We start from the raw sequence: 56,259 nt of genomic DNA, 5'->3' as shown, positions 1-56,259 counted from the left end.
GCTTTGTCTGCATCAAATGCACGATTCGGTAATATTGCTGTGGATTCAAATAACGCAAAGAAATATCTTCTAATTCCCATTTGATGCGGCTGATCCCTAAACGATGAGCCAATGGGGCATAGATTTCCATCGTTTCTTGGGCGATGCGGCGTTGTTTGTCTTCCCGCAGATGTTTCAACGTACGCATATTATGTAAACGGTCAGCCAGTTTGACCATGATGACCCGTAAATCTTGCGCCATGGCGATCAACATTTTCCGATGATTTTCTGCTAATTGTTCTTCATGAGATTTGTACTTGATCTTACCCAGCTTGGTCACGCCATCCACTAGCATCGCTACATCGGCACCGAATTCTTCTTTCAGATCGGCTAACGTCACATCGGTATCTTCGACGACATCATGCAAAAAACCAGTTGCAACGGTATGAGGGTCCATCTGCAATTCTGCCAAGATCCCCGCAACTTGGATTGGATGAATAATGTAAGGCTCGCCGGATTTACGGAATTGTTCTTTATGGGCTTCTGTCGCGTAATCTAATGCTTTTTGGACAAAGGCAACATGTTCTTCACTCATATAATGAGCGACCAATTTGATGACATTGGGCCCGGTCAATATAACTTCTTTTGCCATTCATTCCGCCTCCTGCTTTTCTTTTTTGTGCTATCAAAAAGGCAGACAGAAGTCGCTGTTAACGTTTCGTCACGCACCCAAAGCCTTGCGGACAAACGTTCTAAGCATGGGACTCCTGTCTAACCTGCAGTTCTTATTTAGTAGTATTATTATACAAATTTTTCAGCTATTTTTCAATCGCTGTTGTTCAAAGCACATCGGGCGACGGCTGGTCCTTAAGCAATTCTTCAAAAACATGATACGAGAGCCCGATTTTCTCAGCGCCAGCAGCCTGTAGTGATTGCAGCGCTTGTTCATCGACTGTGTCAGGATTGATCTGGATCGACAGTTGACTGCCGCCATCTAAGGAAAACAAGCTCACGTCATGCAATGCTTCTGCTAGTGGTTGTTTTTGCCCTAACACAATCTTTGGCCAAGCTTCTTCTTTCAAGCGTTGTGCTACTTGGATCTTCGTCAATTCATTCATGATCTCGGTTTGCACAGCTAAGCGGATCTCTCCTCCTGTCAAGGTCAAGGAGCGGATCGTTTCAGTCAGCTCCGCAAAGCCACGATCATTTTCCATGAAGGAAGAAGCTGGCAGCCAGACTTCCAAAAAATCGGCGCCTTCCATAAACGCCCGACCAATTTCAAACGCCACCTTTGCCAGTGTTCCTTGGGCAAGGGGGTAATCGATCACTGCGCCGATTTGTAGGGAAGAGCCTTGTGCCAAGATTTTCGCTCGCCGAATGGCACTAGGCAAAACGACGACTTCCTTTAAGGTCGTCTTATATTGATTGATAAAATCCTTCAAGACCCAGTCGGTCAGATCGGCCGTCAACAAACGGACACTGATTGCTTCTTGGTTCTTATTCATCAACTCACATCCTCTTTAATTCCGTTAGCACACTGACAGCACTTAAAAAATAAAACGGTGCTGTTTCTGTTCGTAAAATTCGAGGGCCTAACCCGCATAATTTGGCGTTGTTTTGCTGGGCTTCTTCGATTTCGGAGGGGGTCAGACCGCCTTCTGGACCAAAGATCGCTAAAACTTTGCTGCCAACAGGCAATGCGGTGATCACTTGCAGCAGCATCGCTGCTTCTCCTTGTTTGGCTGATTCTTCATAAGCCACTAGGACCGCATCATACTGACTGAGGCTTTGCCAAAATGCTTTGGCGTTATCCAGCAGCGTGATGGCTGGTGCGATCTGCCGTTGGGATTGCTCCGCCGCTTCTTGGGCGATTTTTTGCAGCCGTTGCTGCTTTTTCTGTAATTTCTTTTGATCCCATTTCACGACCGAAGTTTGTGCAGGAAAACCGATAAAGGCTGCCGCCCCCAGCTCCGTTCCTTTTTGAACGATCAATTCCAGCTTGTCGCCTTTCGGGTAGCCGCTAGCGATCGTGACCTGCAGCGGCAATTCCTTGTCCTGCTGTTCTTTTTCGACTTCCTCTAAGTACACCGTTTCTTCATCGGCTTCTTTGATCTTGGCAATGATCGCCAAATGATCCTCAAACACTAAACCGACTTTTGCCCCGGGAGTCATGCGCATCACTCGGATCATATGGTGGAAGGGTTCTCCTGAAACGGCAAACACCGCTTTTGCTTCATAAGGCTCCTGTAAAAAATATCGCTGCATCTTACTCTACCTCTGGTTTTTTAAAGGCGATCGCATACCAGTCTTTTTGATTGAACAATTGATCGATCTCAAAGCCTTGTGCGATCATGGCATCGATCACTAATTGTTTTTTCGTCTCAATGATCCCAGAAACGATCAAGGTCCCTTCTTGCTTCAATAGACGCCACGCATCAGGGATCATCAATAAAATGATGTCCGCTAAAATATTGGCAACGATAAGATCAGCAGGGACCGTCACTCCTTGCAAGAGATCATTGGCCTGCACGGTCACATCGTGAGCAATAGGGTTCATCGCCATATTTTCTTGGGCGGACCTCACAGCGACTTCATCTAGATCATAAGCGAACACGTCTTTGGCACCTAAATATTTACTGGCGATACTCAACACGCCTGAGCCCGTCCCGACATCTAAGACGGTTTCACCGCCTCGCAAGTAGACTTCTAGGGCTTGTAATGTCAAGCGTGTCGTAGGATGTGTGCCTGTCCCAAAAGCCATCCCCGGATCAAGGGTGATGATCTTTTCATCTTCTTGCAGCGGTTGATAGTTTTCCCAACTCGGCACGATCGTCAGATAGCGGGAGATACGGACTGGATGGTAATATTTTTTCCAGGCCGTCGCCCATGCTTCTTCCACGACCTCGCTCGTTGTGATGGTGTTTTTGCCGATCGCCAAACCATATTCTGGCAGACGGTCGATGGCTGCTTTGATCGTCGGCAGCACTTCTGGTAAAAAGATCGTCTCTGGGAAATAGGCACTGACTTGGGCGCCTTCTTCTAAGGTCGTATAGGTTTCTTTATCCAAAATTTCGCCATACGCATCGCTTTTAAAATTTTCGATATCTAAAACGTCCTCGATCGCTACCCCACTTGCTCCGTGTTCCATTAAAATATTGGCGACTGCTTCCACTGCTTCGCTAGCTGTCGCTACGGTTACTTCATTCCATTTCATGTTCGTTCTCCTTACTTAGTAACTAGGGTACGGGATCATAGTTTCCCCAGCTCCCGCTTGATAGTTCGTCATTTTCTCCACAAATTCTTCTTCGTTGAATCGCAATTCAAAGATCGCTTCTTCACTGTCATCGTTCAAGAAATCAAGCAGATCGCTTTGGCCTTCTTCTAAAATTTCTTGAATGTAATCAACCAATCCGTCTAACAAGGCTTTTTGGATCCCTTTTTTCCCTGCATAAGGGATCGTCGCTAAATAATCTTCTTCATCAAACGTTGATTTTTGTGGATCATACAGCAAAATCCCATCTTCAAATTCAATGATCGCTTCTTCTGATGCCACACCTTGTGCATCGTCGATCTGCACGTGGTGAGGATTTTCAGCAAACAAGCGCAGCACCAATTCGATCGTATGATTTTTGGCATCCCAATCGATCGCCACATCATAGTCGGTGATTTTTTTCGTTAATCGCTGATCTAAGTAAGTCAATATCGTTTCTTTCGCCATCACTATTCCTTCTTTCTTAACACCATCCATGGTCTTGCTGAACAGCGGTTTTTCGTATATTTGTCAAATACGGATTGCCAGCCACCGCAAAACGAAGCGGCATCTGGGTCCATTCCCCTTTATTTGGGATACCGATCCGAGGCAATGCCAAAATTTCTTTTGGGGTACGTCGGCGCTCAGGAACCAAATGCAGTGGGCTTGTAAAAATCGATTCTCCATAAAGCTCAGCGGGAATCTGCAGTGCCTGTACCAGTTTCCCGGGGCCGTTGGCTACATCCGGTCCTGTTTTTTGTCGTTGTTGTTCCATCAAGGCGATCCCATCCACCGGTTCTAGCCCGCGAATCATGATTCCTTGCGGGATGCCTTTTGGCTGCGTAATAAAGTTGACGATTCGATGCGTATGCATCGTATATAAATAAATCGTACCTGGTTCCTGATACATCGCCCGAACCCTTGGTGTGTTTCGCATGCCCACACTATGAGCCGCCAAATCATCGGGACCTAGATACGCTTCACAATCCACGATATACCCACCTACTGTTCCTTCTGGGGTCTCATGTTCCAAATACATTCCTAATAAGGCACGTGCGATGGTCGTTGTCGGCTGTGTCGCAAAAAGTGCCATTAATTCATCCATTCTCATCACCCTCTTTATTCTACACAATTCTCGGCGAACTTACTATCTTTGACTACAGAGTTACGACGATCTCAACGATTTCTTTTCAACGAACCTGATTTTTGCTGACTGAGTGGAAAATAAGCGCCCTGTTGTTTCTGTAAAGACGCAAATCAGCTTGTTTATGAGAATATACGTTCTTATGTTATACTTACAGGAAAAGGAGAGGATCGTTTTATGCAGCAGCCACTTGCTTATCGAATGCGGCCACGGAACTTAGATGAAGTCGTCGGACAGCAGCATTTGGTTGGCCCGGGGAAAATCATTCGCCGAATGGTCGAAGCCAAAATGCTTTCTTCGATGATCCTATACGGACCGCCGGGAACCGGAAAAACCAGCATTGCCAGTGCGATCGCCGGCTCGACACGCTATGCGTTTCGCATGCTGAACGCCGCCACGGATACAAAAAAAGACCTGCAGATCGTGGCAGAGGAAGCCAAAATGAGCGGTACTGTCATTTTATTGCTTGATGAAGTCCATCGACTAGACAAGACAAAACAAGACTTTTTACTGCCCCATTTAGAAAGCGGCAAGATCATTATGATCGGTGCCACGACGGAAAATCCCTATATTACGATCAATCCAGCGATTCGCAGTCGGACACAGATTTTTGAAGTCAAACCGCTCCAAGAAGAAGACATTTTGACCGCCATTGATCAAGCCTTAGCAGATGAAACTCGCGGACTTGGATCAGAAACCATCGTATTGACCGATGATGCCCGCTTGCATCTCTCGCGAGCGACCAACGGTGATTTACGAAGTGCGCTAAACGGCTTAGAGCTCGCTGCTCGTTCCACCCCAAAAGGACCAGACGGCATTATTCATTTGACCTTAACGATCATCGAAGAGTGCGTCCAGCGTAAAGCATTGACCCACGATAAAGATGGGGATGCGCACTATGATGTGATCTCTGCTTTTCAAAAATCGATTCGCGGCAGCGATGTGGATGGTGCGCTGCATTACTTAGGTCGTTTAGTAGAGGCAGGCGATCTGGCAATCATTTGTCGGCGCTTGATGGTCATCGGCTATGAAGACATTGGTTTAGCTAACCCAGCAGCCGCTGCTCGAACCGTCAATGCTGTGTTAGCCGCTGAACGTTTGGGCTTGCCAGAAGCTCGGATCCCTTTAGCCGATACAGTGGTCGATCTATGTCTGTCACCAAAATCCAACTCTGCCTACATGGCATTGGATGCAGCGATCGCAGATATTCGCAGCGGTAAAGCTGGCGATGTCCCGGATCATTTACGAGACAGTCATTACAAGGGTGCAGAAAGCTTGAATCGGGGTGTCGGCTATCAATACCCGCATAATTTTGATGATGCCTGGGTCGATCAGCAATACTTACCTGATAAGCTGAAAAATACTCATTATTACCAACCCAAAGCCACCGGGAAATATGAGCAAGCCTTAGGTCAACGGTACCAGCAATTGCAGCAGCGAAAGAAAAAAAACTAGGTACTTAAAAAAAATAGTGACTTTTTGGTATCGTTTTCAAACAACTTTATTGCACCTTCGTCATTCCTATGCTACTATAAGGGTGGGAATTCTGTGATGTACGAGTTGTCCCTTTTGTGTGTTGACCGAACATTTTTATTGATATCTTGGGATCCGTCTTGTGTCAATGCTGGTAACATGCCTTTTCCTTTGGTAGTTCGAAGCTTAGACCGTGGAACCCACCTGCTAGAATTTGCGGGATCAATACTATGGGAAAAAGAACGGCATCAACGGATATTACCCATTCTTTTTAGAATGTGCCATCTGTTTTTAACAGATGGCTTTTTTGCGTTCTCTAACTGATAGCAACAGTGAAACGTCCTTGCCTGACATCAGAGTAAGGGTGGCTTTTGCTATTCTTTCTAGGGTTCGCTATACTAAACCTATCAACTTAGGACAGGATGGCGTATGTTTATGATTCTTCTATTATTTACGATCGTGGCACTCGTATTATTCGGCACCAGTTATTTGCTTTATGCCAAACAAGCGATTTTTTTCACTTTGATCCCTACCACCGAGGCGAATAAGGTCTTCTTAAAAACCTATAGTCTCATTCATTTCCTTTTAGGCGTGGTGGCATTGGTTGTGGGCTTTGTCGATAAGGAGCTGATTGCCTTGTTTTATTTGGCTTTGTTGCTGCTCTCTTCCGCATCTTTCAGCATCTTGCTGGCACAAAAAATGAAAAAAAAGGAAGATTAGGTTTTCTTTTTCCAGAAAAAAGCATTACAATAAAAGTAGAAGATAACAGATGGGAGTGTTTCTTATGTTACAACAATATCAACGAATCATGGTAGCCGTCGATGGGTCTAGCGAGTCAGAATTAGCCTTCAAAAAAGCCGTGAACGTGGCACAGCGGAATGATTCTGAATTGGTTTTAGCACATGTGATCGACACTCGTGCCTTTCAAACCGTTTCTTCTTTTGACGGCATGCTTGCTGAACAAGCAACCGAAATGGCCAAACAAACCTTGAAAGACTATGAGGATTATGCCCGCAAGCATCAAGTAACTGCGGTCAAAACTGTGATCGAATACGGCTCGCCAAAACCGATCATTGCCAAACAATTGCCCGAAGATCACGACATCGATTTGATTATGATCGGTGCCACTGGTTTAAATGCCGTGGAACGAATCTTTATCGGTTCCGTTTCTGAATATGTCATTCGCCATGCCGGCTGTGATGTGTTAGTTGTACGGACAGACCTAGAAAACAAAGTCCCAGCAAAAGACCACACGAACGCTTAATAGTGAGACGACCTGCCGCTGCTTGGCAGGTTTTTTTGTACAAAAAAAACCGTGACAAAAGCAAAAGAGGCAACGAGCGCTCAGGTCTCATTGGTCTTTTTGACTTTGGTCACAGCTCTTTGACAAGTCGGTTATCCAAACTTGTACAGCAAAAAATGAAAGCAAAGTAATAGGTACTCCTATCTAACCATGTTTCCGCTTGATTGTAAATAGTTTTTCTGAATTTTCTGAATAAATAGTTAATTTACCCATCCTTAAATAAAAAAAGCAAAGCGTCGCTTCCCTTAGGAAAAACGACGCCAAAATCTATGGTGATAATGGGCTATCCAAAGGACGCTGGTCAAGAGGATCACAAAGAAAACCGGACCATTCAATAACCAAAAATCAACTGAAGTCGCAGCAAAGCCGTAAAGGATGATAACAATGATGGAAAGAAACAGCGTTGCGATCGTTCCAATGGCTAACCCAAGACTCCCCGCCCCTCTCGTAAACAATTGACTGATGTTGGTCCAATCCAAAAGCAGCAGCCGATAATCACGAGCAAAATATTTCAAGCACAAAAGAAAACTGCTCCAAAGTGCCCCGATTAGAAAAGAGACAGCCAAAATCAGCGACATTTTGAACAGAAGGACTGCTACCAGCACGATGACTGCCGTTAAGCTCAGCTGCAAAACGACGCCAAAGCGGAATTTTTCCCGCAAGTAGCGCTTCATCGATAGCGGCAAGGAGCGGACAAACAAGAAATTCTCCTGATCCAGTGAGATCAAATTACTGATAAAAGAAGTCGGGTTGACCATCAATGCTGCCAAGGCGATCCCTGCCACAAAAACGACACCGATAAACCGCTCATCCAATTCACTTAACTGAATCGCTCCTGTAAACACAAAGGACACTAAGAAAATAATGGGCATCAGCAACGAAGAAGAAAAGACTTGCATGATCAAATTCGGATCTCGGATCAACTGCGAATTGTAATTAAACAACAGCTGGCCCAAGCCTTGATTGGGTTTATGCTTCCGACGAACACTCCCTTGGTTGGGCGCCGCGGCTGCCACTTGCTCATAAAACTTCGGCAAGATCAACCGATAGAGGGCAAAAAGCAACACGCCTGCTGTGGCGATGATCCCTAGCAAGCTAAGCAAACCAGTCGTTTGAAACGGTGCCACCATCACATAATAAAAGGGCAATAAAAAGCTGATCGCTCCCCGATCTACCACGTCTGTCTCATAAGTATTCACCTGATTCATCATTAAGACCCCGATCACAACAACCAGCATCGTCACGCCTAGCAATAAACTAGTGACCAATTTTTTATGCTTCAAGAAAAACTTGGTGCGCGTCAGGCTGAAGACGATCAAGCTGCAAATGCTGAAGATCAAGACTAAAAACAAGCCGAACAGCAAGAACGCCCATAAGATCGTCAGCAAGAAAAAGACGTTTGCCCGAATCCCTGTCAGGAGAAATAAGACCAACAGAGGAAAAATAAACGGCGCAACGGTGAGAAATACCACCACGATCTTTGCCAGAAAAATTTCACTCTGTCGAAAGGGCAGCGGCAAATACGCTGGCAGATCTTGACTCTCGAAAAAGACATTGTAAATGGACGAAATCCCTTGGGAAAAGCCTAAGATCCCGAACAAAGCGACATAATAGGTAAAAAAGCCTGGCATCTGACTAAAATCCAATGTGATCATCGTCAACCCATAGACTAGCAGAAACACTACCCCAGAAAGCGCATATTGAAACAACAAATAACTGGTCAAGGTCGAACCAGCCTTGCCTTTTTTGCGGGCTTTGTCTGTCAATTGGGGATTGGCATACCGCAAATTAACGGAGGTCAGAGTCAGAAATTGTTGTTTTCGCATCTACGCTTCCTCCGCTTCTGCAAGAATCGCTTCTTCTTGACTTCTCCCAGTCATTTGCAGATAGATCGTTTCCAAAGAAAGCGACGGATGCTGTGCCAGCAAATCTGCCACTGAGCCATTGTACAGCAGCTCGCCTTTTTTCAAAATCGCCAATTGATCACACAACTGCTGGGCGGTGTCTAAGACGTGGGTGGAAAAAATCACGGTCTTGCCCTTGGCAGCATGCTGTTTCATCATTTCTTTTAAATCATACGCCGCTTGGGGATCTAAGCCTTGTAACGGTTCATCCAAGATCCAAATGTCAGGATCGGGGATCAATGCCCCAATCAGCAGCGTTTTTTGCCGCATTCCATGGGAAAAACTGGCGATGGTCTCTTCTTCATGAGACAGCATATCAAACAAGCGCCCTAATTTTTGCAAACGCTCGGCCTTTTCCGCTGCTGGCACCTCATACGCGGCGGCAATCAAGTCCCAATACTCCCCTGCCGTTAGCTGTAAAAACAAATCTGGCGTGTCCGGCACATAAGCAATTTGTTTTTTTATCGCTTCGCGATGTTCCACGAGGGATTGGCCATCAAAATAGATTTCCCCACTCGTCGGTTGCAAAATACTCACTAAGCTTTTGATCGTGGTCGACTTCCCTGCTCCGTTGTGTCCCAGAAAGCCAAAGATCTCCCCTTGACGGATCGTCAGGGAAAGATCAGACAACGCTTTTTTTGGTCCATACTGTTTCGTCAGATTCTTGATCTCAATCATTTTCCTGCCTCCTTATTCCATACCTATTGTTATCTTACGCTGAAAAGCAGGAAATGAAAAATGTTTATTGCCATTTTTAACAAATCAATTGACAGGAGCTGTAAAAACAAAGATAATAAGAGCACTTTAGGGGAGTAGCACATGGATCGTTCCATGATCTTAGATCAACAGCAAGCGGGAATCCGCTGGTTTAAGATGTTTCTTGCAAGACCTAAGTGGCAAGGGGCCGCTTAGGTCTTTTTGCAGTTTAAAATGGAGGGAAAACAGTCAATGAGTTCAAGCAAAATGAAAAAAGTGACCGCCGGCGGACTTTTAGTCGCCATGGGGGTGGTCTACGGTGATATCGGTACGAGCCCGCTTTACGTAATGAAAGCACTGGTGGAGGACAATGGCGGACTACGCACCTTAACACCCGATTTTATCTTAGGCAGCGTCTCGCTCGTCTTTTGGACGCTGACCTTGCTAACGACGATCAAGTACGTCTTGATCGCATTAAACGCGGATAATCATGGAGAAGGCGGGATTTTCTCCCTTTATACTCTCGTTCGTAAAAACAGCCGCTATTTGATTATTCCAGCAATCATCGGGGGCGCAGCCCTGCTAGCAGATGGCGTGTTGACGCCAGCTGTGACGGTGACCACTGCCATCGAAGGATTACGGGGGATTCCAGTCTTTTTTGATCGCTTCGGCAATGATCAATCGATCATCGTCGGCATCACCTTAGCAATCTTATTGGTCCTCTTTGCTCTGCAGCGCTTTGGGACTGAGTTTGTCGGCAAAGCCTTCGGACCGATCATGCTAGGCTGGTTCACCTTCTTAGGCATCGTCGGTGTGATGAACTTTTCTGGTGACCTTTCGGTGATTCGCGCCCTTGATCCCCGTTATGCGATCAATTTGCTCTTTAGTCCCGATAACAGTGCCGGTCTCTTTATTCTCGGCAATATCTTTTTGGCAACGACTGGTGCGGAAGCCCTCTACTCAGACTTAGGTCACGTGGGCAAGAAAAACATTTATGCCAGCTGGCCCTATATCAAAATCTGCTTGATGCTGAATTACTTTGGTCAAGCTGCGTGGTTGCTGCAAGTCTATCAAAACCCGACTTATCAAGAAATCGAAAACTTGAATCCATTCTTCCAAGCGTTGCCGCAAGGGTGGACAGTCTTTGGTGTCAGCTTTGCCACCCTCGCTGCCATCATTGCTTCGCAAGCCCTGCTGTCTGGCTCCTTTACCTTGGTTTCTGAAGCCATCAAGTTGAAACTATTGCCGCGGATGCAAATCATCTATCCGGGAGCGTCTATCGGGCAAATGTACATTCCTGCCTTGAACACCTTGCTGTGGATCGCCTGTTCTGGCGTGGTCTTGTTCTTCCAGACCTCTACTCGGATGGAAGCTGCTTATGGATTGGCCATTACGGTAACGATGTTGATGACCACTATTTTGCTGTATTTCTACTTGCACCAAAACAAGAAGACCCGTTTCTTGGCACCGTTCATCACGCTCTTTTTTGCAGCGATCGAGGGGATTTTCTTTATCTCCAGTGCGACCAAATTTTTCCATGGCGGTTACGTTGCCATCTTATTAGCCAGCGTGATCATCGGCGTGATGCTGATTTGGGAATGGGGCAATCGTATTCAAGAAAATGCTGCCGAAGAAGTTGCGCTTTCTACCTACATCCCTCAATTGAAACAGTTGCGGGAAGATGATTCTTTGCCGTTATCTCAGACGAACGTCGTCTTCATGGTTCCTAAACTGCAAGACGATCAGATCGGTCAGCAGTTCATCTATTCCATTTTAGACAAACGGCCAAAACGTGCCAAAGTGTATTGGTTCGTCAATGTGGAAGTCACCGACGAACCCTATACGAAAAAATATGAAGTTTCGATGGCAGATACCGATTTTATCGTTAAACTAAAGCTTTATCTCGGCTTTCGGGTGCCGCAAGAAGTCAATCTCTACATTCGCCAAATCATTCAAGAATTGATGAAAGATGGTCGCTTGCCGCTGCAGCCGCAACGCTACTCCTTAACGCCTGGACGCAATGTGGGCGATTTCCAATTCGTGATGATCGAAGAAGAGCTGTCGAATGCAACTGCATTAAGCAAATGGCAGAAGCAAGTCATGCAGACGAAGCTTTTTATCAAACGCCATACCATTTCACCTGAACGCTGGTTCGGCTTAGAATACAGTGATGTGGTTCATGAGACCGTTCCATTAGTCATCGGTCAGATGAAAGAAAGCTCTCTGACAGAATTACGCATCGAGGAACGCTAAGAAACCGCCAGTACTGGTTGAACTTTCTGATACTTTCAGGTACACTGAAAAGACAAAGACACAAAGGAGGGGAAACTACCATGATGCGCATGACTAAAATAACAAGTAATGAAAATTACCAACGATACCATATCGCATTTAGCCATGCAATTGGTTTTACAGTTGCTGTTGACGGGACGAGTCTGTCCAAAACAGTTACATTTACGTAAAATCAATGGCCATCTCAAGGTATTTTTCTCAAGAAAATCTGAGTTTAAATAACACTGGCCATGGATATCCATGGCCTTTTTGAGTGGTCTCAAGGAGAGAGATCATGATTATACAAGCAATTGCTATTAAAAAAACCATCGGCGGGAATCCGTTATTTGAGGAGTTAGCCTGCCAAATCGAAGCTGGGGAAAAAATTGCCCTAGTCGGCATCAACGGTACGGGCAAATCAACCTTTTTACAAATCTTGACTGGCAGTGAAGGCGTCGATAGCGGCGTTATCAGCCGCCAAAAAGGCTTAAGGATCGGGACGGTCGAGCAAGAGCTGACAGTTTCTGAAGCAACCGTTACCCACTACCTGCTCCATTCTGCTGCTACCATTCAAGAACTCAAACAACAAATGAGCCATTACGAAGCATTGATGGCAGAACCCGATACTGATTTAGAGAAGTGTCTGATCCGTTATGGCGAGCTGCAGCAGCGCTTTGAAGAGCTGGGCGGTTATGGATTGGAAGACCGAATTTCTACGATCTTACAAGGCTTAGGAATTCCCCATCGGCAGGACGCACGGTTAACAGAGCTTAGCGGCGGTGAACGGGTCAAAGTCGCTTTAGCCAAAGTGCTAGTTGCCGATGCTGACTTGCTGCTACTGGATGAACCAACCAATCACTTGGATCTTTCCAGTATCCGCTGGTTGGAAAATTATTTACAGAATACGAAAAAAGCGGTTCTAGTCGTTTCGCACGATCGGCACTTTCTCGATCAAGTCACCACCAAGACCTGGGAACTGGAAGAAGGCGCCTTGATTGAGTATCCTGGAAACTACAGCCGATTTCGTGTCTTGAAAGAAGCTCGCTTGGCGGAGCTGACCAAAAATTACGAACTGCAGCAAAAAGAAGTCCAGCGGCTGAAAGTCATGATTCGTCGGTTTCGCCAGTGGGCCCATGAAGGAGACAATGAATCCTTCTTCAAAAAAGCCAAAGAATTGGAACGCCGCCTAGCGAAACTAACGCTGGTCAAACCGCCAGCGCCCCCGAAAAATCGGCTGCAAGGCTTGACAAATGGCGGAAAATCAGGCAAAGAGGTGTTCATGGTTCGCGACTTGCACCAGCAATATACCGATCAGCTCCTATTCAAAGACAGCAGTTTTGCAATCTACCGTGGGGAGCATCTAGCCATCATCGGCGACAATGGTACCGGAAAATCAACCTTACTCAAATTACTTCTCGGTGAGGAGCTTCCTAGCGGCGGCACTATCAAGCGCGGCAGCAGCTTACAAATCGGTTATTTGCCCCAACAGCTACAGTTTGACGATCCTGAGAGCCGCTTGTTGGCCTACGTACAGACGTTGACAGGAAACGAAGAGGCTGCTCGTCGGCAATTGGCCAAAAGTGGGTTTTATCAAAGTGATGTGGCCAAACGAATCAAAGATTTATCTGGTGGTGAAAAAATCCGTTTGGCGTTACTGAAACTCTTTTTAGAAAAAATCAACGTCCTGATTTTGGATGAACCAACCAATCACCTCGACAGCTATGCCCGAGAAGAAATTGAAGAAATGCTGCAAGATTATCAAGGGACCCTGCTGGCAGTCAGCCATGACCGCTACTTTTTACAGCAGCACTTCCAAGAGGCCCTGGTCATTGCACAGCAGCAAATCACGCGCCAGTCCCTGAGCCCCTTGATTGACTAAGACATTGATTCGCAACAAAAAAACTTGATTTTCCTACGATATGCATGGGTTGTTCAATCCATGCATAGGCGGAAAATCAAGTTTTTATTTTTTGATCAATGAATGTTGCCAATCAAATTGCGGATCGGTTTTCTAGCTAAATACAAGATGATGCCGACAACAACGGCTACTCCGCCGACGATGCCATAGTACATCCCTTCTGTTTGCGGTGTGTAGAACCGAGCGATTTGCGCATTGATGGCTTGTGAAGAAGCGTCTGCTAATAACCAAATCGCCAAGGTTTGTGCTTCGAAGGCTTTCGGCGCTAGTTTAGTCGTCACCGACAAGCCCACCGGTGAAAGACACATTTCCCCTGCAATCATAATGAAGAAGCTCAATACCAACCATAATGGGCTGACCCGTTCTTCAACTCCAAACAAGAGGCTTGGCAGCATTAGCAATAGAAAGGACAAACCGGCTAAGACTAAACCGATGGCAAACTTCACTTCTGTCCGTGGCTGACGAGAGCCTAATTTGGTCCACAACCAGACAAAGACAGGTGTCAGTAAGACGACAAAAAGTGGATTTAAGGTTTGATACAAACTTGCTGGAATATTGATGCCGAATAACGTTGATTGCGTACGGTCAGCGGCAAACAATGCCAAGATCGATGAGCCTTGTTCTTCCAATGACCAAAAGACGATCGCTGACAAAAACAGCGGAATGTAGGCCAACACTTTTTTCTTTTCATCTGGTGTGACATCTTTCGAACGGAGCATTTTGGTAAAGTAGTAGATTGGTAAGAAAATACCTAGAACACTGATAAAGTTGATGAAGAAATCAACCGTCAGATGGCCAGTTGCAGCTGCTGCGCCAAACAACACTGCCAATGCGAGAAGAACCAGAACGACTGCTCGGAAGAAGGTTTTCTTTTCGGCTGCCGATAAGGGATTCGTTGGCGCGATCGCTACACTTTTCAACGTGGTTTTTCCTTGCACATAATACTGCACCAAACCGATGAACATCCCGATGGCAGCAATCGAAAAGCCTAAGTGGTAGTTGACCTCTTGTCCTAAGATCCCGACGATGATCGGTGCTAACAAGCCGCCAATATTGATCCCCATATAGAAAATCGAGAAACCAGCATCCCGACGGATATCGTCTTTGCTGTATAAATGCCCCACCATACCCGACACGTTGGATTTCAAGAGTCCGGTTCCGATGACGATCAGCATCATGGACACAAACAACGCTGGAATCCCTAAAGGTGTTGCCAAAACGATGTGTCCTAACATGATCAAGATCCCACCATAAAAGACGGATTTATTTGATCCTAACAGACGGTCCGAGATCCAACCGCCAACAATACTTGACATATACACTAAGGAACCGTAAATCGACATGATCGCCACAGCCGTTCCTTTTGGCAACCCTAAGCCGCCGTTGGCAACTGCATCGTACATGAAGTACACCAGAATCGCCCGCATACCATAATAACTGAATCGTTCCCACATTTCCGTGAAGAATAAAGTCGACAGCCCTCGCGGCTGACCTAAGAATGTTTTTTCTTTTTCCATATGTAATGGCCCCTTATAAAAATTAATGAAAATAAAATAGCGGAATTTTTCTGAAAATTCACAAATGCCAGTTTATTCCCATTTGGCAACTTTTACAAGGGTATTTCCCTGAGAACATCTTGTAAAAAAGGAGGGAAATTTAAATTCAAATGAAAGCAAAATGAGAAGCCCTCCCCATAGGTGCAGTATGAGCCAATTTTCATATGTATAATTATTAAATTTTCTGTTTAAAAAATTAGAAACTGGTCTTCACCAATTTTTTCTCTCTAGCCCCATTTTGCGGACTTTCCTACAAAAAAAGCACATGCAAGCATTTCTCTTGCATGTGCTTACTCTTCTATTCTAAGAATTAGCCGCGTAAACGTTCCACATCACGAGCGATCATTAATTCTTCATCTGTTGGGATCAAAAGTACTTTGACTTTTGACTCTTCAGTTGAGATCACTAATTCTTCGCCGCGTTTTGCATTTTGATCGGCATCTAATTCGCAACCAAACCAAGTCATGCCTTTGATAACTTCGCTGCGGACGTGGGCATCATTTTCACCGATACCAGCAGTAAAGACGATCGCATCAACACCGTTCATTGTTGTGACATAGCCACCGATGTATTTACGGATGCGGTCAGTAAAGACGTCATAAGCAACTTTGACTTCTTCTTTGTCGTAGTTTGCTTCTAGATCGCGCATGTCGCTGGAAATACCAGTTAAACCTAATAAACCAGATTTTTTGTTTAAAACATCCACCATTTCATCGATATTCAAATCTAATTTTTCCATTAAGTAAGGCAAAACAGCAGGATCGATGTCACCTGAACGTGTGCCCATCGTTACACCAGCTAATGGCGTGAAGCCCATTGATGTATCTACTGATTTTCCGCCGTCAACCGCAGTGATCGACGCACCGTTCCCTAGATGGCAAGTGATGATTTTTAATTCTTCGATTGGTTTACCTAACATTTCTGCTGCACGCTCAGAAACATAACGGTGGCTTGTACCGTGGAAGCCGTATTTACGTACTTTAAATTCGTTATAGTACTCTAATGGCAAGCTGTATAGGTAATTGTGTTTTGGCATCGTTGCATGGAAAGAAGTATCAAAAACAGCGACACTGATGATTTCTGGCAAGATTTTTTTGAAAGCAGTGATCCCCATCAAGTTTGCTGGGTTGTGTAATGGTGCAAATTCAGCCAATGCTTGGATGCGTTCCATCACTTCGTCTGTGATCACAACTGAATCAGGGAAATCTTCTCCGCCGTGAACGACGCGGTGACCGACGCCAGTGATTTCATCATAGGCACCTAAAATGTTTAATTCGATCAGTTGATCCAATAACATTTTTACAGCTACTTCGTGATCGTTGATGTCGATGATTTGTTCGAATTTTTGATCTTCCCCATATTTGATGGTAAAGATAGAATCTTTCAAACCGATTCGTTCAACGATTCCTTTAGCGACAACTGTTTCCTCTGGCATTTGATATAATTGCCATTTTAAACTTGAACTTCCAGCATTGATTGCGATTGTTTTTGACATGATGATCTCCTTATCCGAATTATATTACAGATTTGCTGCTTTCCAAGCCGCAAATTGTTCAAAAAGTTTTGTGATGTTCTTTGGTTCTTTCAGTGAGGCTAGCTTGACCAGCAAGACTTCGTCTGCTTGTTTGCTTGTCCCTCCATGGTTTTGTAAAAGCAAAATACTTTTACGTGAATGTTCATTTTTAAAGAGTTCTTCAGGAAGCTGAATCATTCCTTGCAAATAAACCTTTTCTTTCAGCCATTTTTTCAAAAATTCACTCTGTTCCGTTTCCAAGAAGTTGCTTGGTACTAAGAACAAACCGTAACCGCCAGCTTTGACATAGTTCATCGCTTGTTCCATCAACAAATGATGGGCGTAACTGTGCCCTTCTGGAGCCGCCGTAATGAAGCTGCGGGCTTTGTCATCTTGTGGGTAATAGCCCACCGGTAGATCGCTGATCGCCAGATCCATCGGTTCGATCAAAAGCTCTTGCAAGCCATCTTGATGGAACAAATGCAAGGGCGCTTTGGTCCATTCGCCAGTCGCAGCTGCGATCGCCAACAAGGTTTCGTCAATATCCACACCGGTTCCTTCTACTGGACGCTTCGCTAATTGCAGATTCAGCAAGACTGTCAATAAGAGATTCCCCATGCCTACCGATAAATCAAGAAGTTTCACTGGTTGGTCGGCACTACTCAACTGCTCGATCAAATAGACGAATAAAAACCCAAGACTATCTGGTGTCAGTTGGTGATTGGCCTGCAGGCGCTCCGTTTGGCTGCCTTTCAACAAAACCAACTGCGCAAGCTTGCGTTTTTCTTCTGCCGATAGTTCCATTGCTCGAATTTCTTGATAGATGGTTTCTAAACGAGCAGCAGTTGCTTCATCTGGTACCCCATCGATCACGCGAACTTGGTATTGATCAACAAAATTTTCGATCGTCTCTACGTAAGCATCAAAAAAAGACGTTTCCAATGCGTTTTGAAGCAGTTGGATCGCTTCAACGGTCAAATGAAAAGACGTTTCCATTTTTTCTGCGGACATCTTGCACCTCTTTTCAAAACTATAACAACATATATACCTGTTTAATTTTAGCCGATTCATCCAAAATAATCAATCGCTTTCGTTTAGAATAATTTGTGAAGCTGTAAACATTCTTTTTCTATTTCTGTATGAAAAAGGATGGTCGAAACAACCATCCTTTTCCTGTACTATTCTTCTTGGTCATCTGTGTCTATTTCAGGCTCTTCTTCAGGTAACAAAAAGGTAAATGTAAAGCGGCGGCTTTTGACATGGCACTCGATCTGTAAGAGTTGTCCTTGCCGTTCATAGGTCAACTTTCCTACATTATAAAGTCGTGACCCTTGATCTGCCAATTCGTTTTGCAAGAATTCCGCATGAAACAGTTCGCTCATGATGCGGGCTTCATAGGTTTCAATGGTTTTTGTATAAAAAAGGGCTGTTGTGCGGCTGTTTTCTAACACTAGCAATAACATCAAGCTCAACAGCTGCACAAACAACAATGCTGTGAGTAAAATACCGCCTTTATGCCGCCTCTTGTGTGTGAATTTTCCATTGTCCAATTTTCTGCTCTCCATTCTCAAAGGAAACGGTAAAGCGGATCGCTGCGCCAATTTTCTCAAAAGACACATCCGTTACTTCTGTCAATAGTGGTTGATACCCATTGTTGTCCCGCTTTCGCAGCACGCGATTGATGCGATCGATGGTGACCGAATTGTTTTGACTGCTTCGCAAATACAGTGTGGTCTCACTGACCGATAGATAGGTACAGGTACTTAATTCCCGTTCCAGCTGAAACAAAAACACATGCCATTCTTGATCTTTGCGAGCCATGATCTGCTGATTGACGGGTGCGAGGTGCTTAACGATCCCGCTGATCAGCAATAAGCAGATCGCCAATACCCATAAAGACAACAGACACTCCAACAAAGTAAAGCCTTTACTCTTCATACACGATCTCCCAGAGCTGCTCGCAACTTTGGATGCGTGCCTGTTGATGCTGCGCTGCTTGCCAAAAGCGAACTTGATAGACTGCCTGACGCTGCGTCGTGTAGGTAATGGTTGACGCATCAAAGGAGTGGTTCTGGACTTCTTCATACAGCACCCGCAGCATTTGGGCTTTTTCTTGCAATGCCGCACTTTGCGTCAGTGAAGCGGTCTGCATTGCTAAAAACAGTAACACACAAGTTGCCAAGACCCCAAAGCCAATCAGGCTTTCTGCTAAGATGAACCCACTATTCAACGATTTTTTCATAACGGCCACTCCCAAATAAAAACTTATAGCTGATGGTTTGCTTTTTCTCCTGCCAATAGAAAATGATCCTTCGCAGACTGCTGTTGTTGCCGGATTGACTACTAAAAAGAATATCGGGAAACGCCTGCATCGCTAGTTGAGGAGGAACGTCGATCTTGGTGACTGGCTCAGTTGCAGCGCCGTAAAATGAAACAGTTGGTGTTGGCTCTGCTTGATAGATTGCTCGGGTTTGTGTGTTATCGATGATGGCCGATTGCTGCAAGGTATAGAGTCCTTTTTCTAAGCGAGCACAAAAGCCGAAAACTTCCGCAGAGCGTTGATAGTACTCGATAGCCACGACGGGGAAAAAGAGAAAGAGACTACTGACCAAGAGTACCAAGAGACTTTCCATCAAGGTAAACCCAGAAAATCCCCTAGTGCCATTGTTCTCACTTTCCCTGCTCATAAATCGCATATTGTTCCTCAGATACATACCCTTCTGCAATCAATTCTTCTTTCGAAGGCACCCGATCTTCATTTAGACGAAAGAGTTCGATCTGGGTTTCCACTACTTTCACGATCGCCGCATTTCCTTTCTCATCAATGATTCCTCTTTGATTGGCAAGATTTGGGACAAACAACAAAACCAAAATACTGATCACTAATAAAACGACTAGCATTTCAACCAATGTAAAGCCTTTTTTGACACGCCAAATCCCCTGCTTGCGAGGAGATGCTACTTTCTTTTCTATCATTCGATCACTCCTTGGATATTTCCATAGATTGGTAAAAACATAGCGGCATAGATCCCAACGATCATTAAAGCAACCAACAAAAAAATCAGAGGCTGAACCCAGTGAATGGCTTTTTCGATTCGTTGAAACAAGCGTTCCATCAATAATTGACTGTATAAAAAAAGCTCTTCTCCTAACTTTCCTCGTACTTCTCCTTGAAAGACGATCAAAGAAAATTCGGGTGTGAGAAACGAGAAATGACGAAGTTTTTCTGGGAGTTCGCCCCCAAGTGTCAAGGTCACTCGCAGTTCTCGTGCTAATTCTTGGATCAAGGTAGCTTTATTGGTGTGCTCCATACACTCGATGATCTGTTGGATATCTAACCCTTGCTGAAACAACTTGCCCCATTCCAATGCGAAAAAACTCGTGTGATAACTCGTGTACAATGCTCCGAACAATGGCAGGTGGCTGAAAAACACAGCTTTTTGCAAGGCAGTGCGGCGGGCAAACACCCAGCGGCTGATCACAAAAAGCAGCACACTTAACAACAAGAAGAGGATAAGTACTGCTGGTGCCCAAGTGATGGCGCGAATGCCCCAATGACCTTCGTCGATCATGCCAGAGGCTAGCAATTGGGGCAATAAAAAGCGGTGCATCCCAAAAAGCGCAGCTATTAAAAAGACCAGTAACAAAAGCGGATAGGCAGCTACTTTGTACAGCAGCTGTTTTTGCTTGTTGACCAATTTATGGTAGTCGACCATCCGCCGCAAGGTCGCCGTGAGATCCCCATGATTTTCTGCTAAATGAAGCTGACTTTTTTCAGTAGCCGATAACGACAACGGCGCTACCGCTGCTGCAAAGCTTTGCCCTTGGGCGAGATGGACAATTAGCTGTTCGATCACAGGTTCAGAAAACTGGCGGCTGCGCAGCAGCACTTGGAGGCTTTCTTGTAGGGAAAAGCCACTCTCCAATAACACCGTGAAGGTGACTAAGAGGGCTTCAGTTGCACGGCGTGGTAGCTGGGGCTTCTTTTTCATAAACTTCATCGCTGATCCACCCACTTTCTTTCACTTGTTTTAATACCTGCTGCCACTGTTTTTCCACTTGCCCCTCATAAAAGTGATATGCCAGCAATCCATGAGGTTCATTCGCTTCATTTGGCAACAATCGCTGATAAATGATCCCTTGCAGCGCATGTGCCAGACGATCGTCTGTCCCGAGCAATTCCAGCAGCCGTGTCTTGGTTTCTGCTACACCTCGGGCATGGATCGTGGCAAATACTCGGTGACCTGTCAGAGCGGCTCGTACAGCGGCTTGCGCCGTTTCTTTGTTACGAATCTCGCCGATCAAAAGCAGGTCTGGACGATGCCGCAAGGACAAGCGAATCAATTCATCATAGTCTTGTTCGATCTTCAAATTGGTTTGCAGCTGTAAAAAGCGCGGCTCCTCGATCTCCACAGGATCTTCGATGGTAATGATTTGCCCCTTGGTTGCCCGAGCTAATTGATACATGAGGGTCGATTTCCCTGAGCCAGTGGGGCCAGAAAACAAATACAGCCCTCTTTGTTTGGTTGCCTGTTGGATCTGCTGGACGTCTTCTGCAAAAAAATAGCGCAGGTGCTCCTGAGTCAAAGGATAAAGAAACCGCATCACGAGACTTTCACGCCCTTGGTAATCACCGACTGCGGAGATGCGCAGCCGCTGCAGCTGATCGCCTAACGGATAACTGACTGCTCCTAACTGAGCTTTGCGTCGTTCTCCCACCTCCATTCCTCCTAAAAATTTGAAGCGAGTGATCAGCTGCTGGGCTTCTTCGTTGGTCAGTACTTGATAGGTCTTTCTGAGATAGCTTTTACTGAAAATCACCTCCATCTGTGTACCGCTCGGCAAAATGGCCAGATCCTGCATGCGTTCTTGTCTGCCATAGTGAATCAACTCATCTGAGAATGCTTGAATATCCACGACTTATCCCTCCTAAAAAGAAATACGCAAGCCTTTTGAGAATAGAAAAAAAAGACGAAGCAAATTTGCTTCGTCTTTCGTCACTTCTTTATTCCTGCGGGTCTTTTGCCACAAATTGGGCTTCCACCCGATAGATTCGCTGCCCGCGGCTTGAGAATTTTTCTTCATATTCCGTCATGATATTGTTCTCAAAGGTACTGTTATGCAGGTCCAACCAAACTTGTTTGATGATCATGCCATATTGAGAAAAGCTCGCTAAGGAATACTCAAACAATCCTTGGTTGTCCGTTTTGAAATGGATTTCGCCATTAGGTCGTAAAATTTGCTCGTCCACCGCTAAAAAGGCTTTAGAAGTCAAACGGCGCTTCTCATGCTTCTTCTTAGGCCATGGATCAGAAAAATTCAAATAGATCTGGTCTACTTCATTGTCTTCAAAATAGTTGGTCAAAGCCGAACCATCCACATGCAGCAGCTGCAAGTTTGGGATCTCCTGCTCGATCATTTTATCCAGTGCGATCGAAACGACACTGATCTGCATCTCTACCCCAATATAATTGATTTCGGGATGAGCTTTCGCCATTTCCGTAATAAATTGACCTTTTCCCATGCCGATCTCGATGTGTAGCGGATGATCATTGCCAAAGCGTTCATGCCAACGCCCTTTCCATTCGGTAGGCTCTGCAACGACGTATTGTGGATGAGCTTCAATCAGCTCTTTTGCACCTGCACGTTTTCTTACTCTCATGTTTCTTCCTTTCCGAAAAAACAAGATGGAACCAAATTGCCTCGCTCCATCTTCTCTTCATTCACTATAAATTCGTTTTAATTGTAAAATCTCTGCATTCATGGCTTTGTAATCGCCCCGCAGATAATATTTTTTGACCTCTTGCAGCATACTCAACAATGCATACCAATAAATTTTTTCGATCACTTCGCTGCTGCTATGGATACCGTAGCGCACCAGCCAATGGGACCAGCTGGATAGCGGCACATAGTGACCTAAAATAGTCCCGATATCGATTGCTGGATCTGCAAACATCACGGAATCCCAATCGACTAAATACAAATAGTTTTGACAAACCAGCCAATTTCGATAATTGACATCGCCATGGACGACCGCGGCTTTTTGCTCGTCAAAAGCTGGAATATTGGCTTTTAAATACTCGGTGACCAAATGAATAAAACGGTTTTGAGCCACCGCAGAAGGCAGCTGATCTTGATAATCCATCAGCATTTGTTCAGGCGATCTGACTTGTCCGCCGATTTTGCTTAGCATCTGTGCCAGCGTTTTTGAATGATGCAAGTGATACAACACATCAATGACGTCATTTCTTTGGCCGATCTCATCGGGATCTAAGACCCGTCCATCCAGCCATTCTTGTGCGGAGAGCGTATCCCCATTTCCCGTCCGTTTCGTCCAGACGAGTTTGGGTGCAATGCCCTCTTTAGAGAGTGCCGCAAGCATCGGGGTCGTATTTCGTTTGATAAAGACTTTGTCGTTGTCCTTGAGCCCGATATAGGCTTTCCCGGTGTCGCCTTTGATCGGCCGCATACGCCAATCTTGATCCAAGCGAATATCCATCCTAGCTTCTCTCCTTATTTCGCAGTACCTCTTATTCTAGCTTCCTAAAGGGTTGCCGTCAAGCGCATATGCGTTCGCTTTTTGTAAGAGAGGTTTCCTGAGGATCAGGCGTGCATTTTCTTTAATCGCCCTGGCAAGTAGATGCCTAAAAAAAGACCCGTAAAGAGGAAGAAGCCCACAAAAGCGATGCCCCCTTGCCAAACAACGGGCAAGCGCAAGCAACAGATCACGCCGAAAAAAACAGTCGTCACAAGCAAAAGTGACCCGATAATTTTTTTGATTGCTGCGGCTTTTTGTTTTTCTGGCACGGGATACAAATGGGTCAAAACCATGTATTGAAATTCATTGATCAAAGGGATCAGTTGGAAACCGATCAGATAAAGAAACAAGCAGCCAATCAGCAGACTGATCCAAAGCTCATCGACAAAGAATAAGACGAAGCCACCAATCAAGGATAAACGAACATAAAGACCGCCGTATTGCCCACCACGAATCACTCGGCGCAAGTAAAGATAAAGATACGTATTGCTTTGGGCTGGTTTGATCTTTGCCAGCAACCAGTCGAGGTATTTGCGCCGTTTGGCTTCCGTCGTGATTTGGGGAACATCTGTAAACAAGTTGATAAACCGATAGATCCGTAATAAGCGTGATTGCTCAGCTTGGATCATATAGTCCCAATCCAAGAGCTGACGATTAGATTTCACGCCAAAGAGGAACCAGATTGCTTGGAGGATGCTGATCACCAACCCTAGCCAAGGTGCTACATAAATACTGGCAAGTGTGGCAGCTAACGCACTGGCGAACCAGATTCCTCGCTGCTGTTTGACTTGCTGATGTGTTTCTTGATACAACCGAATCCTCTGCAGTGAAAGATCCCCCAGTTTTAACAGCCACATCATTCCTAAAAAGAAGGGAAAGGAAGCAAATGTACTGTTTGCGGTGACCACGACTAAAGGCATCGTTGCTCCTACGGCTAAAAATAAGACCCCAAAGGGCAGCCAGAGGGAATAACGCAGGGCTTGACTGAGGTAACTTCTCATTTGCCCTTCTTTGGCTAACAGAAAAATCAAATCTGCCGGTTTCGTCAGTGTCGCTAAGCGTCCCAGCGGTAAAACAAAGAGCCAAACAGTGACCACGATGATGCCGCCTAATGGAAACGGCCGCGGCAATGTTTTTAGCAATTCTGAATAATACAGCCCCAGACCTCCCACTAAGAAGGTGCTGATCAAAGCAAAATGATCATTGAAGACATAGCGCAAATAGCGTGTCATCTGTTTTTGATGCCGCTGTAAGCGTTGCGAGAAAAACTGCTTCATGCTTGACTCTCCTTTGTCAGTGCGAGGTACAGATCATCAAGGGAGGCTTCTGGTGCTTGAAATTGACTTCTTAGCTGCGCCAATGTCCCTTGTGCGCGGATTTCACCGTTATGCAGTAGGATGAATTTGTCACAATACTTCTCTGCGGTTGCTAAAATGTGGGTGGACATCAAAATTGATGCCCCGGTTTGTTTCATCTCATTCATCAGTTCCAATAACGCATTGATCGCTAAAGGATCTAATCCTAGAAAAGGTTCATCAATGATGTAGACGCTTGGCTCAATCAAAAAGGCACACAGCACCATGACTTTTTGTTTCATCCCTTTTGAGAAGTTTGCTGGGAACCAATCGAGTTTGTTTTCTAAGCGAAAGGTTTTTAACAAACGCTCCGCTCGCTTCATGGCTTCTTCTTGCGGAAGGTCATAGGCCATCGCTGTCACTTCAATGTGCTCTCTTAAGGTCAATTCTTCATATAAAGATGGGGTTTCGGGAATATACCCGATTTGTTTGCGGTATTGCTCTGGGTTCTCCTTCAAGGTCAAGCCGTCGATCGTGATCGTCCCGCTGTGAGGTTGCAGTAACCCGATGATTTCTTTGATCGTCGTACTCTTCCCCGCCCCATTCAAGCCAATCAGACCAACGAGCTCACCATCGCCGATCGTAAAATCAATATTTTTTAAGACTGGCAGCTGGTTATAACCGCCTGTCACATTCGCTACTTGTAAAGTCATTCTTTTCCTCCGATTCGCCTAATTACGGCTTTCTGTCAACGTAGGCTCTTTTTTTCAATCCGCTAGCAAAACCGTTGCCTATTTTTCTTTATTCGTGACTTGTAAGATAAATTCGTTTTCTCCCACTGTAATGGTTTCTTGCGGCAATTCTTGGCTGCCAAAGCGTTCTTGCCACAGTTGTGCATCACTCGCTGGAAAAACGACCATTTGGATCGCACCGGCGGCAAGGCGGGTAGTAAAGGCTTGAACAGCAGCTGGTTCAGCATAGGAAACCAGACTGATCCTCAGCTCTTCTTTTTGATACCCTTGGTCGATCGCCCAGGTCTCAACGGCTGTCTCTAATTCACTTTGCACCGTAGGGTCCATCGCTGTTTCAGTGACGATGGCGGCATTGACTACTTCTTCTTTTGGGCGCGTTAGCGAATAGGTGATCGAACCTGCGAACACCACAAAAAGCGTGATCGCAATCAACCATTCTTTATAGGCATAAGCCAAGTAGCGGAGCTTCGCTGAAGTCGTTGTTTTTTTCTGTAAGGTTTCTTTGATGATCGGTTTCATAGGTTCCTTCTTTCCAATTGATTTCTGATATTAAGTCTAGGGTTGTTGGAATCTAAATGCAAGCGTTTCTCGCTCGCTTTTCGCATTTCTTTAAAAAAGCGCCTTTGTTGAAGGAACAGTTGCCTTGTTCCGACTTTTTCAAAGAGGAAACCAGACGAAAAAAAGCAAAATATGGTAAAGTAGAGGTAATAGATCAAGGAGGTTTTTTACAATGGAAAATTGTATTTTTTGTAAAATCAACAATCGTGAGATCCCTAGCTACAAAGTCTACGAGGATGAGCAAGTTTATGCCTTTTTAGATATTTCCCAAGTCACCCCTGGTCATACATTGGTGATTCCCAAAACCCATGTGACGGATATTTTTGAGTACGATGAAACGTTGGCAGTAGCGGTTTTTGCCCGCATCCCTAAGATTGCTCGGGCGATCGAAAAAGCATTCCCTGAGATCGAAGGCTTAAATATCATCAACAACAATAAAGAATTGGCGTACCAATCGGTCTTCCATTCCCATGTCCATTTGATTCCTCGTTACAGCAAAGACGATGATTTCAAGATCCATTTTGGCAATCACGCAGACAATTACACGGGGGAAGAACTAGCGGCAATCGCCGAAAAAATTGGAAAGCAGGTGGACTAAATGATCGGCAATTTTCTTAAAGGACTATTATTCGGGTCCATCGCCGGCGGCTTAGGCGGTTTGCTTTTTGCACCGAAAAGCGGCAATGAAACCCGTGAAGAATTGATTCGCTATTTAGATGACACGACAGAGGCGACCTTAGAATTCAATGACAGAGTCAAACAGCTAAAAGATGCCGTAATGGTGACCCGCAAAACGATCGAGGAAACGATCCCAGTTGTGACCGAATCTTTCACGAAAGATTTGGAAGCCTTCAAATTCCAAGCACAACCGCGCCTTGCTCGGATCAAGACCCAAATGGAGCAATTGAATCAACACATTACGACGATTCAAGCCCAAAGCGCAGAGGATGACAAACAAATCGAAAATTTGTAGTTTTTATGAATTTTGTTTGAAACATCCACTGTTTTCTTCCCAACCATTTCTAGAAGTGGTATAGTAGGTGCAGTGATTATTATGAATCTTTTTAGAATTAGGAGTGCTTAAACGAATGAAGAAAAAATTACTTTTAGTAGCAGTCAGTGCAATGAGTCTTTTTGCATTAGCGGCTTGTGGAAACTCAAGTGAGGAAATCGCAACAATGAAGGGCGGTAAAATCACTGTTCAAGATTTTTATGACAAAGCAAAAACAAGTTCAGAAAACCAAAATGCGTTGCGTGAAATGATCGTCTTGAAAGTCTTTAATGAAAAATACGGCGATGACGTAACGGAAGAAATGATCGACGAACAATTCAACAACGTGGCTGAGCAATACGGCGGCAGTGATTCCTTTGAATCAACATTGACTGCCTCTGGTTATACGGTGAAATCTTACCGTGCAGAATTAAAACAACAACTTGCGTTACGTGAAGGCTTAAAAGCCAACATGGATATCACTGATGAAGACATGAAAACTGCTTGGGATTCTTTCCACCCTGAAGTAGAAGCACAAATCATCAAAGTAGCAAGTGAAGATGATGCCAAAGACGTCTTAGAAGAAGCGAAAAAAGATGATGCAGACTTTGGCGAAATCGCTAAAGAAAAATCAACGGATGCGGCAACAAAAGAAGATGGCGGAACGATCAAATTCGATTCTACTTCATCAGCTGTACCAAGTGAAGTAAAAACAGCCGCTTTTGATTTAAAAGATGGTGAAATCTCTGAAGTGATCTCTGCAACCAACACGTCAACTTACACGACAGAATACTATATCGTGAAAATGGTGAAAAACCAAGACAAAGGCAATGATATGGATAAATACAAAGATGAATTGACTGAAATTGCTCAAAACACTTTGTTGAATGATTCAACCTTTATGGCAGCAACGATCGGTCAAGAATTGCAAGCAGCTAATGTGAAAATGAAAGACTCTGACTTAGCAGACTTGCTTTCTGATTACATCACAGCGGCCGAAACAGAAGATTCAACTGCTGACTCTTCTGCAACGGATGCAACAGACAGCTCTGCAGCAGATTCTTCTGCTACTGAGGCAACCGATGATTCTACTGCAACAAGTGAAAGTGCTACAGATTCTTCTGCTGAATAAACAAAAAAAAGAAGTGCCGTCATAGCGGTGCTTCTTTTTTGTGCCGATTAGATTTCTATCTACGATCCAACTGCTTTTCCAGCAGCTAAAAAAACCACGCTAAGCAAGCCTAGCGTGGTTTTTATTCTTTCTATCATTCACTTTGATCGATCAAGCTGCAACATCACTGCTACACTTCTTTCGGTACATAAAAACTCCGATTGTCCATGCCAAAAATTCGGTCTGTGTATTGACCAGGTTCTGTCAGGCGGATCGAGGTCAGCATCATTTGCATGGAAGCATCCAAATTATCGATCTGATGGAGGATCTCCGCTTCCATTATGCGGGGCCGAACAGGTGACCCATATTCTAATAAGCCATGGTGGGCTAAGACCATATGCCGCAAAACAACGATGTCTTCTTGTTTGTCATCAAATTTCAAAGCAATACAGGCTTGCGTGATTTCTTCATCCACTAAGACCAAATGCCCTACTAGATTCCCCGCTAAGGTATATTCTGTCGTCATGGGACCTGTCAACTCGATCACTTTTCCTAAATCATGTAAAATAATGCCCGCATACAGCAGAGACGCATTTAATTCAGGGTATTCTTTGACGATCGCTTTTCCTAAGCGCAGCATAGTTGTCGTATGATACGCCAATCCACTGGCGAAGGCATGGTGATTGCGCTTCGCAGCTGGAAAGTCAAAGAATTCCTTTTTATACTTGTTCAACAAGAAACGGACGATGCGATTCCAGTGAGGATTTGTGATCTCAAACAAGGTTTGACTGATTTCTTCTTCCATCTCTTCTTTTCGCAAGGGCGCTTTTTCCATGTATTGGCTTGGTTCGTGGGGTTCTTCCGGCTTCGCTAAACGCAAATGCATGATTTTGACTTGCGGATTGCCTTGGTAAACTTCTCGTTTCCCATCTAGTAGTACCACTTTCCCGGGTTCAAAACGGGCGATTTCTTCATCTGATGCATCCCAAAACTTTCCATCGATCGTGCCAGATGTATCCTGAAACGTGAAGGCAATAAACTTTTTGCCGTTTTTCGCGATCCGTACATCGGCATTTTTGATCAGTAAGAAAAGTTGAAACGTTTCATCAACAGTTAATTCACGAATTTTTTTCATGGGCTTATTTGGCCGATCAGCCAAATCTTTCACTTCCTTTACTCAGATCCTGGATAGGCTGCTGGTACTTCTGATAATAGCTTACCATTTCTTGGTCAGAAGACAAACAAATTACTTGATAACTTTGTCCAAACTCTTTTAATAGTGCTGCGAAGCGTTCCTTACGAACACTGTCATAATGCAGCCAGCCATCATCAATAATGATCGGGCACAACGGATGATTTTTTTGCAGCGCTAGATAACCGAAACGTAACGCCATGATCAACTGATCCTTCGTTCCTGTGGACAAGTCGATGATCGAAAAGGTCTCGCTGGCATTTGCCGCTACTAACAGACCATTTTCCAGAAGAATCTTTTGATAACGTCCGTTTGAAAGCTGTTCAAAATAAGTCGAAGCGGCTGACAATAGCTGCGGCAATTGCTGTTCTGACAATTCAGTCGTGACATCCGTCAAAATTGAAGCCGCCAACTGACGACTGCCCCAAGCCACAGCGAGTTCTTCAATGACCGCCTTTAGCTCACTTTCTTCTTGATAAAGCTGATTCAAGGTGCCGTTTTTTTGACTGGCTGCTGCTTCTAATTCCAAGCGTTGTTTGTGCTCCGTCAACTGCTGCATTTGTGCCTGAAGCTGTGTTTGCTGCTGCTTGATCTGGTCTTTTTGCTGCAGCAATTCTGCTTGTGTGACTGGTTTGGGATAGATCGGTGTTAACATCCCCGCCAATTCTTCTGCTCGCTGCTGCGTGCGCTGCGCTGCTTCCCATTGCTTCAACCAGAGGCTGATTTCTGCAGGGTGATCTAACCCTTGCTGCTGCAAGAGCGCACTGGCTTGGGCAAACAGCTGGTCGCGTTCGTTGCGGGTACGGGTCAATTGTTGGGCCAATAACGTGCTAGGTTGTTGCAACCGCGAAAGCTTGATCGTTTGCATCTCTTCATGAAACTTCTGCAACATCGCCGCTTTTTCTAACAAGGTTTTGTTTTGCAGCGGCAGCCACTCCGCATACGGACGGAATTGCTCCTCAAAGGGGGCCAATTCTTCCGTGACCGCTTGCCGTTCTTGATAGGCTTGCTTGCGCTGCTGCGAGTAGGCTTGATAGCTAGCAACATCTTCATCATAGGCGAATAGATACGACTGCCAGTTTTCCACCGGCAAATCACCAAAAAAGGGTGTCAACGCTTGGTGGGCACGGCTGATCTGCTGTTGCTTTTGCTGCTGTTCATTTTCCAGCTGTGCCAACTCTTCGCCCAGCAGATCCAACTGCATGAGGACCGTCTGCCATTCTTGCTTGATGCCTTGCTGCTTGTTTGGTGCTACTTTCATCAGCGGCAAAATACTGCCGATGATCGCTACGATCCCCGCTCCTAATGCAAGCCAGCGCCACGGACTTGGCAAAAAGATACCGATCACTGCGACTAGCCCACCGACGATCCCTAGCGGCCATAGTGGGCGAGAAACGGGCTTGCGGCCAATCAATTGAGGATGCTGCTGTTCTAAGCGGGCCGCGGTGGCTTGCAAAGGTTGCGCTTTTTCTTCTAAATGCCTCATGCGCTTTTCGAGCTCTTCTAACTGCACACGTTCTTGCAGTAAACGTGTGGTTTGTTCATGGATCGAAGCCGTTACTAGCGGCGGCGATTCTCTACTCCACTGGCGCTTTTCAATCAAGCGATTCAACTCTGTGATGGCGACAGTTTCTTGTTGATTGGCTGCTGCTTCACGATCTGCCAAACGCGCCATCGTCACTTGCTGCTGCAGCAAGTGATTGATCTGATGCTCGTGATCAAGGTAAAAGAAATACTTGTCTGATTCTTTTCCTTGCTCCAACTGATCTAATTCGGCTTCTTTTTTGCGAATTTCTTCCGTCAGCTGCTGATACTGCTGATAAAACTGTTTGATGGCTTGGACTTGCTGAGGATCGGCTAGCGTATCTGCTGGTGCCATTTGCTGCCACTCTTCATAAAGGCCCCAGTGACTCAGCTGTTGCTGATTTTCCTGATAAGCGTCATTCAATGCTTGATACTGGTGCCGCAAGTCTTGGATCTGTTCTTGCAGCTGGGCGATCTGTTGATACTGCTGTTGGATGCGGCTTTCTTCGCTTTCTTTTTCCGCAATCGTTTTTTGCAGTTTTTCTAATTGTTTTAACGCTTGGTTCAAAGGCAGCTTTTGCCCTCGTGGCTTGTATTGCTGCTGATTGGTGGTTTCATATTGCGCCACTTGCTGCAGCATTTTTTGACTGCCGCTGATCCCTAGAGAAATCAACGCTTGGTGCAGCTCATTTTCTTCTAGCTTATCGATCTGGGTCAATTGCTCTTGCTGAAAAGTAAAGACATCGAAGAACAATGCTCGATTGAGGGGCTGCAGGTGTTGTGCTAGCCATTGCTCATCGACCGTCTGGCCAGCGACATGGACTTTGGCACGACCACGGTCCACTTGCCGATAGCGTTCCACGATCACTTCGCCGAAGGGTTCCAGCGCCAACCATAACTTGCCACCGTAAGCAGCACCGTTTTTGGGGGTATAGTCTTTTTTCTTGGCTGTCTTTTTCGGAAAGCCAAACAAGATGGCGGCTATAAATTGATACAACGTCGATTTTCCGATCTCGTTGTGCCCAAAGAGCAGCTGATTTTGCGGATGAAAGGCAAAGCTTTGTTCATGGTATTTCCCAAAACCGGTAATCTCTGCTTTTAAAATTCTCATGACTGCTCCTCCCATTGAAAGTCGTCTTTCAACAATTGCTTGGCTTGCTGCAAGACTTCTTCTTGAAATGATTCATGGGTGATCCCCCGCTGGATCAGCGGATGCTGCAATAGATCCGACAGTCGGTCCGCAAACATCTCTGGTGACTCATACATCGCTAAAAACTGCAGCATATAATCTTCTGATACCGCCAATGCGATCTTGTCTTCATTGGCTTGCTCGACTTCAAGGGCATAGATCACTTGCAGCGGCTCTGTTTGTGCCAACCGTTCATTGAGGTAGGTCAGCCATTCATTTTTTTCCGCAGCTGGAAACCAATCTGGCGGCAGCTGCTGCACATCGGTCAACACCAGATGCAGCAAGCGCGAACGAGGACTTTTTAAGCGCTCGATGATCGCTGGCAATACGGCATTCGAGGCAGTCACATCCGCTAAGGAGACCACTTGCTTTTGCCAAGCGATCTCTGCGATCTCCAAGCGCTCGATCGTTGGTCCCTGCGGCGTTAAGTCTGCCAAAATCACCCCAGTCGCCTGTTCTTTCTTGGTCTTTCCTTGAGGTGTACCTGGATAGAGAATCGGTGGCTGCTCTGAGAGCGTCTTAGGTACATGGATGTGCCCCAAGCCCCAATAATCATAGCCTTTTTGCTTCATTTCACTGATTGAAAAGGGGGCATACCGTTCACCAGCTTGGTCCCCGTGGTAAAGCCCAATATGGTAATCCACCGCTGCTCTTGCAGGAAATTCTGTTACTTTATTTTCAGTGATCCAAGGATGTTGGTAGCTAAATCCACTGATTGCATAGGTTTCACCGTTTTTCGTTGTTCCTTGAACCGTTTGAACTTCTTCTGATGAAAAGAGAATGACATTTTCTGGAAAAGCAAACCAATACCGTTGTGGATCATAATAATCATGGTTGCCGAAAATCATATAGACTGGGATCTGTGCTTCCCCTAGTCGTTGTAATTGGGCAAAAAAGTCATGCTGCACTTTTAGACTCGGCCGTGCTTGATGGAATGTATCCCCAGCCAGCAAAACAAAATCGACCGCTTTTTCTAAGGCAACATCCACCAAATTACGGATGATTTTTTGATTGATGGCAGGGAGTTGGGTCTTCACTTTTTCAGATAACAAATGAACCCCTTCAAATGACCGGTCGATATGCAGGTCTGCACTATGTAAAAATCGCATTTCTTTCTCCCTCCTTAATGCTTCTATCATAACATTTCTCAGGCATTTCGTCAGCAAAATACGAAAATTTGTTCGCCTTTTTCATAAATAAAAACCAAAGAAGCGATTTTGAAACTTCTTTGGAAAAGGCTCTTGCAGTTGCAGCCGATTGCTCTGAAGATTCACTTGCTTCTTTGGTCTTTGTTTGTTGGCGATTACGCTTCGTATAGATCTCTTACAGGACCCATGATGATGCGGTTCAAGTCATTGGCTACTAAGCTGAAGGCTTGCTCTTTTTGCATCAAGTCAGAAACAATGCCGTCTTGTTGAATTTTTTGCGATAATTCTTGGGCTTTTTGCGCTTCTTCTTCTGTCATTTCTTCGCCGGCCATCATTTTTTGTTGCAGGCTTTGTTGCAACTCTTGAAACTCTTTGAATAACGCATACGCTTCTTCATTTGCTTTCAAGCGGTCGAAAGAACCTTTCAAATCTTGAAACTGTTCTGACTCGCGTAATTCACGTTCTAATTGGTTTGCTGTATCATAAATATTTGCCATTTTGACGCCTCCTCTTTTTTTCTAGTATACCATTCTTCTCAGGTTCTAGACTAGCAGTTGCCTAATTCCTTTAATTTCCGCTGATGGAATTCCACAAGCCGCCAAACAGTTCTTTCGTTCCTTCTTTGATCTTGCTGCCGAATTCCTTCATGCCTTCTTTGGCGCTTTCGGCAAAGTCATCGATGGTTTTCTGCCAATCATTGCCATTTTGTGACGTACTGCTCTCAGGATCTGGTACTTCATCGGCTGCCATCAATTTTCCACCTGTCCAATAAGCGTCTGCAACTTGGAATTGGGTGCCTTGACTATAAGGCAGTAAGCTTTCGGCCTCTGCTTTGAATATTTTCCCAACGACTTGTCCGCTAGTTCCCGTTAAGTAATGATCTTCACTCACATGCTCAAATCCTAACCAAGTTGAAAGAACCATATCAGGAGTATAGCCGACGATCCATTGGTCATTTACCTTAGAAGCATCAAAGTTGGTCTCTGTCGTACCCGTCTTGCCGGCGATCGTAAAGCCGTACGGACTGGCACTAACACCCGTCCCGTTAGAGAAGGTGCCCAGCATCATGCTCGTCATTTTATCAGCGGTCTCTTTAGAAATCACCCGTTTGCCTTGCACAGACGTATTGTCAACGATCACTGCACCGGTAGAATCAACGATTTTGGTGATCAAATGCGGTTTGTAGTAATACCCGCCATTTGCGAAAACGCCATACGCTGCTGCCATCGTCATGGGTGATTCCCCTTTTTCCAAACCACCTAATGCTAAGCCATAATATTTGTCAGATTCGGTCAAGGAAAGTCCAAACTCTTGTGCTTTGCTGTACCCACGATCTAAGCCGATCTCATGCAGCAGCCAAACTGCTGGCAGATTCAAGCTTTGGGCAAGGGCTTGATACATGACTGCTTCGCCAGCATAGGTCCCATCAAAGTTTTGAGCGTCATAAAAATCGAGGGGCTCGTCTTTCAGGATACTGTCGGGTTCAAACCCAGCTTCTAGGGCAGGGGCGAAGACGCTGATCGGTTTGATCGTGGAGCCTGGTGAACGTTTCATTTGCGTGGCAAAATTAAAGCCTCTAAAGACGTGCTCGCCACGACGACCCACCACCGCTTGCACCCCACCAGTATTCGGATCAAGTGCGACAGAGCCAGATTGCACCATCGTGCCATCAGCGGCATTTTCAGGGAACAAGGCATCGTTTTTATAGGCAGCTTCCATTTGCGCTTGGTAGTTTTGATCCAGGGCTGTATAGATCTTGTAGCCGCGATTCATGACATCATCGGCGTCCAACCCATAGGATTCGGCTTCATCGATGACCGCATCGAAATAATAAGGATACTTATAGCCAGATTCTGAATTGCCAAATCCATCATACAGTAAATTGGCTAAGGCAACTTGTGATTCTTGGTCAGCAACGGACTGGTCCAACTTGCCGTTATCCACCATCAAACTCAAGACGGTATCGCGACGGTTCGTGGCGTTTTCCAGATTGTCGATCGGGTTATAGATCGAAGGACCTTTGAGCATCCCCACCAACGTCGCAGCTTCTCCCACGCTTAGTTCAGAAGCATTGACACCGAAATATTTTAGCGAGGCATCTTGAATGCCCCAAACCCCGTTACCGAAATAGGAACTGTTCAAATACATTTCCAAAATCTCATCTTTGGAATATTTCTTCTCGATCTCGATCGCTAAGAAAAGCTCCTTGGCTTTTCGACTAAAGGTTTGATCCAAGGACAAATAGGCATTTTTGGCAAGCTGTTGGGTGATGGTACTTCCCCCACCGCCTTCGGCACTGCGGTTGACCAGCATACGTAGGGCTGCCCGAGCGATCCCCTTGATATCAAACCCGTGGTGATTATAGAAGTTGCGGTCTTCGGTTGAGATCAAAGCGTTGACCACATCACTGGAGATGGCATCAAGAGAAACGTACGTGCCTTTTTGCGAGTACAATTGCCCTGCTTCATCGCCATTGGCATCAAAAATCACCGTCGATTCTTTCAGACCTGACTCTAATTCACTGACTTTCGTATTTTTGGCGATATAAAACAAATACCCGCTCATGATTAAGATAGCAACTAAACTAAGTAAAATAAAAATTTTATTTACGTGGTATTTTTTCCAAACCCGCTTGCGCCATTGATGAAATTGCTGCAAATACGGTTTTAACCAGCGCCAAAAGGTCAGCCAACCGGTCTTTATTTTGTGAAGGATGTGTTTCCAATCCATTACTTCACGCTCCTTTGGTTAAGTGTAGCATAAATGACTTTCTTTGTTATACGGCTCTAGATGTAATTTCATTCGAAAAGAATGCTTTATTATTCTAGCATTGAATGCTCTGTTTTTTATTGTTTTTTTTATAAGAAAAGCTTAAAGATGCTATAATAGTCGATAGCGAACAGCAAAGAAAGGACGTTTTTATGGAATACACCATGACTTTACCCGAAAATCACCCGCCCATGCCGCTTCGCGATTTGTTGGAACGGGAGTGGCTCGTCCCACGAAAAGTGCGCCATTTTCTGCGCACACGGAAAAATGTTACCGTCAATCAGCAGCCCGCGATGTTTCATCAAGAAGTTCGTGGCGGCGATCAAATCACTTTGATCATTGAAGACAGTGATTACAGCTATCAGCCGATCCAGTTAGGCCAAGCAGACAAAGTCGACGTACTTTTTGAAGATGAGCACTTATTGGTGCTGAACAAGCCTGCGGGGGTCAAGACGCACCCAAATCAGCCATTAGAAGCAGATACCCTATTGAATGATGCAGCTGCTTACCTTGCGCCGAAACAGCAGCAGCCTTATGTGGTCCATCGTCTAGACAAAGAAACCAGCGGTGTCGTTTTATTCGCAAAAAATCCTTTGGTGTTGCCGATCTTGGGTCGAATGTTGGAAAACAAACAGATTTTCCGCCGCTATCAAGCCACAGTTTGGGGCAAACTTACGCAAGATCAAACGATCGCCAAAAAAATCGGTCGTGACCGTCACGATCGTCGCAAGCGAATCATTGACCCCCGCAACGGTCAGACAGCCGTCACCCATGTAACCATCGCCCACACCCAACAAAAGACGACCGATGTGTATTGTGTGTTAGATACGGGGAGGACCCACCAAATTCGCGTCCACCTTGCCAGTATCGGTCATCCAGTCGTCGGTGACCCGCTTTACCAAAACAAACCAGCGCCGCGTTTGCTGCTGCATGGCTATGAATTGCATCTGGAGCATCCCTTTACCAAAGAACAGTTAGTGATCATCGCTCAACCGGGCTTGTGGTAAAAAAAAAGCATGACGACTTGAGGAACCCCTCTTGTCAGTCATGCTTTTTGGTTTCAGATGTTTTTTTCAATGTTTCTACTCGGTGCTTCGGCTTATAGCGGTAAGTAAGCTGCTGGATCAACGAAATCTGACCACAACGTCTTACTCAATCCAAAGTGCAAATGGACGCCAGTCGAGTTTCCAGTCGTCCCCATCGTACCGACTTGCTCGCCAACTGCAACGGTTGCCCCCTTCGAGACACTGACAGCTGTTAAATGAAAATAATACGAGTAAAAGCCATTATCGTGAGCCAAAATCACGTAATTTCCAGTGCTTGGGCCATAGCCAGCATCTTCTACCTGTCCATCACGAGCGGCGACGATCTTCTCCCCCGCTTGACCTGTGAAGTCGATCCCGTCATGCTGCGTCCCTGAAAAACCAGTCGGGTCTGCTCGAGTACCAAAACCGCTGGAGATCGATACGGAGCCCGTGATTGGCAGTGAAAATTCACTGGCTGCTGCTTTCTCTGCTGCTTCTTTGGCTTTTTGTTTTGCTTCTTCAGCGGCTTTTGCTTCTTTGTCCACTTTTTCTTGCAAGTCTTGTACTTGCGCTTGCGTCTGCTGCAGCTGCTCTTGTTGGGACTGCAATTCTTTTTTGGCTGTTGCTAATTGTTCTTCGCTATGTACTAATTGGGCTTGCGTCAAGGTTTGGTACGAAGTGATTCGTTGCTGTTGGGCTTCTTTTTCCGCCAATTGTTGGTTCACTTCCCGTAAAGCCGCTTGTTGTTCACTAAACTTGCGTAGTTGTTGGATCGTGGCTTGTGGTCCGTCGACTACCAGGCTGCTTGGCGCTTGGCTTTCTTGATGCTGGGCTTTTTGGTCATTCAGAGCAGCGATCTGCGTTTGAACTTCCTGGCTTTCTTGTGCTAATTGGCTTAATTCTTCCTGATAATCCGCTAATTGACTTTCCAGCGCTGTGACTTTCTGTTGGCTAGTGGTGACTTCCTCTTCATACGTGGCAAGTTCTGCAGTCAAAACCGTCAGTTCCTCGGTGCTCTTCGTTTCAGCAGCATAACTGACAGCTGGCTGGAAAAGCGGCAACGTAAGGGCGAGCAATAAAAAAATCTTTTTCTTCAATGAGGCAACTCCTTCTTTTTTTTAGTAGCTTGGCTACTTTAACATGCTTATTCATGAAAAAAAAGAGGGTTTTTCCAACAGTTTAAAGTCTATTGTTGCAAATTTTCATGTAAATTACCTATAAAACGGGCTTTTTTTACAAATATTGCAGCCGAATAACAACTTTTATAAGAATTTCTTTAGCTCGCCAACCGCCTTATCCTCGCTCTTGCAGCTTCGCCAATTCCTCAGACGTTAATTCCCGATACTCGCCTAATGCCAAATCATCTGGCAAGGACAGCCCGCCCATGCGAATCCGTTTCAAATAAACGACTTCTTTTCCTACTGCATGGACCATCCGTTTGACTTGATGAAACTTGCCTTCATGGAGGATCAGTTTGATCTCGCTGCGCATTTCGTCTTCATCGACGTTGAGGATCTGCAGCTCAGCCGGCAAAGTCCACTCGCCGTCTAATTTGATGCCTTTGGCAAAGATTTTTTGATCCTCCGCTGTCATGATTCCCTCAACTTGGGCATAATATTCTTTTTCCACATGCTTTTTAGGCGACAATAATTGATGCGCCAATCCGCCATCGTTCGTAATCAGCAAAAAGCCTTCGGTGTCTTTATCCAACCGTCCTACTGGAAACAGATCTTCGCGAAATGCTTCTTCAGAAAACAAATCTAAGACCGTCTCTTCATAGGAATCGACGGTTGCCGAAATCACGCCGGCGGGTTTATTCAGCAAATAATAAAACTGGCTTTGATAGGCGATGGGTTCCCCCTCAAAACAAACGGTATCTTGTGTTTCTTGTACTTGTGCTTTGTCACTTTTGATGACTTGTCCATTGACGGTCACGAGACCTTTTTTGATCAACTGTTTCACTTCTTTGCGGGAGCCATAGCCCATATCCGCTAAAAATTTGTCTAAACGCATCGGTTTCTTCCTTTCATATAAAACAGCCGCCAAGGTCTCACAAAGGAGGCTCAGCGGCTGCTTCTAGTTTTATTTGATGTGTAATTTCTGGCGTAAACGAACCATTGATGAGCCGAGTAATTTTTCAGCTAAACGCAATTTCAGCGCAATGTAGATGTATACACTGCCGCCGACTCCTGCTACTAGCAAGCTCAAGATAAAGGCTTGGACTTTTCTTTCAGAGCTCAAGACAAGCCCAAAGAGTTGGCGAGCGATCAACGCTGCGATCACCATAATGATCGTCATCGCGCCAATCAATAATGTCCGTCGCAACGTTAAGTTTACATTGAAATGGCCTTTGCGAATCATTTTGCGAATATTTAACCAGCAGACGATCCCTAAGGCAATCGTGGTAGAAACCAACGGTCCATAGACTTGGAACAAACGAATCGCTGGATACTGCAAGATCACTTTCACCAGTAATCCTACAAAGAAGAAAACAACCGCTTCTTTGTTGTGGTACATCCCTTGCAGCATACTCGAACTAAGCATAAACAAGCCCAAGACCAGACCAGACAGACAGGCAGCGACTAAGACGCTCGCCCCTAACGCATCTGGACGATAAAACAAGGTGTATAGAGGATAAGACAGTACGATCATCCCAAAAGTCGCTGGAAACATTACAAAGGAATACAATTGCAAGTTGTTGCTGATCAATTTGGCTAAGTTCTTTTTGTCTTTTTTGGCGACTGCTTCACTGATCAAAGGCAGTCCCGTTGAAGCCATGGAAGTAGCTAATCCGATAACCACCATCGTCAGCTTATCAGGGTTGCTGCCGAAAATCGCCATTAGTTCTAAGAGCTGATCATTTGAAAATTCGGTAAAACTGCTCATCATTCGAACAAAGGTGTACTGATCCACCAATTTTAAAATCGTGATCCCTGAGCCTACGATAATAAAAGGGATCGCTTCTTTGATGGTCGCTAAAACCAACTCTTTGGTTTGCAGCACCGTTTCTTCTTTGCTCATATCGACTAAAACATCCATCCGCACCCGCTGCTTTTGGAAGTAATAGCCTAATACCAAAATGCTGGCTAAGACACCGATAAAGGCGGCAAAGGTCGATTGCGTCACGGCTGCCGTGTATTCGCCTTCGATGACCCGCATAATGATAAAGGTCGCTAAAAGCATATAACAGACACGAGCGATTTGTTCAACGACTTGCGAGATCGCAAAAGGTTTCATGTCTTGGTTTCCTTGGAAATACCCTCGCATGACACTCATACAAGGAAAAACCAATAAAGCAATACTCAATGAGCGCATCGCAGGAATCAATTCTGCGCCTCCGCCTGAAGCCGTTGCCAACCATGGGGCTGCCAAATACATGATTCCAGCGGTCACCACGCCAAAGCCTGCCATCAATTGAAACGCTCGTAAAAAGAGCTTCTGACTCGTGCGGTATTCTTGGCGAGAATTGTAAAAAGAAATCTGTTTGGCAATTGCTGAAGGGATCCCCGCAGTGGAGATCATTAAAAATAAGGCGTAAACATTATAGCCCATTCCAAACAACGCATTTGCTTTATCCGCATTTGCGCCCATCCAATAATACCAGGGTAAAATGTAAATAGCGCCAAGCAAACGTGAGCCGATATTTCCCATCGTCATCCAAGCAGATCCTTGAGCCATTTTTTCTTGTGTAGTTAATTCTTTTGACACTGAACGCATGTGTTTATCCATCGCCATTATCTCCAACTTTCTACAAACATATCCCTTCCATTTTAATTCGAAAAAGGGTTGGTCGCAATCTATTTTTGCAACATCTTAAAGTTTCTTCAAAATAAGGAGAAAAAAAAGAAAACTTTTCCCTCCCAAACAGCGGTTTTTAGGAGTTATGCTATAATAAGAGAAATCTTTAGAGGAATGAAGGAGAACAACGATGCAAAAGGAACTCATTACCGTGCCACAGATCCGCAAGCTCTTATTGCAGGAAAACCTATTGAAAGAAATCATCACCCCCACTGATTGGGTTTATACCGTGCCGCAAGAAATGACTGATCTTGCCTTTACCTCATTAAGCTACGACTCGCGAACAGCCGATGCGGCGACGCTTTTTTTCTGTAAAGGGGCTTCTTTTAAAGAAAGCTACCTGGCTGCCGCCATTGACCAAGGGATTCAGTGCTACATTTCAGAAACGCCCTATGACAACTTTGCAACTTATGGAATCATCGTCACCGACATTCGAGAAACGATGGCAGTGATCGCTCAAGCGTTTTATGGCCATCCTCAAGAACAGCTGGTGACCATCGGCATCACGGGAACAAAAGGCAAAACCAGCTGCGCCTATTTTGCCCGGGCGATTTTAGCAGAATCGACGGGTCAAAAAGTAGCATTCTTTTCATCTGAGGAAAACTCAGTCGACGGAAAAACCTTTAATGAAGCAGTGTTGACGACCCCCGAAACACTGGATCTTTATAAGATGATGGCCGAGGCTGTCACAAACGGCATGACCCATCTTGTGATGGAGGTTTCTTCCCAAGCCTATAAAACCAAACGGGTCGCCGGTATTACCTTTGATATTGGCGCGTTCTTGAATATTTCGCCTGATCACATTGGACCAGTGGAACATCCAACTTATGACGATTACCTTTACTGCAAACGGGAACTGATCCGCAACAGCAAACAGATGATTTTGAATCGCCAAAGCGATCACTACCACTTGCTGCGAGAAACTTGTGAAGTCCATCAAGTTCCTTATATCACCTACGGACGTTCAGACGCCGATTATGTCGTCCAAGAAGGGACAGATCTAAAAGGCTTTGCGCTGTCAGCTGCTTCTGATGTCTTGCAAGTCTCTGGTGAATATCAACTGGGGATCTTAGGTTCTTTCAACCATGAGAACGCCGCTGCGGCGATTTTAGCTGCCTGCTTAGCGGGTGCCTCTCGTGAGGACGCTCAGAAAGTCCTGCCGACAGTGATCATCCCTGGACGAATGATCGTTTTAGAAAAAGAAAATGGTGCAGTCATGATCGTTGACTATGCCCACAATTACCTTAGCTTCCAATCATTAAGTGAACTTGCCCGCCAATTGCGCCCAGAAGGCCGCCTGCTTTTTGTCACTGGCAGTGCTGGCGGCAAAGCCCAATCTCGCCGAGCAGATATGGGACGAGCGCTAGGAGAATATGCGGACAAAGTCTACCTGACCAGCGATGATCCTGATTTTGAAGAAGCATCCGCAATCGCAAAAGAAATCGCAGCTGCGATCACCAATCCTGAAGTTGCCATCATTCATGAGATGGATCGGGCTCAAGCCGTCAAATCAGCGATTGCTGATGCAGACAGTAAGGATATCGTGATTATTGCGGGCAAAGGCGCCGAACAATACTTGAAAGTCGCTGGAAAAAAAGTCCCTTACATCGGTGACTTGACCTTAGCGCAGCAGCAAGCCAAACACCAATAGCAACAAGTTGCCTCAACAAAAAAACTTTCAGATGATTTAACAGATCATCTGAAAGTTTTTTTTTCTGCGTGACTAAGGTTGTTCGTCTTCGTAAGTCTCATAGACATAGGGTGCGCCATCATAACGGAATTCTGTTGAAATGGCGGCGTCAAGGTCTTCGGTAAACATTCGTTTGCTGAAAGGAAACAAAAAGACTTGCCCTTCTTTGGCATCTTCGGCTGCTAAACGGTAAAACAGCTCTTCTTCTGTTAATTGTTGATTCAACTGTTCCAAGACATCGGCAGTGACTGCCTCTTCCTCATAGCCAGGTTTGGCAATCCGTGCATAATCTTCAAAAAAAGCCGACTGGCCTTCAAATGATTGATACTCCATGTAAGTCCCCTCTTTCTTTTCTCTTACTTTATTATACGAGAGTCCGTGAGGATCAGCGAATAATATGATCGGTCTTCAGGGGAATTTTTACTCTTCTGGTGCTTAAATATGTCAGAAACATTTCAAGTGTATTACGAATCAATTATTTGACAAAATCAGATTGAACACGCATCCAAATTTTGTATAATGATACATAGAGACTATAAAAGGGGCAAATGTAATGAACAACGCAAAGAAAAAAATTTTCGTCGGTACTGGTGCTGCAATTGGTTTTGTCGCAATCGTTGCTATGATGGCTCAGTTCATGATTTCCAATCATCTATTTGGCGGAAGTGATGCTTCATCAGAAATTTTCACTCGCGCTACGTATCCAAACGGCTTTCTACTAGTGATCTTGATTCCATTGGTCGCAACAGCCGCTTTGTTCTATGGGATCATTCGCAAAAAATAACAAAAAAGTGTTGCTGAGAACCACTCAGTAACACTTTTTTTCTTTGTCGTCACCAAAAAGCTGCCTAACAGACCCTCGATCTGCTAGGCAGCTATTTTTTAGCGTTTAGTTTGCAACGATATTGACCAATTTGTTCGGTACGACGATCACTTTACGGATCGTTTTTCCTTGGAGCTGTTCTTGGACAAGTTCGTTTTCTTGCGCCAATTGTTCAAGCACTGCTTTTTCGGCATCCGCTGGCACCATTGCTTTGGCGCGAACTTTGCCGTTGACTTGAAAGACGACTTCGATCTCGTCTTCCACTAGGGCACTTTCGTCATAGGTTGGCCATGGCACATAAGAGATCCCATGGTCATTCCCGAGGATCGACCATAGCTCTTCCCCGATATGCGGTGCGATCGGAGCCAATAGCTGCACAAATCCTTCGACATATTCGTAAGGCAAGGCATCGGCTTTGTACGCTTCATTGACAAAGACCATCAATTGGGAAATCGCCGTATTGAAGTGCAGCTGCTCAAAATCTTCCGTCACTTTCTTAACGGTTTGATGGTAAACTTTCGACAATTTGCCATCGTTGAATGTCGTGATGCGGTCACGCATTTTGCCATTTTCATCGACGATCAAGCGCCACACACGATCCAAGAATTTACGACTGCCTTCAAGACCATTCTCATTCCAAGCGATCGATGCATCCAATGGTCCCATAAACATTTCATATAGACGCAAAGTATCCGCACCGTATTGATTGATGACATCATCTGGATTAACGACGTTGCCGCGGGATTTTGACATTTTTTCATTGTTTTCCCCAAGGATCATCCCTTGGTTGAACAATTTTTCAAATGGTTCTTTCGTTGGCACGACACCGATATCATACAAGAATTTATGCCAGAAGCGAGCATAAAGCAAGTGCAAGACAGCGTGCTCTGCGCCACCGATATAAATATCGACTGGCATCCAGCGTTTCAATTTGTCGTAGTCTGCCAAAACAGACTTATTATGAGGATCGATAAAGCGCAAGAAATACCATGAGCTTCCAGCCCATTGCGGCATCGTATTGGTTTCACGACGTCCTTTTTTCCCGGTTTCAGGGTCGGTGACATTGACCCAATCTGTGACATTGGCTAATGGCGATTCACCAGTACCGCTTGGTTTGATATTGTCGGTTTTTGGCAAACGCAACGGCAGCTGATCTTCAGGAAGCGTCGTAGTCGTACCATCTTCCCAATGGATGATTGGGATTGGCTCTCCCCAATACCGTTGGCGAGAGAACAACCAATCGCGAAGACGATAGCTGACTTCTTTTTTCCCAACGTGGTTTTCTTCCAACCATGCGACCATTTTTTCGATGGCTGTCTCTTTGTCTAGCCCATCCAAAAAGTCTGAATTGATATGCAGTCCATCTTCGGTATAGGCAGATTCTTCCACGTTGCCCCCTGCCAATACAGGAATGATCTCTAAGCCAAATGTTTTGGCAAATTCGTGGTCACGTTCGTCATGGGCAGGAACCGCCATGATCGCACCTGTTCCATAAGAAGCCAAAACATAATCGGCGATCCAAATCGGGATCTCTTTGCCATTCACGGGATTGATGGCATAGGCACCTGTGAAGACACCAGTTTTTTCTTTGGCCAAATCTGTTCGGTTCAAATCAGATTTTTTCGACGCTTCTTCTACATAGGCATCAATGGCTGCTTTTTGTTCTGGTGTAGTGATTTGGGCCACTAGCTCATGTTCTGGCGCCAATACGGCGTAGGTCGCACCAAACAAGGTATCTGGGCGAGTCGTAAAGACGGTAAAGTCTTTTTCCATCCCTGCCACTTTAAACGTTACGTTGGCTCCGACCGAACGTCCGATCCAATTGCGCTGCATTTCTTTGATGCTTTCTGGCCAATCAACTTCTTCTAAATCGTCCAACAAACGATCAGCATACGCCGTGATTTTCAGCATCCATTGGCGCATCGGTTTGCGGATCACATCGTAGCCGCCCCGTTCGCTTTTGCCGTCAATGACTTCTTCATTGGCGATCACGGTCCCAAGCTCTGGTACCCAGTTTACTGGAACTTCGGCTTCATAAGCTAACCCTTTTTCATAAAGCTTGGTAAAGATCCATTGCGTCCACTTGTAGTACTCAGGGTCTGTCGTATTGATTTCACGATTCCAGTCATAGCTGAACCCTAGCGCATTGATTTGACGGCGGAAGGTCTCAATATTTTTCTTCGTGAATTCCGCTGGATCATTTCCAGTGTCTAGTGCATATTGTTCGGCAGGCAGACCAAAGGCATCCCAGCCCATTGGGTGCAGTACATTGTACCCTTGGCTGCGTTTGAAGCGGCTCAAGATATCCGTAGCTGTATAGCCTTCTGGATGTCCGACATGTAATCCTTGTCCAGATGGATATGGGAACATATCTAGCGCATAAAATTTTGGTTTGTCCGGCTCATCATGGGTGTTGAATTCATTTTTCTTTGCCCAATATTTTTGCCATTTTTTTTCGATTTCTTTGTGATTGTAATTCACGATGGACTCCTCCTAAAAAATTGGTGTTTTGCTCGTCAAATCAACCAGCAAAACTTAAAAAAAGTCCTATAAAAATCGCTATGATTTTTATAGGACGTTATCAACGTGGTACCACCTAAGTTTATCTGCTCCTCAAAAAAGCAGACCTCGATGTTTTAACGGCCATCGCCGTATCTGCCTAGCCAAATCAGGTTCAGTCAGATATCACTCGAAGACGAGTTCGAAAGGTGTGCTGTGCATTTCCACCAACCATGCACTCTCTAAAAGTCCCACCGTACTTCTACTATTCCTTCTCAAACGTGAAAGTTTCTTTGCACTTATCCTAACAAAAATCATTAGGAATAGCAATCTATTTTACCCTAACTGTTTGTCCTGGGTAAATAAAGTTATTTTGAATATTGTTCCATTGGATAAATTGATCCGTCGTGATGCCGAACTTATCTGCGATCCCCCAAACAGAATCCCCCGATGCGACCTTGTACGTACCATTTGTCGCTGAAGTGCTGGTAGTAGCTGCCGTGCCGCCTTGCTTGACGACCACCTTTTGTCCTGGATAGATAAAATCATTTTTGATGTTGTTCCAGCTGCGGAATTGGTCCATCGAAATCCCGTGTTTATTGGCAACTGACCAGACTGAATCACCAGAAGCCACCGTATAGGTGTTGCCTGCAGCACTGCTGCTGGTTTGGCTGCTGACGGTCGTGCTCGTCGTTGTACTTGTACGGGTAGAACTACCGCTGACAACCACCTTTTGACCTGGATAAACATAGTCGTTTTTAATATTGTTCAAGCTGCGGAACTGATCCATCGAGATGCCATGCTTGTTAGCGATCGACCAGACTGAATCGCCAGCTGCCACCGTGTAGGTGCCGCCACTGCTTTGGCTAGCCGTTGATGCTGTGCTGACGGTCGTAGTACTGCTGGTATTCGTAGACGAACCACCGCTAACGACAACTTTTTGCCCTGGATAGACAAAATCATTTTTGATGTTGTTCAAACTGCGAAATTGATCCATCGAAATGCCATGCTTATTGGCGATCGACCAAACGGAATCGCCAGAAACTACGGTGTAGGTATTGCCTGATGTAGTTGCTGAAGCATTGCGATTGACGATCGATACCGTTGAAGTTGCCGAAGTACTTTGGGCGCTGCCGTTGACTTTCAAGGTTTGTCCTGGATAAACAAAATCGTTTTTGATATTGTTCAAACTGCGCAGCTGATCCATGGAGATGCCATGTTTGTTGGCGATCGACCAGACTGAGTCCCCCGAAGCGACTGTATAGGTTTGACTACCGCTCGTGCTGACAGCTGATGTCGTGGTCGTCGTACTCGTTGAAGCACTGGCTGTGGCGCCACCACCGGCATTGCCAGAAGCTGGCGTGTCATATTTCGTCAACCCAAATTGCTGGATCACGGCATTCAGTGAAGAGGCATAGTTTGGTGCAGTCGCATAACGGCCTGCTAGCCATGCGGTTGCATCAAGATATGAAGTCGTATTGCTTTTCCAAGCGCCAGAATAATACGCGACACCGCTTTGTAAAGAAGTTGAGCGTAAAGTACGTGCGTTATCTTCAAATGATTGCGTGTAAGATGGGTAACGCTTAAAGGGTTCATTCATAGTCAACCATTGATTGTTCAAGTACTCCAAGGTACTCATATAAACGGTTTGACCGTTGTAGCTGCCTTTGATCCCAAAAAGATTGTAATTCGGTGCTTTTGATAAGCTGCTTCGGCCCCAACCACTTTCTAAAATGGCTTGCGCGATCATCACAGAAGCATATAGATCGTTGGCGTTTGCCACAGGTTGGGCGTACGTAGCGATTTCAGCAATAAACGCGGAAGTATTCGGCGCGGCAAAATTGCTAGTAGAAACTTGGGCGATCGAGGTCTCTACGGCTTCTGCTTGAACCGATGACACCAATGGAGCTACAACAGAGCAAGCAGTCAGTGTTGTTCCTAAAACAACTGCACTTTTTTTGATCACTCGATACTTATCGCCCGATTGGTCTGCTTGACGATGTACTTTTCTTGATTGACTCGTGTTCATGTCCGTTATTCCTCCGTTTTTTCCTTATAGTGAACGTAGGTTTAGTATACAATTTCTTAAGAATTTATAAAAGGTATTTGAGCCGATTTCAGAAACTGTAAACTCTTTGTAATCAAACGAACATTTATTGCAATGAAGCAATTGGCCTGCTCCCGATAAACGTATTGCTTGCTCAGACGAGTAACCCCTTGCTCGTTCCCTGCTTTTTCCGACTTGTGATAAATGCTATAATACCTACTAGATGTCTCTTTGACTTAATGACAATAATTGACAGAAATTCTCTAGAAACGAGGCTTATTCATGCATAAAAAACTTTATTTTCAATTTGCGGGCAGTTGCTTTTTACTGCTGTTCGTTTTTCTCGGCTATGTCGTGAAATTTTACCCTACTTGGTTGGTCTCCTTTGACGAAACCTTGACTCGCATCATCCGCAGCGGCTACCCGTTTTGGACACCGTTTTTTCTATGGGTCACAAAATTTGCGAATCCTACCACGATCATCTTGCTCTTTCTCGCTGTTTTAGCTGTCTTAGCGATCAACAAGTATTATGCTGAAGCTCTATGGCTCAGTATTGGTACCATCGGGATTGCTGGGCTCTTTAATCCATTGATCAAACTGGTCTTTTTACGGGAGCGCCCAACTCTTGAACACTTAGTCACGGAATCAAGTTTCAGTTTCCCCAGTGGACACTCGACGGGCAGTATGATTTTTTATGGCACCTTGCTCTTCTTGGTCCCAGTTTTCTTTAAGCAGCCTTTTTGGCAATGGGGCATCCGCCTTTTGCTGGGCCTTTTGATTGGCTGCATCGGCATCAGCCGTATTTATGTTGGTGTGCATTTTCCCAGCGATGTGTTAGGCGGTTTTTGTGTCGGCCTGTCTTGGCTGCTGTTGACCTATCCGTACTACTTGCAAAAACGCTTTGTCTGGCGCTTCACGCGTAAACAATTATAAAAGAAGGTAAAAAAATGAATCCATTTCCTTATGCAGAAGATAAAAACAAACGATACCATTCGTGGAACTTTGCTTTGCGGCAAGAATTTGGCGAAAAAATCTTTAAAGTCCCCATCGATGCGGGCTTCGACTGCCCCAATCGTGACGGCACCGTTGCCAAAGGCGGCTGTACATTTTGCAGTGTGTCCGGTTCTGGCGATATGATCGTAGCTCCTGAAGCCCCACTGCCAGAGCAGTTTGAAAAAGAGATCGCCATGATGCACAAAAAGTGGCCGCAAGTGGACAAATACATTGTCTATTTTCAAAACTTTACGAACACCCACGCACCGTTGGCATTGATCCGCGAACGCTTCGAGCAAGTGCTGACACTACCTGGTGTTGTTGGGATCTCCATCGGGACCCGACCAGACTGCTTACCAGAAGATGTCGTTGACTATTTAGCAGAGCTCAATCAACGCTTTTATTTATGGGTCGAATTAGGACTGCAAACGACGTTTGAAACCACGAGCAATGCCATCAACCGCGCCCATGATTATCAAACTTACTTAGACGGCGTCGCCAGCCTGCGCAAACACAATATTCGTGTCTGTACCCATTTGATCAATGGCCTGCCAGGCGAGACGATCGAGATGATGCAAGAAAATGTCCGCCGCACCATTCAAGATTCTGATATCCAAGGCATCAAACTGCACCTGCTGCATTTGATGCGCAATACTCGGATGCTGCGGGATTATCATGAAGGACGTTTGCAATTGATGCGGCGCGATACCTATGTGTCATTGATCTGCGATCAGTTAGAAATGATCCCCCCAGAGATCATCATTCATCGCTTGACAGGCGATGCACCATGGGATTCTCTGGTAGGTCCCATGTGGAGTTTGAAAAAATGGGAAGTCTTGAATGAGATCGATCAAGAAATGCTGCGCCGCAACTCCTATCAAGGGAAATTCAATGTGCGAAAGGAGCCTGTCAATGCTGCCGACCGCCATGCGCTATAGCCACACCCTTTTAAAAGAAGTTCTGCAACCGGGACAAACCGCTGTTGATGCCACGATGGGCAACGGCTTCGACACGGAATTATTGGCTTCCTTAGTTGGACCGACTGGTCAGGTGTTTGCTTTTGATATTCAAGAACAAGCCCTGCAAGCTACCAAAAAGCGGTTGGCTGAAAAAGAGCTGTTGGCGCAAGTCCAGCTGATCCATCAAGGCCATGAGACGTTGGCAGAGGTTGTGAGTGGTCCGGTTCACGCCGCCATTTTCAATTTAGGCTACTTGCCGAAAGGGGACAAAGCGATCATCACGCTGCCTGATACAACGAAAACGGCTTTAGAAGCTTTACTGACACGTTTAGCCCCGAAAGGTAGAATCATCCTCGTCTGCTATTATGGACACGCTGGCGGCGAAGCAGAGCTGAAAGAAGTCCACTCCTTTTGTCAGCAGCTGCCGCAAGAGAAGTTCAATGTCCTTTCCTATCAATTTATCAATCAGCGCAACCAACCGCCGATCTTATTTTGTATCGAACGAAAAAACCATCAGTCCTCGGCACGTTAAGGTGTCGATCGACTGATGGTTTTTTTATTCACTAAAAAGCCATTGCAGGACTCGTTGGATCCATTGATCCCAGAAATTCCAATCATGATCCCCAGTTCCCGATTCAAACGTTACGGCTAGTTTGCGTTTTTGCAGCTTATCCACCGCATATTCACTTGCTGGATACAGCTGATCCTCGGTTCCGCAGCTAATGAAAAAGCGCGGCGCGGTGCTTGGATCGATGGTCTCAATCAGATGGATCAAATCATTTTCTGACCCTTTGAATTGCTCTAATGGTCCAAAAATTCCTTCCCAATAAGCTTGGCTTCGCAGCTGTAGCAAGGAATCCGTGCTTTCAGCCAGCGCTAATGCCCCAGACAAAGAGGCTACCGCCGCAAACTGGTCAGGCTTTCTCAGTCCGAGTTTTACTGCTCCATAGCCTCCCATCGAAAGCCCAGCCGCAAAAGTTTTTTCTCGTTTTTGCGTCAGCTGAGGAAACAGCTCATGACAAATCTGTGGTAATTCTTCGGCGATAAACGTCCAATACTTCATCTCATAGGTCGTATCGGTATACCAACCCAGATCAGTAGACGGCATGATGACCGCTAGTTGATACTCTGCGGCATACCGCTCGATCGACGTCCGTCGCTGCCAGACACTATGATTTCCGTTCATCCCATGCAATAAATAAAGCACCGGGAGATCTGTGCCCGTCGATTGGCTTTGCGTGCCGATTTTTTTCTTGGTACTTTGAGGCAAGATCACATCGATCATTACCTCCATTTCAAGAACATTTGAATAGATATTTGCTTGTAAAAAAGCCATACAATCACCTGCGATCCTTTTTTTATATTGTACCAGATTCTCGCGAAATCGTGCGGGTCAAACCAATCGCTAGCACAATAAGTAAAACACCGATCCCAAAAACCCAGTGTAGACCGCTATAAAGAATCTCCCGTAATTGCCCTAGTAATGCGGTTGGCAGCTGGCGCGCAGCGGCTGGATCTACTAGCTGATTCATGACACTGCTATCATTGACTTGTGCCTGTGCTAAGCCTACGCTATTACTGGTGTTTAAAACGATACCGAAGACCGCTACCATGATGGTTTGCCCGATCGTTCGCAACAGGGTATTGAAAGAAGTCGCCACGCCGACTTGCGTGGGGCCAACGCTGGTTTGGGCAGTAACCGTACAAACCACCATCGTTGCCCCTAACCCGACGCCAGTAATAGAAGAAATGACCAAGAACAACCAGAATGACGTCTGTGCTGGTGTCAAAAACAGCCACAAAGCACCGGTAGCCGTGATCAACAAGCTAACCGTCAAGACCCAGCTGACACTGTGCTGTGTCAACCAACGGCTGGCTAAGAAGGAACCAATCATCCATAAAATCGACAACGGTGCCAACACAAGCCCGCCAATCCCCGCACTCATGCCTAAGACCCCTTGCATCCACATTGGGATATAAACATCGATCCCCATCAAGAAGCCGCTCGCCAAAGCTGCTACGATATTGACCACCACAAATAATTTTGAGTGAAACAGCTTCAGATCAATAATCGGATCTGCTGCTTTTTTCTCCACCCGAACGAAGCCGATGAACATAAGGACAGAAAAAACGAACAGACTGAGGACAGGCAGACTCACACCATAATCTCCCAGCAACTGGAAGCCTAGCAGGAGCCCTACTAGCGTCAACATCAACAAGAGACTGCCTGCATAATCAATGTTGACTGCAGCAAAGGCCTTTTTTTCTTCATGAAAATAAAACCAAATCAAGGCAATCAGCCCTAATCCAATGGGTACGTTGATAAAAAAGATCCAATGCCACCCGATCGTATCTACGATCAAGCCACCGGCTAAGGGACCAACGACACTGGCGATCCCCCAAGCCGTACTATTGAGCCCTAAGACTTTCGCCCGCTTTTCAACGGGATACAGGTCCGCAATGATCGTTAGGGCAACGGGCATCATGGCACCTGCGCCTAATCCTTGCAACGCTCTGGCAATGATCAACGTCAACATCGTGTTGGCCATCCCACAAAACGCCGACCCGATAATAAACAGCAACGTCCCAAATAAAAAGACTGGTTTGCGGCCGATATTATCGGCAAACTTGCCGTAGATCGGGGTCAACATCGCACTGGTCAAAAGATAGATCGAGAAGACCCAGTTCATGATCTCGATCCCTTTCAATGAACTAACGATGGTAGGCATCGCTGTCGTAATGATCGTTCCTTCGATCGCGGTCATAAACGTTGCGACAAAAACCGCAATGGTGACTAATTTTACATTGGTTCGCATATAACTCCTCCTTTTACTCCAAAAAAAAGAACCTCTATTGATAGTCACCAATAGAGGTCGCCTCTTTTAATCCTTCACACTTGCCAAAAGTGCCGCCACCTTGTCGGTGCGTTCCCATGGCAAATCGATATCTGTACGACCGAAATGTCCGTAAGCGGCAGTCTGACGATAAATCGGACGGCGCAAATCTAACATTTCAATAATTCCTGCTGGTCGCAAATCAAAGTTTTCCCGTACCGCTTGGATCAAGCGCTCGTTGCTGACGGTTCCTGTACCAAAAGTGTTGATGCTGATCGAAACGGGCTGTGCCACACCGATCGCATAGGCTAATTGTACTTCCACTTTTTTGGCTAGCTTTGCTGCTACGATGTTTTTGGCAATGTAGCGAGCCGCATAGCTGGCTGAACGGTCAACTTTGGTTGCATCTTTTCCAGAAAACGCACCGCCGCCATGACGTGCATAGCCGCCATAAGTATCAACGATGATTTTTCTGCCAGTCAAACCGGCATCCCCTTGAGGACCGCCGATCACAAAACGACCAGTAGGATTGATATAATATTTTGTCTGCTCGTCTAAAAGATCGGCAGGGATCACTTCTTTGATCACTTTTTCGATGACATCACGGTGGATCGTTTCATTATCAGCCGCATCATCATGCTGGGTACTAATAACGACGGTGTCCACTCTTTGTGGTTGATCGTTATCATCATATTCAACGGTTACTTGTGATTTTGCATCTGGACGCAAGTAACTTAGTTCGTTGTTTTTACGCAACTCTGCTAAGCGACGTACCAGCCGATGGCTCAACGCGATCGGTAAAGGCATCAATTCAGGTGTTTCATCAACGGCAAAACCAAACATCAAGCCTTGGTCGCCGGCACCGATATCTTCTTTATCCGTTTCTCCACGACTTTCTAAAGCATCGTCGACGCCTTGAGCGATATCTGGTGATTGCTCATCGATTGCTACCAAAACAGCAACCGTATCGCCGTCAAAGCCGAATTTTGCTCGTGTATAGCCGATTTCTTTGATGGTTTCTCGGACGACTTTTTGGATATCTACATAAGCAGAAGTAGAAATTTCTCCAAAGACTAAAACCAATCCGGTGGTAACTGACGTTTCGCAAGCGACCCGTGCCATTGGATCTTCGGCAAGCAACGCATCTAAGATGGCATCACTGATTTGGTCGGCTACTTTGTCTGGGTGTCCTTCTGAAACGGACTCTGATGTAAATAAGTGTTTCTCTGTCATTTTTGTATTCCCCCTAATATATGTTTCGGTTACAAGGCATCTTCGCAGCTGCGAATCCTTTCGGGAACTTGCAACGGACTGATTATAACAAATTTTGACTGCTCATGCTTGAGAAAATGATAAAAAGATCGTTTTTGGGCAATAAAAAAACACTCTCAAGAGTGTTTGCATGATCCGTACGGGATTCGAACCCGTGTTACCGCCGTGAAAGGGCGGTGTCTTAACCGCTTGACCAACGGACCAGTTTGAAAATGTAATGGGCCTAAATGGACTCGAACCATCGACCTCACGCTTATCAGGCGTGCGCTCTAACCAGCTGAGCTATAGGCCCCAAATAAAAAATGCAAAGCGGGTGACGAGAATCGAACTCGCGACAACAGCTTGGAAGGCTGTAGTTTTACCACTAAACTACACCCGCATTCCTATGGCGCGGGACAGAATCGAACTGCCGACACATGGAGCTTCAATCCATTGCTCTACCAACTGAGCTACCGAGCCAAAAACAACGGTCTGGACGGGACTCGAACCCGCGACCTCCTGCGTGACAGGCAGGCATTCTAACCAACTGAACTACCAAACCAGAAGCTTTGTATTGCTGCTTTGCCGTTAAACAAAGCGATTGCGGGAGCAGGATTTGAACCTACGACCTTCGGGTTATGAGCCCGACGAGCTACCAGACTGCTCCATCCCGCGATAAGTAATTACTTTACAGTAATTAAAGGACTGTAATTCTTTTGCTCGCAACAAAAGAGACAGTTAAGGAGGATAAGGGATTCGAACCCTTGCACGGTTTTACCCGCCTGACGGTTTTCAAGACCGTTCCCTTCAGCCGGACTTGGGTAATCCTCCAAAAGTAAAAAATGATCCGTACGGGATTCGAACCCGTGTTACCGCCGTGAAAGGGCGGTGTCTTAACCACTTGACCAACGGACCAATAAAAAACGGAGAAGGAGGGATTTGAACCCTCGCGCCGGTTTCCCGACCTACACCCTTAGCAGGGGCGCCTCTTCAGCCACTTGAGTACTTCCCCAAATGTATGACTACATTTTGATGGGCCTAAATGGACTCGAACCATCGACCTCACGCTTATCAGGCGTGCGCTCTAACCAGCTGAGCTATAGGCCCCAAAAAATAAAAGCTAAAGCGGGTGACGAGAATCGAACTCGCGACAACAGCTTGGAAGGCTGTGGTTTTACCACTAAACTACACCCGCATGGCGGTCTGGACGGGACTCGAACCCGCGACCTCCTGCGTGACAGGCAGGCATTCTAACCAACTGAACTACCAAACCATATTTAGCTTTTATTACGCTTTTGAAAACAAAAGCAATTGCGGGAGCAGGATTTGAACCTACGACCTTCGGGTTATGAGCCCGACGAGCTACCAGACTGCTCCATCCCGCGATAAGTAATTACTTTACAGTAATTAAAAGACTGTGATTCTTTTGCTCGCAACAAAAGAGACAGTTAAGGAGGATAAGGGATTCGAACCCTTGCACGGTTTTACCCGCCTGACGGTTTTCAAGACCGTTCCCTTCAGCCGGACTTGGGTAATCCTCCATAATAAAACAGATACAATGCCACAATGGACCTTGTAGGACTCGAACCTACGACCGGACGGTTATGAGCCGTCTGCTCTAACCAACTGAGCTAAAGGTCCAGGCTCTTAAAAATCGCGGCGGAGGGGATCGAACCCCCGACCTCCCGGGTATGAACCGGACGCTCTAGCCAGCTGAGCTACACCGCGTAAAAAAGAATCATTTATTCAAATGATATGGAGCCTAGCGGGATCGAACCGCTGACCTCCTGCGTGCAAAGCAGGCGCTCTCCCAGCTGAGCTAAGGCCCCTTTTGAAAAATTATCGGGAAGACAGGATTCGAACCTGCGACCCCTTGGTCCCAAACCAAGTGCTCTACCAAGCTGAGCTACTTCCCGTTATTAAAAAGCGCGCCCAAGAGGAGTCGAACCCCTAACCTTTTGATCCGTAGTCAAACACTCTATCCAATTGAGCTATGGGCGCATATTATGAAATGCCGAGGACCGGAATCGAACCGGTACGGTGATCACTCACCGCAGGATTTTAAGTCCTGTGCGTCTGCCAGTTCCGCCACCCCGGCTGAAAATTGCTAAGGCAAAGCGGAAAACGGGGTTCGAACCCGCGACCCCCACCTTGGCAAGGTGGTGCTCTACCACTGAGCTATTTCCGCATATTCCTGATGCCGGCTAAAGGACTTGAACCCTCGACCCTCTGATTACAAATCAGATGCTCTACCAACTGAGCTAAG

General features: G+C 45.6%; 51 protein-coding genes, 22 tRNA genes, 1 other RNA gene, 1 riboswitch and 1 other annotated feature (2 of these 76 running past the window's edge). Of the genes, 15 read left to right on the top strand and 59 right to left on the bottom strand.

Features of this window, described 5'->3' with window-relative positions:
- From P0G38_RS01790 to P0G38_RS01765, 6 genes are all read right to left on the bottom strand, one after another.
- Window positions 1-631: the beginning of a RelA/SpoT family protein gene (locus P0G38_RS01790; protein WP_010749038.1), read on the bottom strand. The gene continues 1,580 nt to the left of window position 1, outside the view; 631 of the gene's 2,211 nt are visible here — the first part of the coding sequence; its start codon is at window positions 629-631; its stop codon lies off the left edge, out of view.
- Window positions 632-818: 187 nt separating this feature from the next.
- Window positions 819-1,484, bottom strand: coding sequence for a beta/alpha barrel domain-containing protein (locus tag P0G38_RS01785; RefSeq protein ID WP_005227769.1), 666 nt, complete (start codon window positions 1,482-1,484; stop codon window positions 819-821).
- Between the two features lie 4 nt (window positions 1,485-1,488).
- Window positions 1,489-2,244, bottom strand: a complete 756-nt coding sequence (locus P0G38_RS01780; protein WP_060792566.1) for a 16S rRNA (uracil(1498)-N(3))-methyltransferase — start codon at window positions 2,242-2,244, stop codon at window positions 1,489-1,491.
- A gap of 1 nt (window position 2,245) precedes the next feature.
- Window positions 2,246-3,193 (bottom strand): 50S ribosomal protein L11 methyltransferase, encoded by a 948-nt coding sequence (prmA, locus tag P0G38_RS01775; protein WP_010749037.1) that lies wholly within the window; start codon window positions 3,191-3,193, stop codon window positions 2,246-2,248.
- A 15-nt stretch (window positions 3,194-3,208) separates the two neighbouring features.
- On the bottom strand, window positions 3,209-3,697 hold the full coding sequence (locus tag P0G38_RS01770) for a DUF3013 family protein (RefSeq protein ID WP_005227763.1): 489 nt from the start codon (window positions 3,695-3,697) through the stop codon (window positions 3,209-3,211).
- 16 nt (window positions 3,698-3,713) lie between these two features.
- Window positions 3,714-4,334 (bottom strand): DNA-3-methyladenine glycosylase, encoded by a 621-nt coding sequence (locus tag P0G38_RS01765; protein WP_010749036.1) that lies wholly within the window; start codon window positions 4,332-4,334, stop codon window positions 3,714-3,716.
- Between the two features lie 216 nt (window positions 4,335-4,550).
- Here P0G38_RS01765 and P0G38_RS01760 point away from each other — a divergent pair, with 216 nt between their 5' ends.
- The 4 genes from P0G38_RS01760 (at window position 4,551) to P0G38_RS01745 (ending at window position 7,110) form a co-directional block, all read left to right on the top strand.
- Entirely contained in the window at window positions 4,551-5,828 is a 1,278-nt protein-coding gene (locus tag P0G38_RS01760) for a replication-associated recombination protein A (RefSeq protein WP_275853854.1), read from the top strand.
- A gap of 85 nt (window positions 5,829-5,913) precedes the next feature.
- A non-coding RNA gene (gene ssrS / locus P0G38_RS01755) (6S RNA) lies at window positions 5,914-6,108 on the top strand.
- 167 nt (window positions 6,109-6,275) lie between these two features.
- On the top strand, window positions 6,276-6,566 hold the full coding sequence (locus tag P0G38_RS01750; protein ID WP_005227757.1) for a hypothetical protein: 291 nt from the start codon (window positions 6,276-6,278) through the stop codon (window positions 6,564-6,566).
- 64 nt (window positions 6,567-6,630) lie between these two features.
- Window positions 6,631-7,110 (top strand): universal stress protein, encoded by a 480-nt coding sequence (locus P0G38_RS01745; protein ID WP_118215366.1) that lies wholly within the window; start codon window positions 6,631-6,633, stop codon window positions 7,108-7,110.
- A gap of 284 nt (window positions 7,111-7,394) precedes the next feature.
- On the opposite strand, the gene P0G38_RS01740 is transcribed toward P0G38_RS01745, so the two are convergent.
- Both P0G38_RS01740 and P0G38_RS01735 read right to left on the bottom strand, forming a co-directional pair.
- Window positions 7,395-8,975, bottom strand: a complete 1,581-nt coding sequence (locus P0G38_RS01740) for an ABC transporter (RefSeq protein ID WP_275853849.1) — start codon at window positions 8,973-8,975, stop codon at window positions 7,395-7,397.
- On the bottom strand, window positions 8,976-9,731 hold the full coding sequence (locus P0G38_RS01735; RefSeq protein ID WP_005227750.1) for an ABC transporter ATP-binding protein: 756 nt from the start codon (window positions 9,729-9,731) through the stop codon (window positions 8,976-8,978).
- 270 nt (window positions 9,732-10,001) lie between these two features.
- Here P0G38_RS01735 and P0G38_RS01730 point away from each other — a divergent pair, with 270 nt between their 5' ends.
- Together P0G38_RS01730 and abc-f are read left to right on the top strand one after the other, a co-directional pair.
- Window positions 10,002-12,002, top strand: a complete 2,001-nt coding sequence (locus P0G38_RS01730) for a KUP/HAK/KT family potassium transporter (RefSeq protein ID WP_275853847.1) — start codon at window positions 10,002-10,004, stop codon at window positions 12,000-12,002.
- Window positions 12,003-12,315: 313 nt separating this feature from the next.
- A complete protein-coding gene (gene abc-f, locus P0G38_RS01725; protein ID WP_034869033.1) occupies window positions 12,316-13,899 on the top strand; it encodes a ribosomal protection-like ABC-F family protein in 1,584 nt (527 codons plus the stop codon).
- 95 nt (window positions 13,900-13,994) lie between these two features.
- On the opposite strand, the gene P0G38_RS01720 is transcribed toward abc-f, so the two are convergent.
- The 15 genes from P0G38_RS01720 to P0G38_RS01650 form a co-directional block, all read right to left on the bottom strand.
- On the bottom strand, window positions 13,995-15,455 hold the full coding sequence (locus P0G38_RS01720; protein ID WP_005227746.1) for a peptide MFS transporter: 1,461 nt from the start codon (window positions 15,453-15,455) through the stop codon (window positions 13,995-13,997).
- Window positions 15,456-15,804: 349 nt separating this feature from the next.
- On the bottom strand, window positions 15,805-16,989 hold the full coding sequence (locus P0G38_RS01715) for an acetate/propionate family kinase (protein ID WP_005233419.1): 1,185 nt from the start codon (window positions 16,987-16,989) through the stop codon (window positions 15,805-15,807).
- A 24-nt stretch (window positions 16,990-17,013) separates the two neighbouring features.
- Window positions 17,014-18,018 (bottom strand): class I SAM-dependent methyltransferase, encoded by a 1,005-nt coding sequence (locus P0G38_RS01710; RefSeq protein WP_008382040.1) that lies wholly within the window; start codon window positions 18,016-18,018, stop codon window positions 17,014-17,016.
- A gap of 167 nt (window positions 18,019-18,185) precedes the next feature.
- Window positions 18,186-18,557, bottom strand: coding sequence for a competence type IV pilus minor pilin ComGG (gene comGG, locus P0G38_RS01705; RefSeq protein WP_015510479.1), 372 nt, complete (start codon window positions 18,555-18,557; stop codon window positions 18,186-18,188).
- Window positions 18,520-18,945, bottom strand: a complete 426-nt coding sequence (gene comGF / locus P0G38_RS01700; protein WP_005227741.1) for a competence type IV pilus minor pilin ComGF — start codon at window positions 18,943-18,945, stop codon at window positions 18,520-18,522. Before comGF ends, comGG begins: the two co-directional genes overlap by 38 nt.
- Window positions 18,935-19,249: a PilV family protein gene (locus P0G38_RS01695; RefSeq protein WP_015510481.1), complete on the bottom strand. Its 315-nt coding sequence runs from the start codon at window positions 19,247-19,249 to the stop codon at window positions 18,935-18,937. Before P0G38_RS01695 ends, comGF begins: the two co-directional genes overlap by 11 nt.
- The gene (gene comGD / locus P0G38_RS01690) at window positions 19,230-19,694 is read right to left on the bottom strand and encodes a competence type IV pilus minor pilin ComGD (protein WP_016609962.1); all 465 of its coding nucleotides are present in this window, start codon (window positions 19,692-19,694) and stop codon (window positions 19,230-19,232) included. Before comGD ends, P0G38_RS01695 begins: the two co-directional genes overlap by 20 nt.
- Entirely contained in the window at window positions 19,678-19,983 is a 306-nt protein-coding gene (gene comGC, locus P0G38_RS01685; protein WP_010749024.1) for a competence type IV pilus major pilin ComGC, read from the bottom strand. The genes comGD and comGC overlap by 17 nt, the downstream gene beginning before the upstream one ends.
- Complete coding sequence (gene comGB / locus P0G38_RS01680) at window positions 19,980-21,008, bottom strand: competence type IV pilus assembly protein ComGB (protein WP_034869028.1); 1,029 nt, start codon at window positions 21,006-21,008, stop codon at window positions 19,980-19,982. The genes comGC and comGB overlap by 4 nt, the downstream gene beginning before the upstream one ends.
- On the bottom strand, window positions 20,962-21,924 hold the full coding sequence (gene comGA / locus P0G38_RS01675) for a competence type IV pilus ATPase ComGA (protein WP_159160629.1): 963 nt from the start codon (window positions 21,922-21,924) through the stop codon (window positions 20,962-20,964). The genes comGB and comGA overlap by 47 nt, the downstream gene beginning before the upstream one ends.
- A gap of 88 nt (window positions 21,925-22,012) precedes the next feature.
- Window positions 22,013-22,669 (bottom strand): tRNA (guanosine(46)-N7)-methyltransferase TrmB, encoded by a 657-nt coding sequence (trmB, locus tag P0G38_RS01670; protein WP_015510485.1) that lies wholly within the window; start codon window positions 22,667-22,669, stop codon window positions 22,013-22,015.
- 57 nt (window positions 22,670-22,726) lie between these two features.
- On the bottom strand, window positions 22,727-23,506 hold the full coding sequence (locus tag P0G38_RS01665; RefSeq protein WP_005227730.1) for a phosphotransferase family protein: 780 nt from the start codon (window positions 23,504-23,506) through the stop codon (window positions 22,727-22,729).
- A 104-nt stretch (window positions 23,507-23,610) separates the two neighbouring features.
- On the bottom strand, window positions 23,611-24,822 hold the full coding sequence (locus P0G38_RS01660) for an ABC transporter permease (RefSeq protein WP_275853834.1): 1,212 nt from the start codon (window positions 24,820-24,822) through the stop codon (window positions 23,611-23,613).
- Window positions 24,819-25,553, bottom strand: a complete 735-nt coding sequence (locus tag P0G38_RS01655) for an ABC transporter ATP-binding protein (RefSeq protein ID WP_005227728.1) — start codon at window positions 25,551-25,553, stop codon at window positions 24,819-24,821. Before P0G38_RS01655 ends, P0G38_RS01660 begins: the two co-directional genes overlap by 4 nt.
- A 78-nt stretch (window positions 25,554-25,631) precedes the next feature.
- Window positions 25,632-26,111 carry a hypothetical protein gene (locus tag P0G38_RS01650; protein WP_275853831.1) on the bottom strand — a complete coding sequence of 160 codons (480 nt, stop codon included), beginning with the start codon at window positions 26,109-26,111 and terminating at the stop codon, window positions 25,632-25,634.
- A gap of 211 nt (window positions 26,112-26,322) precedes the next feature.
- Between P0G38_RS01650 and P0G38_RS01645 the strand changes: the two genes are divergently transcribed.
- From P0G38_RS01645 to P0G38_RS01635, 3 genes are all read left to right on the top strand, one after another.
- The gene (locus tag P0G38_RS01645) at window positions 26,323-26,748 is read left to right on the top strand and encodes an HIT family protein (protein WP_275853829.1); all 426 of its coding nucleotides are present in this window, start codon (window positions 26,323-26,325) and stop codon (window positions 26,746-26,748) included.
- Window positions 26,749-27,123, top strand: coding sequence for a YtxH domain-containing protein (locus P0G38_RS01640; RefSeq protein ID WP_275853827.1), 375 nt, complete (start codon window positions 26,749-26,751; stop codon window positions 27,121-27,123).
- Between the two features lie 115 nt (window positions 27,124-27,238).
- On the top strand, window positions 27,239-28,273 hold the full coding sequence (locus tag P0G38_RS01635) for a peptidylprolyl isomerase (protein ID WP_275853825.1): 1,035 nt from the start codon (window positions 27,239-27,241) through the stop codon (window positions 28,271-28,273).
- Between the two features lie 169 nt (window positions 28,274-28,442).
- On the opposite strand, the gene P0G38_RS01630 is transcribed toward P0G38_RS01635, so the two are convergent.
- The 5 genes from P0G38_RS01630 to P0G38_RS01610 form a co-directional block, all read right to left on the bottom strand.
- Window positions 28,443-29,387: a 3'-5' exoribonuclease YhaM family protein gene (locus P0G38_RS01630; protein WP_026008117.1), complete on the bottom strand. Its 945-nt coding sequence runs from the start codon at window positions 29,385-29,387 to the stop codon at window positions 28,443-28,445.
- A 16-nt stretch (window positions 29,388-29,403) separates the two neighbouring features.
- The gene (locus P0G38_RS01625) at window positions 29,404-32,079 is read right to left on the bottom strand and encodes an AAA family ATPase (RefSeq protein ID WP_275853823.1); all 2,676 of its coding nucleotides are present in this window, start codon (window positions 32,077-32,079) and stop codon (window positions 29,404-29,406) included.
- The gene (locus tag P0G38_RS01620) at window positions 32,076-33,266 is read right to left on the bottom strand and encodes a metallophosphoesterase family protein (RefSeq protein ID WP_010749015.1); all 1,191 of its coding nucleotides are present in this window, start codon (window positions 33,264-33,266) and stop codon (window positions 32,076-32,078) included. The genes P0G38_RS01625 and P0G38_RS01620 overlap by 4 nt, the downstream gene beginning before the upstream one ends.
- Window positions 33,267-33,460: 194 nt before the next feature.
- Window positions 33,461-33,802, bottom strand: a complete 342-nt coding sequence (locus P0G38_RS01615) for a YlbF/YmcA family competence regulator (RefSeq protein ID WP_005227708.1) — start codon at window positions 33,800-33,802, stop codon at window positions 33,461-33,463.
- 70 nt (window positions 33,803-33,872) lie between these two features.
- The gene (locus tag P0G38_RS01610; protein WP_005227705.1) at window positions 33,873-36,035 is read right to left on the bottom strand and encodes a PBP1A family penicillin-binding protein; all 2,163 of its coding nucleotides are present in this window, start codon (window positions 36,033-36,035) and stop codon (window positions 33,873-33,875) included.
- A 191-nt stretch (window positions 36,036-36,226) separates the two neighbouring features.
- On the opposite strand from P0G38_RS01610, the gene P0G38_RS01605 reads away from it, so the two are divergent.
- Window positions 36,227-37,081: an RluA family pseudouridine synthase gene (locus P0G38_RS01605; RefSeq protein WP_275853819.1), complete on the top strand. Its 855-nt coding sequence runs from the start codon at window positions 36,227-36,229 to the stop codon at window positions 37,079-37,081.
- 92 nt (window positions 37,082-37,173) lie between these two features.
- Here P0G38_RS01605 and P0G38_RS01600 read toward each other — a convergent pair whose 3' ends face one another.
- The 3 genes from P0G38_RS01600 to P0G38_RS01590 form a co-directional block, all read right to left on the bottom strand.
- Window positions 37,174-38,196 carry a M23 family metallopeptidase gene (locus P0G38_RS01600; RefSeq protein ID WP_275853817.1) on the bottom strand — a complete coding sequence of 341 codons (1,023 nt, stop codon included), beginning with the start codon at window positions 38,194-38,196 and terminating at the stop codon, window positions 37,174-37,176.
- A 196-nt stretch (window positions 38,197-38,392) separates the two neighbouring features.
- Window positions 38,393-39,112 (bottom strand): pseudouridine synthase, encoded by a 720-nt coding sequence (locus P0G38_RS01595; RefSeq protein ID WP_118215432.1) that lies wholly within the window; start codon window positions 39,110-39,112, stop codon window positions 38,393-38,395.
- A gap of 69 nt (window positions 39,113-39,181) precedes the next feature.
- Window positions 39,182-40,828 carry a putative polysaccharide biosynthesis protein gene (locus P0G38_RS01590; RefSeq protein ID WP_015510492.1) on the bottom strand — a complete coding sequence of 549 codons (1,647 nt, stop codon included), beginning with the start codon at window positions 40,826-40,828 and terminating at the stop codon, window positions 39,182-39,184.
- Between the two features lie 199 nt (window positions 40,829-41,027).
- Between P0G38_RS01590 and murE the strand changes: the two genes are divergently transcribed.
- Window positions 41,028-42,548, top strand: coding sequence for a UDP-N-acetylmuramyl-tripeptide synthetase (murE, locus tag P0G38_RS01585; protein ID WP_275853814.1), 1,521 nt, complete (start codon window positions 41,028-41,030; stop codon window positions 42,546-42,548).
- 72 nt (window positions 42,549-42,620) lie between these two features.
- On the opposite strand, the gene P0G38_RS01580 is transcribed toward murE, so the two are convergent.
- Entirely contained in the window at window positions 42,621-42,920 is a 300-nt protein-coding gene (locus P0G38_RS01580) for a DUF5960 family protein (protein ID WP_005227682.1), read from the bottom strand.
- A 220-nt stretch (window positions 42,921-43,140) separates the two neighbouring features.
- Here P0G38_RS01580 and P0G38_RS01575 point away from each other — a divergent pair, with 220 nt between their 5' ends.
- A complete protein-coding gene (locus P0G38_RS01575; RefSeq protein ID WP_005227680.1) occupies window positions 43,141-43,371 on the top strand; it encodes a hypothetical protein in 231 nt (76 codons plus the stop codon).
- Window positions 43,372-43,476: 105 nt separating this feature from the next.
- Here the strand turns inward: P0G38_RS01575 and leuS are convergent, their stop codons facing one another.
- Together leuS and P0G38_RS01565 are read right to left on the bottom strand one after the other, a co-directional pair.
- Window positions 43,477-45,891, bottom strand: coding sequence for a leucine--tRNA ligase (leuS, locus tag P0G38_RS01570; protein WP_010749009.1), 2,415 nt, complete (start codon window positions 45,889-45,891; stop codon window positions 43,477-43,479).
- Between the two features lie 87 nt (window positions 45,892-45,978).
- Window positions 45,979-46,198 (bottom strand) — a binding site (T-box leader).
- A gap of 42 nt (window positions 46,199-46,240) precedes the next feature.
- The gene (locus tag P0G38_RS01565) at window positions 46,241-47,938 is read right to left on the bottom strand and encodes a LysM peptidoglycan-binding domain-containing protein (protein WP_081116953.1); all 1,698 of its coding nucleotides are present in this window, start codon (window positions 47,936-47,938) and stop codon (window positions 46,241-46,243) included.
- 300 nt (window positions 47,939-48,238) lie between these two features.
- On the opposite strand from P0G38_RS01565, the gene P0G38_RS01560 reads away from it, so the two are divergent.
- From P0G38_RS01560 to mnmM, 3 genes are read left to right on the top strand one after another with little or no spacing between them, the layout of a single operon-like run.
- Window positions 48,239-48,889, top strand: coding sequence for a phosphatase PAP2 family protein (locus P0G38_RS01560; protein WP_194193523.1), 651 nt, complete (start codon window positions 48,239-48,241; stop codon window positions 48,887-48,889).
- A gap of 14 nt (window positions 48,890-48,903) precedes the next feature.
- Window positions 48,904-49,887, top strand: coding sequence for a tRNA modification radical SAM protein MnmL/YtqA (gene mnmL, locus P0G38_RS01555; protein WP_275853809.1), 984 nt, complete (start codon window positions 48,904-48,906; stop codon window positions 49,885-49,887).
- Entirely contained in the window at window positions 49,862-50,440 is a 579-nt protein-coding gene (gene mnmM / locus P0G38_RS01550; RefSeq protein WP_275853807.1) for a tRNA 5-(aminomethyl)-2-thiouridylate-methyltransferase MnmM, read from the top strand. Before mnmL ends, mnmM begins: the two co-directional genes overlap by 26 nt.
- A 24-nt stretch (window positions 50,441-50,464) precedes the next feature.
- Here the strand turns inward: mnmM and P0G38_RS01545 are convergent, their stop codons facing one another.
- The 25 genes from P0G38_RS01545 to P0G38_RS01425 all read right to left on the bottom strand — a co-directional run.
- Entirely contained in the window at window positions 50,465-51,244 is a 780-nt protein-coding gene (locus tag P0G38_RS01545) for an alpha/beta hydrolase (RefSeq protein ID WP_275853805.1), read from the bottom strand.
- Between the two features lie 22 nt (window positions 51,245-51,266).
- Window positions 51,267-52,724, bottom strand: coding sequence for an MDR family MFS transporter (locus tag P0G38_RS01540; protein WP_016609940.1), 1,458 nt, complete (start codon window positions 52,722-52,724; stop codon window positions 51,267-51,269).
- A gap of 66 nt (window positions 52,725-52,790) precedes the next feature.
- On the bottom strand, window positions 52,791-53,975 hold the full coding sequence (metK, locus tag P0G38_RS01535; protein ID WP_005233362.1) for a methionine adenosyltransferase: 1,185 nt from the start codon (window positions 53,973-53,975) through the stop codon (window positions 52,791-52,793).
- A riboswitch (SMK box riboswitch) is annotated at window positions 53,973-54,054 on the bottom strand. Its footprint overlaps the gene before it by 3 nt.
- A 91-nt stretch (window positions 54,055-54,145) precedes the next feature.
- A tRNA-Glu gene (locus P0G38_RS01530) sits at window positions 54,146-54,217 on the bottom strand.
- Window positions 54,218-54,232: 15 nt separating this feature from the next.
- Window positions 54,233-54,306 (bottom strand) — tRNA-Ile (locus P0G38_RS01525).
- 16 nt (window positions 54,307-54,322) lie between these two features.
- A tRNA-Gly gene (locus tag P0G38_RS01520) sits at window positions 54,323-54,393 on the bottom strand.
- A gap of 7 nt (window positions 54,394-54,400) precedes the next feature.
- Window positions 54,401-54,473: transfer RNA gene (locus tag P0G38_RS01515), tRNA-Phe, on the bottom strand.
- 8 nt (window positions 54,474-54,481) lie between these two features.
- Window positions 54,482-54,555: transfer RNA gene (locus P0G38_RS01510), tRNA-Asp, on the bottom strand.
- A 39-nt stretch (window positions 54,556-54,594) separates the two neighbouring features.
- Window positions 54,595-54,668: transfer RNA gene (locus P0G38_RS01505), tRNA-Met, on the bottom strand.
- Between the two features lie 66 nt (window positions 54,669-54,734).
- A tRNA-Ser gene (locus P0G38_RS01500) sits at window positions 54,735-54,824 on the bottom strand.
- Window positions 54,825-54,836: 12 nt separating this feature from the next.
- Window positions 54,837-54,908, bottom strand: a tRNA-Glu gene (locus P0G38_RS01495).
- A 9-nt stretch (window positions 54,909-54,917) separates the two neighbouring features.
- Window positions 54,918-55,005 (bottom strand) — tRNA-Ser (locus P0G38_RS01490).
- Between the two features lie 21 nt (window positions 55,006-55,026).
- A tRNA-Ile gene (locus P0G38_RS01485) sits at window positions 55,027-55,100 on the bottom strand.
- Between the two features lie 17 nt (window positions 55,101-55,117).
- Window positions 55,118-55,188: transfer RNA gene (locus P0G38_RS01480), tRNA-Gly, on the bottom strand.
- A 1-nt stretch (window position 55,189) separates the two neighbouring features.
- Window positions 55,190-55,266: transfer RNA gene (locus P0G38_RS01475), tRNA-Asp, on the bottom strand.
- A gap of 38 nt (window positions 55,267-55,304) precedes the next feature.
- Window positions 55,305-55,378: transfer RNA gene (locus P0G38_RS01470), tRNA-Met, on the bottom strand.
- A 66-nt stretch (window positions 55,379-55,444) separates the two neighbouring features.
- Window positions 55,445-55,534, bottom strand: a tRNA-Ser gene (locus P0G38_RS01465).
- Window positions 55,535-55,560: 26 nt separating this feature from the next.
- Window positions 55,561-55,634: transfer RNA gene (locus P0G38_RS01460), tRNA-Ile, on the bottom strand.
- 13 nt (window positions 55,635-55,647) lie between these two features.
- Window positions 55,648-55,721 (bottom strand) — tRNA-Met (locus P0G38_RS01455).
- 28 nt (window positions 55,722-55,749) lie between these two features.
- Window positions 55,750-55,822 (bottom strand) — tRNA-Ala (locus P0G38_RS01450).
- A gap of 13 nt (window positions 55,823-55,835) precedes the next feature.
- Window positions 55,836-55,909, bottom strand: a tRNA-Pro gene (locus P0G38_RS01445).
- An 11-nt stretch (window positions 55,910-55,920) separates the two neighbouring features.
- A tRNA-Arg gene (locus tag P0G38_RS01440) sits at window positions 55,921-55,994 on the bottom strand.
- Between the two features lie 11 nt (window positions 55,995-56,005).
- Window positions 56,006-56,091 (bottom strand) — tRNA-Leu (locus tag P0G38_RS01435).
- 18 nt (window positions 56,092-56,109) lie between these two features.
- Window positions 56,110-56,181 (bottom strand) — tRNA-Gly (locus P0G38_RS01430).
- A gap of 10 nt (window positions 56,182-56,191) precedes the next feature.
- Window positions 56,192-56,259, bottom strand: a tRNA-Thr gene (locus P0G38_RS01425); it runs 5 nt beyond the window's last position.

This window comes from Enterococcus casseliflavus, from assembly GCF_029215545.1.
GTDB classification, from domain to species: domain Bacteria; phylum Bacillota; class Bacilli; order Lactobacillales; family Enterococcaceae; genus Enterococcus_D; species Enterococcus_D casseliflavus.
The sequence above is the reverse complement of the archived record's forward strand: the minus strand, read 5'-3'. Positions and strand labels throughout refer to the sequence as shown.

Excerpts from the sequence above, each read along its gene's own strand:
- P0G38_RS01590 (WP_015510492.1), bottom strand. The coding sequence starts at position 40,828 with ATGGATAAACACATGCGTTCAGTGTCAAAAGAATTAACTACACAAGAA.
- P0G38_RS01665 (WP_005227730.1), bottom strand. The coding sequence starts at position 23,506 with ATGGATATTCGCTTGGATCAAGATTGGCGTATGCGGCCGATCAAAGGC.
- P0G38_RS01695 (WP_015510481.1), bottom strand. The coding sequence starts at position 19,249 with ATGAAAAAATCGTTGAATAGTGGGTTCATCTTAGCAGAAAGCCTGATT.
- P0G38_RS01565 (WP_081116953.1), bottom strand. The coding sequence starts at position 47,938 with ATGAACACGAGTCAATCAAGAAAAGTACATCGTCAAGCAGACCAATCG.
- P0G38_RS01780 (WP_060792566.1), bottom strand. The coding sequence starts at position 2,244 with ATGCAGCGATATTTTTTACAGGAGCCTTATGAAGCAAAAGCGGTGTTT.
- P0G38_RS01595 (WP_118215432.1), bottom strand. The coding sequence starts at position 39,112 with ATGCGTTTAGACAAATTTTTAGCGGATATGGGCTATGGCTCCCGCAAA.
- P0G38_RS01785 (WP_005227769.1), bottom strand. The coding sequence starts at position 1,484 with ATGAATAAGAACCAAGAAGCAATCAGTGTCCGTTTGTTGACGGCCGAT.
- P0G38_RS01560 (WP_194193523.1), top strand. The coding sequence starts at position 48,239 with ATGCATAAAAAACTTTATTTTCAATTTGCGGGCAGTTGCTTTTTACTG.
- P0G38_RS01610 (WP_005227705.1), bottom strand. The coding sequence starts at position 36,035 with ATGGATTGGAAACACATCCTTCACAAAATAAAGACCGGTTGGCTGACC.
- P0G38_RS01770 (WP_005227763.1), bottom strand. The coding sequence starts at position 3,697 with ATGGCGAAAGAAACGATATTGACTTACTTAGATCAGCGATTAACGAAA.
- comGC (WP_010749024.1), bottom strand. The coding sequence starts at position 19,983 with ATGATAGAAAAGAAAGTAGCATCTCCTCGCAAGCAGGGGATTTGGCGT.
- abc-f (WP_034869033.1), top strand. The coding sequence starts at position 12,316 with ATGATTATACAAGCAATTGCTATTAAAAAAACCATCGGCGGGAATCCG.
- P0G38_RS01765 (WP_010749036.1), bottom strand. The coding sequence starts at position 4,334 with ATGGATGAATTAATGGCACTTTTTGCGACACAGCCGACAACGACCATC.
- P0G38_RS01630 (WP_026008117.1), bottom strand. The coding sequence starts at position 29,387 with ATGAAAAAAATTCGTGAATTAACTGTTGATGAAACGTTTCAACTTTTC.
- P0G38_RS01645 (WP_275853829.1), top strand. The coding sequence starts at position 26,323 with ATGGAAAATTGTATTTTTTGTAAAATCAACAATCGTGAGATCCCTAGC.
- P0G38_RS01720 (WP_005227746.1), bottom strand. The coding sequence starts at position 15,455 with ATGGAAAAAGAAAAAACATTCTTAGGTCAGCCGCGAGGGCTGTCGACT.
- P0G38_RS01605 (WP_275853819.1), top strand. The coding sequence starts at position 36,227 with ATGGAATACACCATGACTTTACCCGAAAATCACCCGCCCATGCCGCTT.
- P0G38_RS01650 (WP_275853831.1), bottom strand. The coding sequence starts at position 26,111 with ATGAAACCGATCATCAAAGAAACCTTACAGAAAAAAACAACGACTTCA.
- P0G38_RS01620 (WP_010749015.1), bottom strand. The coding sequence starts at position 33,266 with ATGCGATTTTTACATAGTGCAGACCTGCATATCGACCGGTCATTTGAA.
- trmB (WP_015510485.1), bottom strand. The coding sequence starts at position 22,669 with ATGAGAGTAAGAAAACGTGCAGGTGCAAAAGAGCTGATTGAAGCTCAT.
- P0G38_RS01625 (WP_275853823.1), bottom strand. The coding sequence starts at position 32,079 with ATGAGAATTTTAAAAGCAGAGATTACCGGTTTTGGGAAATACCATGAA.
- prmA (WP_010749037.1), bottom strand. The coding sequence starts at position 3,193 with ATGAAATGGAATGAAGTAACCGTAGCGACAGCTAGCGAAGCAGTGGAA.
- murE (WP_275853814.1), top strand. The coding sequence starts at position 41,028 with ATGCAAAAGGAACTCATTACCGTGCCACAGATCCGCAAGCTCTTATTG.
- P0G38_RS01580 (WP_005227682.1), bottom strand. The coding sequence starts at position 42,920 with ATGGAGTATCAATCATTTGAAGGCCAGTCGGCTTTTTTTGAAGATTAT.
- mnmL (WP_275853809.1), top strand. The coding sequence starts at position 48,904 with ATGAATCCATTTCCTTATGCAGAAGATAAAAACAAACGATACCATTCG.
- mnmM (WP_275853807.1), top strand. The coding sequence starts at position 49,862 with ATGCTGCCGACCGCCATGCGCTATAGCCACACCCTTTTAAAAGAAGTT.
- P0G38_RS01740 (WP_275853849.1), bottom strand. The coding sequence starts at position 8,975 with ATGCGAAAACAACAATTTCTGACTCTGACCTCCGTTAATTTGCGGTAT.
- comGF (WP_005227741.1), bottom strand. The coding sequence starts at position 18,945 with ATGAAGAGTAAAGGCTTTACTTTGTTGGAGTGTCTGTTGTCTTTATGG.
- P0G38_RS01715 (WP_005233419.1), bottom strand. The coding sequence starts at position 16,989 with ATGTCAAAAACAATCGCAATCAATGCTGGAAGTTCAAGTTTAAAATGG.
- P0G38_RS01735 (WP_005227750.1), bottom strand. The coding sequence starts at position 9,731 with ATGATTGAGATCAAGAATCTGACGAAACAGTATGGACCAAAAAAAGCG.
- P0G38_RS01540 (WP_016609940.1), bottom strand. The coding sequence starts at position 52,724 with ATGCGAACCAATGTAAAATTAGTCACCATTGCGGTTTTTGTCGCAACG.
- metK (WP_005233362.1), bottom strand. The coding sequence starts at position 53,975 with ATGACAGAGAAACACTTATTTACATCAGAGTCCGTTTCAGAAGGACAC.
- comGB (WP_034869028.1), bottom strand. The coding sequence starts at position 21,008 with ATGAAGTTTATGAAAAAGAAGCCCCAGCTACCACGCCGTGCAACTGAA.
- P0G38_RS01575 (WP_005227680.1), top strand. The coding sequence starts at position 43,141 with ATGAACAACGCAAAGAAAAAAATTTTCGTCGGTACTGGTGCTGCAATT.
- P0G38_RS01640 (WP_275853827.1), top strand. The coding sequence starts at position 26,749 with ATGATCGGCAATTTTCTTAAAGGACTATTATTCGGGTCCATCGCCGGC.
- comGD (WP_016609962.1), bottom strand. The coding sequence starts at position 19,694 with ATGAGCAGGGAAAGTGAGAACAATGGCACTAGGGGATTTTCTGGGTTT.
- P0G38_RS01655 (WP_005227728.1), bottom strand. The coding sequence starts at position 25,553 with ATGACTTTACAAGTAGCGAATGTGACAGGCGGTTATAACCAGCTGCCA.
- P0G38_RS01660 (WP_275853834.1), bottom strand. The coding sequence starts at position 24,822 with ATGAAGCAGTTTTTCTCGCAACGCTTACAGCGGCATCAAAAACAGATG.
- P0G38_RS01760 (WP_275853854.1), top strand. The coding sequence starts at position 4,551 with ATGCAGCAGCCACTTGCTTATCGAATGCGGCCACGGAACTTAGATGAA.
- P0G38_RS01745 (WP_118215366.1), top strand. The coding sequence starts at position 6,631 with ATGTTACAACAATATCAACGAATCATGGTAGCCGTCGATGGGTCTAGC.
- P0G38_RS01710 (WP_008382040.1), bottom strand. The coding sequence starts at position 18,018 with ATGTCCGCAGAAAAAATGGAAACGTCTTTTCATTTGACCGTTGAAGCG.
- P0G38_RS01730 (WP_275853847.1), top strand. The coding sequence starts at position 10,002 with ATGAGTTCAAGCAAAATGAAAAAAGTGACCGCCGGCGGACTTTTAGTC.
- P0G38_RS01750 (WP_005227757.1), top strand. The coding sequence starts at position 6,276 with ATGTTTATGATTCTTCTATTATTTACGATCGTGGCACTCGTATTATTC.
- P0G38_RS01615 (WP_005227708.1), bottom strand. The coding sequence starts at position 33,802 with ATGGCAAATATTTATGATACAGCAAACCAATTAGAACGTGAATTACGC.
- P0G38_RS01635 (WP_275853825.1), top strand. The coding sequence starts at position 27,239 with ATGAAGAAAAAATTACTTTTAGTAGCAGTCAGTGCAATGAGTCTTTTT.
- P0G38_RS01545 (WP_275853805.1), bottom strand. The coding sequence starts at position 51,244 with ATGGCTTTTTTACAAGCAAATATCTATTCAAATGTTCTTGAAATGGAG.